Raw genomic sequence first — 55,888 nt, 5'->3', positions numbered from 1 at the left:
CCGCGAACGGAACGTGGCACAGGTAGGCGACGATGATCACCCAGATCAGCATGTAGGGAGCCAGCACCGCGGCGGCCGCGGCGATGGCCAGCAGGGCCAGCAGCGGAGCAGCCCAGTTCGGCGGTACCGCGGCGGCGTGCATCTTGCGCATCGGGATCTTGCTGATCATGAGCGCGGACGTCCCGGTGATCCAGATGCACAGGAACGTCGCCGACGTCCACCAGCCCTCGCCGAACTGCAATTTGAGTCCGATCAGCCCGATCATCGAGATCGCGCCGGCCGGCGCGGGCATCCCGACGAAGAATTCATGCGCGTACGACGGCTGGGTCCCGTCGTCCTGCAGGGCGTTGTATCGGGCCAGCCGCAGCACCACGCAGACCGCGTACAGCAGCACGACGACCCAGCCCGCCGGCGACTTCGACAGCATGGTCACGTAGACAACCAGCGCGGGCGTCACCCCGAAATTCACCGCGTCGGCCAGTGAGTCGATCTCCGCGCCGAGCCGCGACTGGGCGTCGAGGATGCGGGCCACCCGGCCGTCCAGGCCGTCCAGGATCGCCGCCGCGGCGATCAATGCCATCGCGGCTTTCGGCTGATGCTCGAGGGCGAACTTGATCGACGTCAACCCCGCGCAGATGGACAGCACCGTCATTGCGCTCGGCAGGATCTGGAGGTTTACCGGCCGCCTCGCACGGGGCCTGCTGATCACGACAGTTCCGCCAGGACCGTCTCGCCGGCGACCGCTCGCTGCCCCACCTTGACAAGCGGCTCCGCGCCCGGCGGCAGGTAGGTGTCCAACCGGGAGCCGAACCGGATCAGGCCGTAGGTGTCGCCGATCGAAAGCTTGTCCCCGACGTGCGCGTCGCACACGATGCGGCGCGCCAGCAGACCGGCGATCTGCACCGCGACGACGTCGGCGCCGCCCGCCATCCGGATCCGCAGGCTGGTGCGCTCGTTGTCGGTGCTCGCCGATGCCAGGTCGGCCGACCCGAAGCGCCCCGGCCGGTGCTGCATCGCGATCACCTCACCGCTGACCGGTGCGCGCTGCACGTGGGCATCCAAGAGCGACAGGAAGATACTGACCCGCGGCAGGGGTGTCTGGGCCATGCCGAGTTCGGCCGGCGGGGCCGCGGAGTCGATCACGCAGACCACCCCGTCGGCAGGCGCAACGATGGCGCCGGGCCGGGCGGGCGGCACCCGCGGGGGATGACGGAAGAACCCCGCGCAGGCACCCGCCGCCAGCAGACCCGCGCGGCGCACCCAGCGGTGGTTGCGCCCGGCGAAGGCCACCGCCAGACCGGCGGCGATGAACGGTCGCCCGGCGGGGTGCACCGGCGGGATGGTGGAGCGCACCAACTCGACGACGTGTTGCGGGCCGAAAGTCGGATCCTCGGCGGTCGGGCCGATGGTGCGGGGGCGTCGTGCCACGCGGCCATCTTACGGAGCGACGGCCTAACTCAGATCCCAGACTTGCAGTTGGGTTCCGGCGGACACTTCCACCACGTTCTCGGGAATGTCCAGCAGCCCGTTCGCCGATGCCAGCCACCGCAAATGGTGCGACGCCGGCGGGCCGTAGCTGGTGACGCTGCCGGTGTCGGCGTCGAGTATCGCGCGCCGGAATTGGCGCTTGCCGCGCGGCGAGGTCAACGACTCGGCGAGGATCGCGGGCCGGTGCGGGCGCTCGGGATCGGGCAGGCCCATGGCCGCCCGCAGCGCGGGGCGGATGAACACCTCGAAGGACACCAGCGCGCTGACCGGGTTGCCGGGCAGGGTGACGATCGTGGTGCCGGCGACTCTCCCGATGCCCTGCGGCATTCCGGGTTGCATCGCCACCTTCACGAACTCCACACCCTGATCCCCGTCGCGGCCGAACGCGTCCTTGACCACTTCGTAGGCGCCGGCGCTGACGCCGCCGCTGGTGATGATCAGGTCCGCGTCCGCCGCGTATCGGTCGAGCAGCGAACTGAATTGGGCGACATCGTCTTCGGCGGTCGCGACGGCGATCACGTCGGCGCCCGCCTCGCGGACGGCCCCGGCCAGCATGATCGAGTTGGACTCGTAGATCTGGCCCGGCCGCAGCGGGATGCCGGGCGCCACCAGCTCCGACCCCGTCGATATCACCAGCACCCGCTGGCGCGGGATGACCGTCAGTTCCGCCATGCCCAGCGCCGCGGCCAGGCCGAGCACAGCCGGCGTCACGACCTGACCCGCGCGCAACACGGTGGTGCCTGGCGCCACGTCCTCGCCCGCGCGCCGGATGTGCTTGCCGGCGTCGCGGGGCGCCCGAATCGCGACGGTGTCCACGCCGCCGTCGGTGTCTTCGACCGGCACGACGGCCGTCGCACCGGCCGGCAGCGGCGCGCCGGTCATGATCCGGTGCGCCGTTTTCGGTTGCAGCGTCAACTGGTCGGTGCGTCCGGCGGGTATGTCCTCGGCGACGGGCAACACGACGGGGCGTTCGGGTGTGGCTTCCGACGTGTCCTCGGCGCGCACCGCATACCCGTCCATCGCGGAGTTGTCGAAAACCGGCAGCGCCAGCTGCGCAACCACATCCTCGGCCAGGACCAGCCCCTGGGCCTCGGCCAACTCGACCGCGACCGCGGGGCGGGCATGAATCATCCCGGACACAACACGCTGATGTTCGTCGACTGAGCGCACTCGGCCATTATCGGCCCTCCCCGATTTCCGGCTCGCGGACGTACAGTCGAGAACGTGATTACCGGGTTGGCCCACACCGGCGTGTGCGTTCCCGATTGCGAGGCCGCGGTGGCGTTCTACCGGGACGTATTGGGCCTGCGTGTGCTGTCGCCGCCATACGTGATGGCCGGTAATGCCATTCGCGACGACATGGGCGAGATGGTGTCCGACCCCACGATGAAGGCGGCCATCGTCGGGTTCGATGACGGCAGCGACCGAGTCCTCGAGGTGATCGAATACCTCGGCGTCGACGGCTCGGATCTTCGAGGCCAGCGCGCCGCCGCGGCCCTGACCGACCATGGGCTCTCGCACGTCGGGCTGATCTGCGAGGACCTCGACGCCACGCGCGCGGAGCTGGAGAGCAAAGGGGTGCGCTTTCTGGTCAGCGGGATCGCGGATGTCGCGCGGGTGCGCACGACGTGGTTCGTCGACCCGTGGGGAGTGGTGTTCATCCTCGTGGAGAAGACCCGGCCCGAGCGACCCTATTTCGCGCAATGGGGGTGAGGCGCAGGGTCGCGATCATCGGCGCGGGTGCCGGCGGCATCGCGATGGGCATCCAACTCGCCGACGGCGGATACGATTTCACGATTTTCGACCGCGCCGACGGCTTCGGCGGCACCTGGCGCCACAACACCTTTCCCGGCGCGGCCTGCGACGTGCCGTCGCATCTGTACTCGTACTCGTTTGCGCCGAATCCGCGGTGGAGCAAGACCTATGCCAACCAACCCGAGATCCTGGCCTACCTGGAGAAGGTGGCCACCGAGCACGGGCTGGGTCCACACCTGCGGCCGGGAACCGCGGTCACCACGGCGCGCTGGTCCGACTCTCGGCGCCGCTGGACGCTGATTACCGACGACGGCGCCGAGCACGACTTCGATTTCGTGGTGAGCGCCGTGGGGATGCTCGATGTGCCCCACATCCCGGATATCCCTGGGGCGCAGCGGTTTCGGGGTCGCCAATTCCATTCGTCGCGCTGGGACCACAGCAAGTCGACGGCCGGCGAGCGGGTCGCGTCGATTGGGACGGGCGCCAGCGCGGTCCAATACGTGCCCGCTATCGCGCCAAAGACGGCGCACCTCACGGTGTTTCAGCGCACCCCGATCTGGATCGCGCCCCGGTTCGACTTTCCGTTCACGGTCGAGCAGCACGAGGAGTTCGAACGCCATCCCGAGATGGCGCAAAAGCTGCGCGACGAGGCCTTCGATGCCTACGAGTCGTCCAGCTTCGACGTGGACGCCGCGCAGACGCGCGAAGCGACCGAGCTGGCCCGCAGCTATCTGGCGCGCAAGGTGGCCGACCCCGAGCTGCGCGCAAAGCTGACGCCGGACTATCCCGCCGGCTGCAAGCGCCCGCTGATGTCGCGCGACTGGTATCCGACGTTCGCGTTGCCAAACGTCAGCCTGGAAACGACGGCCATCGCGGAGCTGACCGAACGGGGAGTGCGCACCGTCGACGGCGTCGAACACCGCGTCGACACCGTCATCTACGGCACCGGCTTCAAGGCCGCCGACTACCTCTCCAGCATCGACGTGTACGGAACCGGCGGCCGCCATCTTCGCGACGAGTGGAGCGACGGCGCCGAGGCCTACCTCGGGACGCTGATCACCGGGTATCCGAACTTCTTCACGCTGTACGGCCCGAATACCAACGGGGTCAACTCGATTCTTTACATCCACGAGGCGCAGACCACCTTCGTCCGCCACATCCTCGACGCGCTGGGCGGCCGCGGTGCGCGCACCATCGAGGTCACGCCCACGGCGCAGCGGCGCTACAACGACGAGATCCAATCGGCCATGCAAGGCAAGGTCTGGCTGGCGTGCACCAACTACTTCCGGCATCCCAGCGGAAAGGTCGTCACGCAGCTGCCGTACAGCGGGCGGACCTTCTTCGAACGGACCCGCGCGCTGGTTCCCGACGACTATTGGATCCAGTAGTTGTCGTGACGGATGAACCATTCCCGGCGTTCGTCGTCGGTCATGTCGGCCAGCGCGCCGAAACCCTCGAAGTAGGCCTCGCGCGGCGCGCCGGGGGCGAACAGCATCAGGATCGATGCCGCTTCGTCGGCCTCGTTGCGGAAACCGTGGATGCCGCCGGGCGGGACGTAGAGGAAGTCGCCCTGGTGGCCGTCGACCCACTCGGTGCCGTCGAAGAGCTTCATCGTCCCGGACAGCACGAAGAACGCCTCGGACATCGCGCGGTGATAGTGCGCCGGCGGCCCTCCGCCGGCCGGGGCGATGTCGACCCGGTACAGGCCGTAGTCGCCGTCGGTGGCCTGCTGGTTGGCCAGGTAGTGGTACTTGGTCCCGAACGTCTCGTAGTCGGGCGGCTCGTCAGCGCGCTTGAGCCACGCGCTGATCTCGGGCTCGTCCTTGGTGTATCGGGGCGGTGGATATGGCGGCACGACAAGGGACATGAGTCCAGTGTGGCCCCCGCCGCGGATCAGTCGACGGGGTAGACCACCCCGGTCAGCTCCTCCGACACCGCCCACAATCGGCGCTGCCGATCGGCATCATGCGACTTCTTGCTTGACCCCACGATCTTGGGATAGCCGCGCGTCTGGCCGAGTCCGTCGGGGCCGTAGTACTGCCCGCCGAGCACTGCCGGGTCGGTGGCGGCGCGCAGCGTCGGGAGTGCGCCCATGGCCGCGTCCTGCGCAATTACCTTGAAGAACACGTCGACGAGCGGCCGGAACGCCGTGGGCGTGTAGCGGCCCAGCTCGGTGTTCGACCCGCCGGGGTGCGCGGCCGCGGCGATCGTCGTGCCGTGCGGGGCCAGGCGCCGCTGCAGTTCGTAGGTGAAAAGCAGGTTCGCCAGCTTGGCCTGCCCGTAGGCCGCGACCCTGTTGTAGCGGCGCTCCCACTGCAGATCGTCGAAGTGAATATCGGCCAGGATGCGGTGGCCGACGCTGCTCACCGTCACGACCCGTGAACCCGCAACCGGCAACAGCCGGTCGAGCAGCAGACCCGTGAAGGCGAAGTGGCCCAGGTGGTTGGTGCCGAATTGCAGCTCGAAGCCGTCCTTGGTGGTGGATTTCGGCGTGTACATCACGCCAGCGTTGTTGATCAGCAGATCGATGCGGTCGTGCTCGGCGCGCAGCTGCTCCGCGGCGGCGCGGATGGACTGCAGCGACGTCAGGTCGAGCTCCTGGAGCGCGACGTCGGCATGCGGACTGCTCGCGGCGATCCGCGCGGCGGCGTCCTTGCCCTTGTCGAGGTTGCGCACCGCGAGCACCACGCGGGCGCCGTGGTCGGCGAGCGCGGCGGCGGTCTCGTAGCCGAGGCCGGTGTTGGCTCCGGTGATGACGGCGACGCGGCCGGTCTGGTCGGGAATGTCCGCGGTGGTCCACTTGGCCTTAGAAGGGGTCATGCAAGCTCCTAAGCTTGTAAGGTAAACGGGGCGAGCGCTCCGGTTGATTGGATACTATACGGAACGCCCGCCCCGCTTTGTCAACCGAAAGGGTGATGAACACATGGCGCAGCCGGCTGCCCGACCGTTGCGCGCCGACGCGGCACGCAACCGCGCGCGGGTGCTGGAGGTCGCCTACGACACCTTTGCCGCCGAGGGTCTGTCGGTGCCCATCGACGAGATCGCCCGGCGCGCCGGAGTCGGTGCGGGCACCGTCTACCGGCACTTCCCGACGAAGGAGGCGCTCTTTCAGGCCGTCATCCACGACCGGATGCAGCACCTCGTCGACGACGGCTACGCCCTGCTGAAATCCGACGGGCCGGGCGAAGCGCTCTTCAGTTTCCTGCGCTCGATGGTGTTGCAGTGGGGCGCGACGGACCGCGGGCTGGTTGACGCGCTGGCCGGGCTGGGCATCGACATCGCGAGCGTCGCGCCCGACGCCGAGGATGCGTTCCTGGCCGCGCTCGGCGACCTGCTGCACGCGGCGCAGGAAGCGGGCACCGCGCGCCGCGACGTCGGCGTGCGCGAGGTCAAGTCGATCCTGGTCGGCTGCCAGGCGATGGAGGCGTACAACTCGGAGTTGGCCAACCGGGTGATCGAAGTCGTCGTCGACGGTTTACGCGCGGGGCGATAACCGCAGGGGTCTTCTTGCACTCGACATAGGCGAGTGCTAAGAATGACGTTGGCACTCGCGACCGGTGAGTGCTAGGTCGGGACGGTGAGACCAGGCCCAACGACAGCCCGGTCGTCCGTCGCGGGCACTGCACCCGGCCAGGACGTGTCATCCCCAATCCGGAGGAATCACTTCGCAATGGCCAAGACAATTGCGTACGACGAAGAGGCCCGGCGCGGCCTCGAGCGGGGCCTGAACAGCCTCGCCGACGCGGTAAAGGTGACGTTGGGTCCCAAGGGCCGCAACGTCGTCCTAGAGAAGAAGTGGGGTGCCCCCACGATCACCAACGATGGCGTGTCCATCGCCAAGGAGATCGAGCTGGAGGACCCCTACGAGAAGATCGGCGCCGAGCTGGTCAAGGAGGTCGCCAAGAAGACCGACGACGTCGCCGGTGACGGCACGACGACGGCCACCGTGCTCGCCCAGGCCCTGGTCAAAGAGGGCCTGCGCAATGTTGCGGCCGGCGCCAACCCGCTGGGCCTCAAGCGCGGCATCGAGAAGGCCGTCGAGAAGATCACCGAGACGCTGCTCAAGACGGCCAAGGAGGTCGAGACCAAGGAGCAGATCGCTGCTACCGCGGCCATCTCCGCGGGCGACCAGTCGATCGGCGACCTGATCGCCGAGGCGATGGACAAGGTCGGCAACGAGGGCGTCATCACCGTCGAGGAGTCCAACACCTTCGGCCTGCAGCTCGAGCTCACCGAGGGCATGCGGTTCGACAAGGGCTACATCTCGGGCTACTTCGTCACCGACGCCGAGCGTCAGGAAGCGGTCCTCGAGGATCCCTACATCCTGCTGGTCAGCTCCAAGGTGTCGACCGTCAAGGACCTGCTGCCGCTGCTGGAGAAGGTCATCCAGGCGGGCAAGCCGCTGCTGATCATCGCCGAGGACGTCGAGGGCGAGGCTTTGAGCACCCTGGTCGTCAACAAGATCCGCGGCACCTTCAAGTCGGTGGCGGTCAAGGCCCCCGGCTTCGGTGACCGCCGCAAGGCGATGCTGCAGGACATGGCCATCCTCACCGGTGGTCAGGTCATCAGCGAAGAGGTCGGTCTGACCCTGGAGAACGCCGACGTCTCGCTGCTGGGTAAGGCCCGCAAGGTCGTCATCACCAAGGACGAGACCACCATCGTCGAGGGCGCCGGGGACTCCGACGCCATCGCCGGGCGGGTGGCCCAGATCCGCGCCGAGATCGAGAACAGCGACTCCGACTACGACCGCGAGAAGCTGCAGGAGCGCCTGGCCAAGCTGGCCGGCGGTGTTGCGGTGATCAAGGCCGGCGCCGCCACCGAGGTGGAGCTCAAGGAGCGCAAGCACCGCATCGAGGACGCGGTCCGCAACGCCAAGGCGGCCGTCGAGGAGGGCATCGTGGCCGGCGGTGGCGTGACCCTGCTGCAGGCCGCCCCGGTGCTGGAGGAGCTGAAGCTCTCCGGTGACGAGGCGACCGGCGCCAACATCGTCCGCGTGGCGCTGGAGGCTCCGCTGAAGCAGATCGCCTTCAACTCCGGGCTGGAGCCGGGCGTGGTGGCCGAGAAGGTGCGCAACCTTCCGGCGGGCCAGGGCCTGAACGCTGCCAGCGGTGAGTACGAGGACCTGCTGAAGGCCGGCGTTGCCGACCCGGTCAAGGTGACCCGTTCGGCGCTGCAGAACGCGGCGTCCATCGCGGGGCTGTTCCTGACGACCGAGGCCGTCGTTGCCGACAAGCCGGAGAAGGCGGCCGCTCCGGCGGGCGACCCGACCGGCGGCATGGGCGGTATGGACTTCTAGGTCCCAGTTACGAGAAAGCCCGGTCCCCTTGGGGGCCGGGCTTTCTCGTGTCGCGAGCGTGGGGGCTACGTATGTCCACACACCCAAATTCGTCCACAGGACCCACGCTCGACGCATACAGGAATGGGCCATGCGCGCGAATATGCCCGCATGGAGCCATTTCTCGGCAGCAAAGCCCTCAAGCGCGGGGTCGTCACCCGCGGTGAGTTGCGCACGCGATATCGAGCGGTGTTCCGCGACGTGTACATCCACAGGGATGCGGAGCTGACGGCGGCCGCCAAAGCGCGCGCGGCCTGGCTGTCGACGGGCGCGACGCTGGCCGGCTTGTCCGCAGCCGCCGTGCTCGGCACGAAATGGCTCGACGCTTCCGCGCCAGCGGAAATCGCGCGCGCCGATCGGCACGCTCAGCCAGGGATGATTGCCCACAGCTTTCGGCTGGGCGATGACGAGGTCCAAACGGTCCGGGGTATGCGCGTGACGACCGCCGTCCGAACGGCTTTCGACATCGGCTGTAACCTTCCCGTCGCGAAGGGCGTGCCGATTCTCGACGCGTTGCTCAATGCGACCGGTATCAAGCCCGCGGACGTCGTCGCCCTGGCCGACCGGCACCCGCGGGCCCGTGGCAGCCGGAGGCTGCGGGCGGCGCTTGAGTTGGCCGACGGCGGTGCGGAGTCGCCGCAGGAGACGAGGGTGCGGCTGCTGTTGGTAGGCGCCGGCCTTCCGAAGCCGGAGACGCAGATCGAGTTTCGCGATCTGCGTATCCGGGTGGACATGGGGTGGCGGGAGTGGAAGGTCGCAGTCGAGTACGACGGCGTACAGCACTGGGAGGACCGATACCAGCGGTCATGGGATATCGAGCGAATCGCCTTGCTGGAAGCGGCCGGCTGGTCCGTAGTCAGGATCAGCGCCGAGATGCTGTCTCGGCCGGACGCAATAGTTGAGCGCGTCAAAGCCAAGCTTCGCGAGCGTGGGGCATATGGACGAATTCGACGCGATTCAAGTGCATAGGGCCCACGTTCGGCGCCGAGGCTCACGCCGGCAGCGAGAACACCACGCAGTCGTGCAGGCAGCCTTTGGCCGCCGAGGGGGAGTCGGCCTCGCGGTGGAGCAGCGCACGGGTGGGCACCACGTCCAGGCGAACGGTCTCGTCGCCGCCGTCGCTCACCTCGGCGGTGCCGTCGACGATCAGCGAGTAGCCGGTCGGCTCGGACGGCGGCCACAGCAGAGTGACGTCGCTGCGCTGAGCGAGGTTTTCGCGGGTGCGCCCGCCGATCAGCCCGACCTCGAGGACCGCGCCGTCGCGCAGCTGCGGTTCGACCGTCACGGTGTGGGCGCGGTAGTCGTCGCCGACGGTGATCAGATACGCGAACGGGTAGTCCGGCAGAGCGGCCGCAAGCCGCTGGAAGTCCACCCTCTTCTTCGTGCGCATGAAGTCGAGGATAGGCGCGTCGGTCAGGTCTGGTTGAGCAAGCCGGGGCCGGTGGCGCCGGGGTTGAAGCCCGTGCTCGCGGCGGGCGAGTTGAGGATGCCCGAGCCGATGTGCGGGCTCACGCCGCCCGTGACGTCGGCCGGCGTGCCCGCGGGGAGCCCCACAGCGGGCGGGCCGAGATCGAGCTTCGGCAGCACCTGATGCCAGGGCGCCAGCTTCGCCACCGCCGCCGACGCGTCGGTGTGATAACCCGACATCGCCACCACGTCCGTCGCCCACATCTGCTCGTATGCGGCCTCGATGTCGGCGATGGCCGGGGCGTTCTGCCCCAAATGATTCGTCGACGCCAACGCTTGCACCAGGTTGCGGTTGGCGGCCACCACCGCGGGTTGCACCGTGCTCTCCAGCGCGGTCTCGAAAGCGGCCGCAATGGCCGCGGCCTGACTGGACGCCGCCTCGGCTTGGGCGGCGGCCGCGGACAGCCAGCTCACATACTGGGTCGCGACGGACATCATCGCCGCCGCCGAAGCGCCCTGCCACGAACCGTTGGCCAGATCCGATGTCACCGAAAAGAACGAGGATGCTGACGATGCGAGGTCCTCGGCCAGCCCGTCCCACGCCTTTGCGGCAGCGAGCAGTGGCGCCGCACCGGGACCGGCGAAAATTCTTGCCGAGTTGATTTCGGGCGGCAACCGCGCATAGTGCGGGCTCGTCACTAACCAAAGTTAACCGGGACGAGCCGCCCTTCGTGGCGTTATGGCGCAGGTACCGGAGAAGGCTTGCGGCCGCGGACCAACCTGCCAGGACGGGCGTCGGTGGGAACCCCGTCTTCGGCGATCACTTCACCGGACACGATCGTCGCGACGTATCCATCGGCGCCCTGGTCCAGGCGACGCCCGCCCGCGGGCAGGTCGTAGGTGATCACGGGCTTGTGCAGGCGCAACGCCGCGTGGTCGATGACGTTGAGGTCGGCCTTGTAGCCGACGCCGATGCGGCCGCGATCCCCCAGCCCGGCGATGCGGGCCGGCACGGACGTCAGCTCGCGCACGGCCTCCGGCACGGTGAACCGGCCGGCCTTCCGATCGCGCGCCCAGTGCGCCAGGAAGTAGGTCGAGTAGCTCGCGTCGCAGATCATGCCGTAGTGCGCGCCGCCGTCGCCGAGGCCCAGCACCACGTCGTCGCGATGCAGCAGCTGGCCGACGGTGTCCAGCGAGTTGCCCTCCAGGTTGCTGGTGGCGACCAACAGCATGGCGCGGCCGTCGTCGTCGAGCAGCCGGTCGTAGGCCTCCTCCATCGGGTCCACCCCACGGGCCCGGGCGCGCGCCCCGACCGACGTCGAGGGGTCCGGCTCGTAATCGGGGGTGTCGCCCAGCGGGAAGATCCAGTCCCACATCTGCGCCACGTACAGGATCGGGTGACCGACGCCGGGCTTGTCGGCCAGGATGCGGGCGCGGACCTCCGGCTTGCGCATCTCGGCCACCCGCTCGGCCAGCGGCAGGTGGGCGATCTCGCGGTAGCTCGGGTAGAGCACGAACGGGTTGGCGGACAGTTGCAGCCCGATGATCAGCCCGATGGGCCGCGGCAACAGCTGCGCGGTGATATCGCCTCCGGCCGCGTTGGCCTTCTCGATCATGGTGATGGCCTCCGGCCACGTCGGGTCCCCGGCGTTGGCGACGACGAGCGTGAACGTGAGCGGCAGCCCGACGTCCTCGGCGACCTCGAAAACCGTCTGTAGCACGGACTGGTAGCCGCCGGCGGGAATGTCGGGCACGAATTGCAGCAGGCCCCCGCCGCCGTCCACGACGCCGCGCGCGATCTCTTCGATCTCCTCGCGGGCCGCCTCATAGCTCGGGATCGGCGAACCGCTCTCGGTCTTGTGGATGGTCAACCGCGACGACGCGAAGCCCAGCGCGCCGACCTCGACCGCCTCCTTGGCCAGTGCGCGCATCCTCGCGAGGTCCTCGGCGGTGGCCGGCTCGCGGTTGGCGCCGCGCTCACCCATCACGTACACGCGCAGGGGGGAGTGCGGCAGGTAGGCGGCGACGTCGATGTCGCGCTTGCCCGCGTCCAGCGCGTCCAGGTATTCGGGGAAGGTCTCCCACGTCCACGGCAGGCCGTCGGTCATCACGACGCCGGGAATGTCCTCGACCCCGGCCATCACGTCGACGAGCACGTCGTGATCTTCCTGGCGGCACGGCGCGAAGCCGACCCCACAGTTGCCCATCACCACCGTGGTCACCCCGTGCGCCGACGACGGGGTCAGGCGTTCCGACCAGATCGACTGGCCGTCGTAGTGGGTGTGCAGGTCGACGAAACCGGGCGTGACGAGTAGCCCCGTCGCGTCGATCTCCCGCGCGGCGCCGTCGCCGTTGACCGACCCGACGGCCGTGATCACGCCGTCGCGCACCGCCACGTCGCCGACGTACGGCTCACCTCCGGAGCCGTCGACGATGGTGCCGTTGCGGATGACGAGGTCGTAGGTCATCTAAATAATCTACGACCGTGTCGGGTGGTCATGCCAGGATCAGTTCCGTGATCGACCACCTGGGCATCAACTGCGCCGACTACCCGAAATCGCAACAGTTCTACGACACGGTGCTGGGCACGCTGGGCTACTCGCGGCAGCTGGACTTCGGCCGGGCCATCGGATACGGCCGCGAAGGGCACCCGGCATTCTGGATCTCCGACGGCGCCGGCATGGGATCCAACCGCGAGAGTCACATCGCATTCGAGGCCGCCGACGAGCATGCGGTGCGCGCGTTCCACGAGGCCGCGGTGGGTCTGGGCGCCGAGTCGTTGCACGCGCCCCGCGAGTGGCCCGAATACCACCCCGGCTACTTCGGCGCGTTCGTGCGCGACCCGGACGGCAACAACGTCGAAGCGGTCTGGCACGGGCGCCCGTAATGTCGGTGGCATGGCCAGTACCCCCGGCACCGACGCCGCCGCACAAGAGCTGCTTCGCGACTCGTTCACCCGATTGATCGAACACGTCGACGAACTCACCGACGGGTTGACCGACGAGCTGTCCAATTACCGGCCGACCCCGAACGCCAACAGCATCGCCTGGCTGATCTGGCACAGCGCCCGGGTGCAGGACATCCAGCTGGCCGATGTCGCCGGGGTCGAGCAGGTGTGGACCCGCGACGGCTGGGTGGACCGGTTCGGTCTGGACCTGCCGCGCAACGACACCGGCTACGGGCACGGCCCCGACGAGGTCGCGAAGGTGCATGCGCCCGCCGACCTGCTGTCCGGCTATTACCACGAGGTGCACAAGTTCACGCTGTCCTACGTCGCGGGCGTGACCGCCGCCGAGCTGTCCCGCGTCGTGGACACCAACTGGGATCCGCCGGTCACCGCCAGCGCGCGGCTGGTGAGCATCATCGACGACTGCGCCCAGCACCTCGGGCAGGCGGCCTATCTGCGCGGGATCGCGCAGTAGGTTCTAACGCGTGCGATTCGCGGCCGGGACGTCCAAGGTGGTCTTGTGGCTGGCCGCCACGGTCGCGCTGGCCGTGGCCATTCCGGCGGCGTGGGCGCAGTGCAACGTCGTCAACGACGACGGCTACGCCGCGTTTGCAAAGAATGCCGCGGCCGATCCGGCGCTGCAGTCGGCGGCGGCCTCCGAGCTCACCACCCGGGCGATGGCGCTCATCGCCGAGCGCGGCGGTGGACGCTATCCGGTCGACGGCCAGCAGGTGCACGACGCCGCCACCGCGTTCACGTCCGGGCCCGGCTTTCCGCCGCTGTTCGCCCAGGTGAACCGGGCCGCCCACGGCTGGTTGTTCACCGGCAGCGGGTCGAGCGATTCATGGGTCGTCGACCTGGCCCCGATGCTCAAAGACGATTCGCTGCAACGGATATTGAGCAGTCACAACGTGAAAGTGCCTGCGACGCTGACCGTTCCGTTGACGGTGCCCGGCCCATTGCGGCAGGGGCAGCTGAGCCGGCTCGCTACCTGGGGCCCGTGGGTGAGTATCGGTGCGGCGGCCCTCAGCGGATTCTGCGCGCTGCTGACGCTGGCCGTTGCCCGGCGCCGCGGCAAGGCACTGACCAGCCTCGGCGTCTCGGCGCTGCTCGTCGGCGCGGCGGGATGGGCGGGTATCGAGGCCGCTGGCGGGTATGTGAACAGGGCGCTCAATCACACCACCGGCGACATCCGCCGAATCGCCGAGGTGATGGTCGACCACGCCGAGGCCGGGCTGCGTCATTGGCTGAACCTGACCTTGGTCGCCGGCGCCGCGCTGGTGGTGTTGGGCGTGGTCGTCGCGGTGCTCGGCGCCCTGCTGCAGAAGTCCCCGAAAACGGCCTAGCTCAGCGGCAATTCGGCCAATATCGGGGTGGTCGGCTGCGGCGACCCCGCACCAGGTTCGACGGTGAACGCCAGGGCCGTCGACGAGCCGAGGTTGGTCAGCGTCTCCTTCGTCGAGGGTGCGACGGCCGCGGCGCCCATCGTCCCGGCCGAGGTCGGGCCGTTGGCCCCGATCAGCCACATCTGATAGACGGTGCCCGGCGACGGCGGCGGCACGTTGTTCATCACCAACACGCCCGCGTTGCGGTCACGGGAGAACATCACCGTGGCGGTCCCGTTGGCTAGCGGGCGCGAGACCGTCCGCACGTCCGGGGCGGCCAGGACCTGTTCGGCGACCGTCGACGGCGCCGGCGGCCGCATCAGCACCCCGATACCGAACGCCGCGGCACCCACCACGACCGCCGCCGCCGCGGACGCCAAAGCTGCCGCCCGCCAACTCAATTGACGCACGCCACGAGACTTCACCGCCGCCAGCGTGGCCGCGCGCAGGTGCGCCGGGGGTTCGGTCGCGGTCGCCGCCGCCACGACCGCCATCGTCTCGCGGACGGCGCGGACCTCGTCGTGGAAGGCGGCGGCCACCGGCGCCGGCGCGGACACCAATCGCCGGTCGAGGTCGGCCCGCTCCTCGTCCGACATGGCGTGTAGGGCATACGGCGCCGCCAGTTCGAGCAATTCGAATTCGGTCGGGTCGGTCATGACACGTCCAGGCAGTTGCGCAGCCCGCGCAGCGCGTCGCGGATCCGCGACTTGATCGTCGACAGATTCGCGGCGAGCCGCTGCGACACTTCGGAGTACGTCAGGCCTCCGTAGTAGGCCATCTCGATGCATTGCCGCTGCGCCTCGGTCAGCGCGTCCAGGCATTTGGTCACCCGGCGACGTTCCTCGACGGCGATCGCCGAGTCGGCGACGGGGTCGTGCGCCGCGGCGCTGACGGGTTCGACATTGGCTGCGCCGTAGCGTGATTCCCGACGGCTGCCGGCCTGCTCGGCGCGCACCCGGTCGATGGCCCGCCGGTGCGCCATGGTCATCAGCCAGGCGAGGGCGGAACCCTTCGCGGCGTCATACTCCGACGCGGTCCGCCAGACCTCGAGATAAACCTCCTGGGTGGTTTCTTCGCTGTAGCCGGCATCGCGCAGCACGCGTACCACCAGTCCGAACACCCGGCTCTTGGTCAGGTCGTAGACGGCGGCGAAGGCGTCGCGGTCCCCGCGCGCGACCCGGCGCAGCAGGGCGTCGAGGTCCCCGCTCAGCTGTGCGCTTCCGGTCATCGATCGGTAGCCTATCGCCACACCGATCGGGGCGGCCGCGGGAAGAAAAACGCGGTCCGTTGCCGGTATTCGTCGAAGCCGGGGCGGCCGGCCATCAGCTTCTCGGTCAGCCGGGCGCCGGTCACATACACCAGGAAGTAGGTCATGAGCAGCGGCGAGCCGATCGTCGCGAGCGACACCCAGCCGGTGATGGTGATCAGCCACAGTCCCCACCACACCGCCGCGTCGCCGAAGTAGTTGGGGTGGCGCGTCCAGGCCCACAGGCCGCGGTCCATCACCACACCGCGGTGCGCGGGATCGGATTTGAATGCCTTCAGCTGCCAATCGCCGACCGCCTCGAAGGTCACGCCGACCAGCCACACGGCCACGCCCAGGACGGTGACGGCCGTCAGCGGCTTCGGTGTGGGTCCGCTGACCGCCGACAACTGCAGCGGGAAGGAGACGAACCACGTGATGAAGGCTTGCAGCACAAAGACCTTGCGTATCACCTGGGACAGCGTGGCCTCGCGCAGCATCGCCGCGTAGCGGGGATCTTCCCCTTTGCCCGCGGTCTTGCGCTGGATGTGCCAGCTCAGCCGCAGGCCCCAGATCGCCACCAGCGCCAGCAGCAGCCAGCGCCTGCTCGCCTCGCCGTGCCCGAGCGTCGCGGCGACGCCGGCGATGGCCACGAAGCCCACACCCCAGGCGACGTCGACGACGTTGTAACGGCCGATCCGCCTGCCGATGGCGAACGTGACCGAGTGCACCACCGCCAGCGCGGCAATCGACGCGCCGGATACTTCGAGGAGGTTGATCGGATTCATCTGCGGCCCTCGCGTGTGAACGTCCACTGGTAGACGTCAAGATAGCCCGACCGGAATCCGGCCTCGGAGTACGCCAGGTAAAGCTCCCACATGCGCGCGAACACTTCGTCGAATCCCAAGCGCGTCAACTCATCTCGTCGCCCGGCGAACCGCTCCCGCCACAGGCGCAGGGTTTCGGCGTAGTGCGGGCGTAGCGACGTCATGTCGACGGTGTGTAAACCGGTGCACCGCTCGGTGATAGCGGAAATGGCCTGGGTGGACGGCAGCAGCCCGCCGGGGAAGATGTACTTCTGGATCCAGGTGTGGGTGTTGCGGGTGGCCAGCATCCGGCGATGCGGCATAGTGATCGCCTGGATCGCTACGCGGCCACCGGGGCGCACCAACCGCTCGAGCGCGGCGAAATACCGCGGCCATGAGTGATATCCCACCGCCTCGATCATCTCGACCGACACCACCGCGTCGTAACACCCGTCGACGTCGCGGTAGTCGCACAGGTCGATCTCGACCGAGTTCGAGAGCCCCGCCGCGGCGACCCGATAGCGCGCCAGGCGCTGCTGCTCGGCCGACAGCGTCACCGAACGGACGTGCGCCCCGCGGGCGGCCGCGCGGATGCACAACTCACCCCATCCGGTGCCGATCTCGAGAACCCGGCTGCCGCAGCCGACTTCGGCCATGTCGAGTAGCCGATCGATCTTGCGTCGTTGTGCCGCGGCCAGGTCGCCCGGGGACGCTGGCAGCCGCGGGAACAGCGCGCACGAGTAGGTCATGGTCTCGTCGAGGAACGCCGCGAACAGGTCGTTGGACAGGTCGTAGTGCTCGGCGACGTTGCGGCGCGCCTGATCTCGGCCGGCGCCGCGCCAGCGCGGCCGAAATGCCGGGCCGATCGGCCGCAGCCACTGCAACGCGCGCGGCACCAGGTCGGTCACCGAGCTGGCGAAGACCGTCAACACCGCGGTGAGGTCGTCCGACGACCATTCGCCGGCCATGTAGGACTCGCCGAACCCGATCAGTCCGTGTCGCCCGATCCGGCGCGCCAGCGCATCCGGTCGATGAACCACCAATGTCGGGGCCGTCTGGTCGGCCGCGCCGACCACCGCGCCGTCGGGGTAGACCAGCCGCAGCGGTAGGCGAGCGGCCGCGCGCCGCAGCAGCCGCTCGGCGATCGGCGCGGCGATCGGACTCGACGGCACCGTCGCCACCGCCGGCCAGCGCTTCGAATCGATTGCCGCCGAGGCCTTTTGGATGGTGTTCAGGCTCATCGCGGTACCACCGGAAGTCGACGTAACCACAGCTTGATCCCCTGTATCCGGATGCGCGCCGACACCACCAACGGCGCCAGCGGCGAAATGATTTGCATGATCGCGACCTGTCCGCTCGTTGGCGGACGCCGCTGTCCACGCATGGTGGCGCTGAATTCCGGCGACGCCCGCCGATGATCGCGGTGCAGCGACACGGTGATGTCGACCTCGGTTGCGGGCCGGGGCGCTCGCACCACGTAGTAGCCGTCGACCGGGTTGAACGGCGAGACGTAGAACTGTTTGGCCGTCGCCACCGGAAGGTCGGCCGGGGGCAACAGATAGGCGTGGCGTTCGCCGTAGGTGTTGTGCACCTCGGCGATCACATGACGCAGCCGGCCTTCTCGGTCATGGCACCAGAAGACGGACAGCGGGTTGAAGACATAGCCGAACACGCGGGCCGACAGCAGCGCGGTGATGCTGCCCTCGGGCGCGGCCACGCCGTTCTCGGCGCAGAAGGCGCTGAGCCGGTCGCGCAGTGAGCCCTGTGCGTCGTCCGAGAAGTGATCGTCGGCGCGGAATCGCGCAAACGGCCGCAGCCACCAGGACAGCCGGGGGAGGTCGTCGACGTCGACATACCAGCTGTAGCTTCGGTATTCGAACGAGTGTCGCACCGGAACCCGCCGACAGTGGGTGATGGTGGTGCGGTAGATCGCGGGTGTCAGCACGTCGGGAAGCGCGTCGGGAGGCGCGTCGGTCAGCACGCGGCCACCTCCGGGCGACGGGTCGCCACCGGCCAGTCCGCGCCGAGCCGTCGGGCCGCGCGCAGCCCCGACGCGGCGCCGTCCTCGTGGAACCCCCAGCCGTGGTAGGCGCCGGCGAAGGCCACGCGGTCGTCGTCCAGAGTCGGCAACAAGCGTTGGGCCGCAACGGATTGCGGCGTGTACAGCGGATGGCTGTACGTCATCTCGGCGATCACCGATTCGGGCCGCACCCGGTCATGCCCGCCCAGGGTGACCAGGTACCGGCGCTTCGAGTCGATGCGCATCAGCCTGCTGATGTCGTAGCTGACCACCACGCGGTCGTTGCCCGGGGTCACCAGGTAGTTCCACGACGCCCGCGCTCGGGCGCGCCGCGGCAGCATCGAGGAGTCGGTGTGCAGCTGGGCCCGGTTGGTGGAGTATGGAATCGCGCCCAGTACGGCGCGCTCCCGGGGCGTCGCGCCGTCGAGCAACAGCAACGCCTGGTCGGGATGGACGGCGACGACGGCGGCGTCGAAAAGGCGAGGCGGGTTGTTGCCCGCCCGCACCACCACCCCGTTGGGCACCCGGCGCAGCGAGTGCACCGGCGTCGAGGTCGACACCTCGTCGAGCCGAGCGGCGACGGCCGCCACGTACGTTGCCGAGCCCCCGGTCACGGTCCGCCACGTGGGGGAGCCGAACACCGACAGCATGCCGTGGTGCGCGAGGAAGACGAACAGATAGCGGGCCGGATAGCGCAACGCGTCGTCGCCGGCGCAGGACCACACCGCCGCCACCAACGGAGTGATGAAGTAGTCGATGAAGTACGGCGAGAACCGGTGTCGGTTCAAGAAGGCGTCCAGTGTCTCGAGGCTGTCGGCGTCGTCGCCCAGCAGCCGCAGCGCGGCACGGTGGAAGCGGACGATCTCGGCGAGCATGCGCAGGTAGCGCGGTCGCAACGACTGCCGGCACGCGAACAGGCCCGGGATGCCAAGGGCGCCAGCGTATTCGAGCCCGATGTCGTCGGCCCGCACCGACATTGACATCTCCGATTCTTGGGTGGCGATGCCGAGTTCGCCGAACAACCGGCACAGTGTCGGATAGGTCCGGTCGTTGTGCACGAGGAAGGCCGAGTCGACGCCGATCACCCGTCCGTCACCGTCGTCCACAACGTGGGTGTGCGCGTGGCCGCCGAGCCGCGCGTCGGCCTCGTACAGGGTTACGCGGTCGCGTCCGGCCAGGACGTAGGCGGCGGTGAGGCCGGCAACGCCGCTGCCGATGACCGCGACCGAGCGGGCATAGGGCTGATCCACATCAGCTATTCGGAGCCATCGACCTGGCGGACGGGCTGCCGCGTGCTTACCGATGTCTAGCCGAAGGTGAACGACCGCAAATCACACGATGTGCGTTATACAAATCACACGATGTGCGTTATCCTCAGCCGATGGCGCAACTCACCTTCCAGCGCGCCCGCACCGAGGAGAACAAGCGTCAACGTGCGGCGGCCCTCGTCGAAGCCGCGCGCTCGCTGGCGATCGAGACCGGAGTCGCCTCAGTCACTTTGACCGCCGTCGCCAGCCGCGCCGGCATTCACTACTCCGCGGTGCGCCGCTACTTCACCTCGCACAAAGAGGTCCTGCTCCAGCTTGCCGCCGAAGGGTGGGCGCGCTGGTCGGGCACGGTGTGCGAGGAGTTGGGCAAGCCGGGGCCGAAGTCGCCGGCGCGGGTGGCCGAGACGCTGGCCAACGGGCTGGCGGCCGACCCGCTGTTTTGTGACCTGCTCTCCAACCTGCACCTGCACCTCGAGCACGAGGTGGAGATCGACAGGGTCGTCGAGATCAGGCGGAACATCGCCGCCGCCGCGGTCGCGCTGGCCGACGCCATCGAGGGTGCGCTGCCCGCGCTGGGTCGTTCGGGCGCCTTCGACGTCTTGATCGCCGCGTACTCGTTGGCCTCGGCGTTCTGGCACATCGCCAACCCCCCGGAGCGGCTCACCGACGCCTATGCCGAGGAGCCCGATGCCCTGCCGCCGGAGTGGAACATCGACTTCGCGTCCGCCCTTACCCGAGTGCTGACGGCCACCTGCATCGGCCTTGAATCGTCATGAACAGGAAGGGGGACGAAGGCGCTGTGGCCTGGCGAACTGCAACCGGTGAATACGGTCCCGAACTGTCCGAGCGCTCGGCGCCCCAGCGCCGCAGAGACGCGCGGGTCATCGCTAGGGTTAAATATAGGCCAACTAATATTTCGCCCGTGGTGAAGGACTTGAAGCGCCCATGACGACGACTGAGCCAAGGACCGAGCCGCTGATGAAGCAGGGCTCCGCCGGCAGCGAGGGCAACGAGGTCGCCCCACAGCGCGCCAAGAAAAAGGGGTTTTTTGGCCGTTTCTGGCTGGTGCTCACGATCGCGGCAGTGGTCGCGCTGTCGGGATTTGTCGTTTATCGGCTGCACGGCGTCTTCGGCGTTCACCGCGGTTCGTTCGGCGGCGGCACCTCCGGCGAGGTCCTCGACGAGTTCAACGCCAAGACGATCACGCTTCAGGTCTGGGGCCCACCCGGCAGCACGGCAACCATCAATTACCTCGACGAAAACTCCCATCCGCAGCAGGCCCTCAACGTGCCCTTGCCCTGGAGCAAAGTATTGAGTTCGACCAAGCCCGGCATCCCGGCAAACCTGGTGGCGCAAGGAGACGGCAGTTGGATCGCCTGCCAGTTCGTGGTGAACAAGCACGACGGGAGCGGTGACGTCATCAAGACTCCGAATCGCTCCGATCCCAACCAAACAGTGAACGCCTTCGTCTACTGCCTGGACAAGTCCGCATGAGCGAGCCGGGCGAGGCTCCGCCACGCGTCGATCAGCCGCTGATCCCGCCGTTCCTGCCGCGGATGATCCATCGGCTGGCGCTGCCGATCGTCCTGGTGTGGTTGGGCATCGTCTTCATCACCAACACCGTGGCCCCGCAGCTGGAGGTCGTCGCCAAAACCCACTCGGTGTCGATGAGTCCGACGGACGCGGCCTCCTTTCAGTCGATGATGAAGGTCGGGTCGACGTTCAAAGAGTTCAACTCCGACAACTCGGCCATGATCCTGCTGGAGGGCGACAAGCCACTCGGGCCCGAAGCGCACCGCTACTACGACGAGATCGTGAGGCGCGTCGAGCAAGACAAGAAACACGTTCAGCATGTCCAGGATTTCTGGAGCGATCCGCTGACGGCGGCGGGTTCCCAGAGCCACGATCAAAAGGCCGCGTACGTCCAGGTTTACCTCGCCGGCAACATGGGCGGCGGGGAGGCGACCGAGTCTGCCTTGGCCGTCCGCAAGATCGTGGACTCGGTGCCCGCGCCGCCGGGAATCAAGGCCTACGTCACCGGGGCGGGCCCGCTGTTCGCCGACCAGTCCCACGCCGGCGAGAAGGGCGTCGCGAAGGTCACGCTCGTCACCTTCCTCGTCATCATTCTGATGCTGCTGTTCGTCTACCGCTCGTTCGTCACCATGCTGATCATGCTGGCGATGGTGTTCATCGAGCTGGCGGCCGCCCGCGGTGTCGTCGCGACGCTCGGCAACTACGGCGTCATGGGGCTGTCCACCTTCGCCAACAACATGCTGGTGCTGATGGCGATCGCCGCCGGAACGGACTACGCGATCTTCGTCGTCGGCCGCTATCACGAGGCCCGTGGTCTGGGCGAGACGCGCGAACAAGCGTTCTACACCATGTTCCACAGCACCGCGCACGTCGTGCTCGGGTCGGGATTGACCATCGCCGGCGCGATGTATTGCCTGAGCTTCTGCCGGCTGCCGTACTTCCAGTCGCTGGGGGTGCCTTGTGCGGTCGGCATGCTGGTCGCGGTGCTCGCGGCGTTGACGCTGGCTCCGGCGATGCTGACGGTGGCGTCATTCTTCAAGCTCCTTGATCCGAAGCGGAAGCTGCAGACTCGGGGCTGGCGCCGTATCGGCACTGCGGTCGTCCGCTGGCCCGCACCGGTTCTCGCGGTGACCATCGGGGTCGCATTGGTTGGTCTGCTCGCCCTGCCCGGCTACAAGACGGACTACGACAACCGCCACTTCCTGCCGGCGGACACCCCGGCCAACGTCGGTTATGCCGCCGCGGACCGGCACTTCGACCAGGCTCGGCTCAATCCTGAGCTGTTGATGATCGAGACCGATCACGACTTGCGCAACCCGGCCGACTTCATCGTCCTGGACAAGGTCGCCAAGGCGGTCTTCCACATCCCCGGTATCGGCCGGGTGCAGACCATCACCCGGCCGTTGGGCACGCCGCTCGACCACAGCACCCTCGGTTTTCAGATGGGCGCACAAGCCGCAGGGCGGCTCCAGACCCAGCACTATCAGGAAGAGCAGGCGGCAAACCTGCTCAAGCAGGCGGACGAGCTGCGCAGGACGATGGCAACGCTGCATGAGCAGATGCAGGTCACCCAGGATCTGAGCAACACCACACACGAAACCACCAGGCTCACCAAAGAAACGGTGAAGATCACCGAGGCGTTGCGCGACGACATCGCCAACTTCGACGACTTCTTCCGGCCGCTCCGCAGCTTCTTCTACTGGGAGAAGCATTGCTACGACATCCCGATCTGCTGGGCACTCCGGTCGGTCTTCAACGCGCTCGACGGCATCGACCAGGTGGCGGAGAACATCGTGGAGCTCAGCGCGAACCTGGACAAGCTGGATCAGATTCAGCCGAAGCTGGTGGCGCTGATCCCGCCGCAGATCGAGAGTCAGCAGCGCAACCTCGACACCGTCATGTCGAACTACGCGATCACAAGCGGTCTCAACGACCAGGCGAAAGCGCAGGCCGACAACGCCACCGCGCAGGGCGATGCCTTCGACAAAGCGAAGAACGACGACACGTTCTACCTTCCGCCTGAGGCGTTCAACAGCCCGGATTTCGCGCGAGGTCTCAAACAGTTCATCTCGCCGGATGGGCACGCCGTCCGGTTGATCATCTCCCATGAGGGCGACCCGGCGAGTCCTGAAGGCATCCGCCACATCGAACCGATCAAGCAGGCCGTGCACGAGGCGATCAAGGGCACGCCCTGGGAGGGCGCCAAGGTCTACCTCGGCGGTACCGCCGCGACGTACAAGGACATGCACGACGGCTCCAACATCGACCTGCTGATCGCCGGAATTGCCGCAGCCACACTGATTTTCATCATCATGCTGGTGATCACCCGAAGCGCCGTGGCGGCCTTTGTGATCGTCGGTACGGTGTTGCTGTCACTAGGCGCCTCGTTCGGGCTCTCCGTGCTGCTGTGGCAGTACATCCTGGGCATGAAGTTGCACTGGATGGTCCTGGCGATGGCGATCATCCTGCTGCTGGCGGTCGGCTCGGACTACAACCTGCTGCTGATATCGCGGTTCAAGGAGGAAATCCACGCCGGGCTAAAGACAGGGACGATCCGCGCGATGGCCGGTTCGGGCTCGGTGGTGACCTCCGCCGGTCTGGTGTTCGCCGCGACCATGGCGACGTTCATGTTCAGCCCACTGCTGGTGATGGCCCAGGTGGGTACGACGATCGCGCTGGGTCTGTTGTTCGACACCTTGATCGTGCGGTCGTTCATGACGCCGTCGCTGGCCACCTTGCTCGGGCGCTGGTTCTGGTGGCCGCAGCACGTGCGTCCCCGGCCGGCAAGCACCATGCTGCGGCCATACGGACCGCGTCCCGCGGTGCGCGAGCTGATCGACGTCGAGGAGCGCCCGGTGGGCGGAGTGGTACAAGCGCGCTGACTTACGGCGCGCGCCGAAAGGCGTTGTGCATGCGGCGCTTGAACGCCTCGTCGAAAATCCGGTAAGTATCGCGCAGCCGATTTCCCGGCCAGTCGTCCGAGATGAAGTGCGGCGGCAGTAGCGGATCGAGTTGCAGGTGCCGGACGACGGCGATCGACAACGCGAATTGGAAGCGGAAGCTGGCACTGGTGTCGTCATGATGTAGCGCGGGGCCGTCGAGTTCGGCCCGCATGGCGCCGGCCAACCGTTTCGCCTGGCTGGCCCAATCGTCAAGGGAGAACAGCGATCTCACGGTGTCGTCGGCGATCGTCGAGGCGGCCTTGTGGAAGTGGACGCATTGGCGGTCCAGGACGCTGCGCATGGTCGGGAGTCGTTGCGGGTCAAGGTTATCCGGTCGCATCCACACGCCCTCGCGAAGTTCGGCCAGGTGCAGTGCGGTGGCGGCCTTACGCAGCTCGAGGCGTTCGGCCGGCGGGCGGCGCTCGGCCGAGACGACGGCCAGTTCCCACGTTCCGTCCCAGCCGCGTGTCGCCACGTCGGGGATGCGCGCGGCGTCGTCGACCCGTTCGCGTCGTTCCAGCAAGTGTCCCGCCAGCGCGTAGGTCCCGTCGTCGCTCGTGAGTTCCCCACTGGAGACCATGCGCCACAGGCACGTGCGTGCGGCGCCCCCGCTGATGCCGAATAGTGAGGCCACCGCGACAAGCTCGGCGGCGGTGAGTCGCGGTTCGTCGGCGCCCAGTAACGCGCTCGCCAGTACCGATCGCGCGCTGAGCGCGCGGTCTCCGACCGCAGCGGCGACCTCGGAACGGTTATCACGAAATGATTGACGCGTGACAGGCACAGTGTGATACTTCCAGACTATGAGCACTCCGACAAGATCTCCGGTAGCCCCGGACGTGGAGATCGTCCGGCGGATCCTTTCCCATATCGACGCGGGAACGACCGACGAGGGCGAGGTGTGGCGCGAGCCGGTCCGCAACTACGTGGATGCAAGCCGATTCGCCGAGGAGATGCGGGTGCTGCGCGCGTTCCCGAGCGTGTACCTGCCCTCGGTGGCCATCCCCAACGTCGGCGACCACGCCGAACGCACCACCTTTGGGGTGCCACTGTTCGCCGTGCGCGGCCGCGATGGCCGGTCCCGGGTATTCCGCAACGCATGCCGGCACCGGGGAATGGCCCTCGTCGAGGGCCCGGGCTGCTCGCACGCGTTGGTGTGTCGCTACCACGGCTGGACGTATCGGCTGGACGGCTCGCTATCACACGTTCCGCACGACGAGGCGTTCCCCGATCTGGACACGTCGGCCCGCGGCCTGGTCGAGGTGGAAAGCCGCGAGGTGGACGGCCTGATCGTCATCGACCCGCTCGATCCGCCGGCCACCGTGCGACAGCACGCCGACGATGCCATGGCGGCCCTGTCCGACGGCAGCCCATGGCGCGACAAGCTGCTGCCGGCCGAGAGGCTGGTGTATGTGAATGCGACTGCGCGGCAGATGAATTGGAAAGTCCTCGTCGAACAGTTCCTGGAGGGCTATCACATCCGCTCGACGCACAAGGACACGTTTTTCCCGCTCCAGTACGACGATCTCACCGTCGTCGAATCGTTCGGCCCCAATACTCGAATCACGTTCCCGTACCGCAACATTGAGCGACTTCGCGATCGTCCCGAATCGGCGTGGAACATCGATGCCCGGGTGACATACGTTTATCACCTGTTCCCCAATGTGATGATTGCGACGTTCCCCGACCAGACGATATTGATCGTGATCGACCCGGTGGACGTCGCGAACTCCGTCGTCTCCCTCTACGCGATGGTCACTCCCGCGATTGCCCAGCAGCTGTCGAACGCGGTCGTCGCCGAGCCGGGGGCGCGCAGCCTGCTCGATGCCGGTGCGTTAGAGGACAACGAGATGTCCGAAGGCGTGCAGCGCGGACTGCACGCTGGGGCGAACACGTTCCTGGAGTTCGGGCGCCACGAAAGCGCCATCGGCCGCTTTCACGCGACCCTCGATGAGCGGTTGGCCCGCTTCGGTTAGGCCCGAGCAGCTACGCCCAGTTCCACACCGACATGTCGCCGGGCGGGTACTGGTTGCAGATGTCGGTGGCCTTGGCGACGACGCCCTTGTTGTTGAAGAAGATCTTCATGTGGTTGGGCCACGCCACCCAGAGCGGATCGGAGACCGGCGCATAGAAGTTTTCGGAGTAGTTCCTGCGGTCCTCCGGCGACAGTGAGTAGAACCAGTGCGCCTTGTCGATCGTCGCCTGCTGGACGTTGGGGTGGTTGTTGAAGTCGATCATGTACCGCTGGTAGTACACCGGGCTGGTATCCCTGGACGCCGCGAGGATCTGCTCGGCGTCGCAGGTGGTGTTGATCATCCGGCGCGGGATCGGGAAATCTTCGGTGGAATCGGCCGCCGCGGTCGTCGGGACCGCCGCAGCGGCGAAGCCCAATGCGAGGAACATGGCGCCTGCACGCAGGCTGGAGCTGAGCCGAGACATAGAGGCTACGGTAGCACTTTCCGGGTGGCGAAGGACAGGCGGTAGCGAATTCGTAACCTATCTTACTAAGTACCGCTATCAGGGACGATGACGTGCGAGGGGTCCGGGCGGAGCTCCGGCGGGGCCTGACTGTAGTCGCCGAACGGGCCGTCGCGGCGCTCGACTGCTGCGCGCACACCTTGGGTTTCGGCGGTCCTGATGAAGTCGAGGGCGTCAGGGGTATTGCGCATCAGGCCGTCGAGAATGCCGCCCAGCACCTGGGTCGACGCCAGGCCCATGTTTTCGTAGGCCTGGTTGACGATCAGCTTCTGCGCCCGCAATTGGGACAGCGGGATCCGGGCCAGCTCGGCGGCGATCTCGGCCACGCGAGCCTCGAGGCGCTCGAACGGCACCGCCTCGTTGATCAGCTCGACCTCGGCGGCCTGGATACCGGTCAGGGGCCGACCGGTCAACGAGTGCCATTTGACCCTGGCCAGGCTCAGCCGATACAGCCACATGCCGGTGAGGTAGGCCCCCCACATCCGGCTGTACGGGGTTCCGATCACCGCGTCCTCGCTGGCGATCACGATGTCGGCGCACAGCGCGTAGTCGCTGGCCCCGCCCACACACCAGCCGTGCACTTGGGCGATGACCGGTTTGGACGCCCGCCAGATGGCCATGAATTTTTGCGTCGGCCCCGTCTCGCGGGCGGTCACCATCGCGAAATCCTTGCCCGGGTCCCACTTGCCGTCGGTCGTCATCCCCTCGCCCCAGTGCCGAAACCCGCCACCGAAGTCGTAGCCTCCGGAGAACGCGCGGCCGGCGCCGCGCAGCACGATGACCTTCACGTCCGGGTCGCGTTCGGCCAGCCCCACCGCCGCTTCGATCTCGTCGGGCATGGGCGGGACGACCGTGTTGAGCTGCTCCGGGCGGTTGAGCGTGATGGTGGCGATCGGGCCGGCGGCGTTGTAGATCAGCGTCTCGAAGTCGGGTGTCGACATGGCTCAAGCGAAGCCGCTTGATGGTGATGTGTCCAGCGGTCAGAACACTGCTTCACTTGCGGAGCAAGAGTTCGACGCCAATCTCCGCGTTCCGAACTTCCTTTTCCCGGAAAGCAACGTCGGTGAGCATCCGCTCAAACTGCGCTCTCGTATAAGCCCGTCTGAGCAGCATGAACCGAAACGCGGCGAGGGTCATCCAGCGTTCGACCGTGCCCAGGCCCACCGTGTCGAAGTGTCTTTTGATTTCGGACATTGGCACGTCCTTGCGCAAGTCGACGACGAGCGCGATGCCGCCAGGGCGCAACACGCGGTACATCTCCTGCAGTGCATAGTGCGGCTCGGAGAAATTCTTGAACGCCGCACTACAGGTCAAAAGATCGAAGCTCTCGTCCGAGAACGGCATCGCCGAGGCGTTGCCGTGCCGAAAGTCGACCTCGACGCCCGCCTCGGCGGCATTTTTACGCGCCAGCTCCACCATCGTCCGGCTGATGTCGAGCCCGGTCACGCGATAAGTGCCGCGCTTTGCCATTTCGACCGCGAAGTAGCCGGGGCCCGGCGCCACTTCCAGCATGTCGCCGCCTTGCGGCAGCAGCTCGCGCACACGCGCAGCCAGCGTTCGGAAGCGCTCCATGTCCTTGCGGGTGCTCTTGTCATACCAGCGGGCGATGGCGCCCTCCATCCCCATTCCCCGGTACCCTTTGGTCGTCACGGCCGCCACGCGAAGCACTCCTTTGCGGGAATGTATCTTAGTAAATAAGATAGTTAGAGAGTAGGCGAACTGAAGCCGATGTCAAGCTCAAACCGCGCCGCGTTGCACGAGACCGTGATCCGCTGCCTCCGGCAGTTCATCGCCGGAAGCATCCTCAACAACCAGCAGATCGCCGACAGGTTGGGCTTGCGCCTCACCGATATGCAGTGCATCAACGTGCTCGACTTGCTCGGTCCGTCGACCCCTGGCGAGCTGGCCCGCTGCACCGGACTTACCACGGGCGGCGTCACCGTGATGCTCGACCGACTGGAGAAAGGCGGCTATGTCAAGCGGCAGCCAAACCCGCGCGACCGCCGCAGCATTCTGGTGCGTTTGAATCCGGCGAAGTTAAAGAAAATCCGGGCCGTCTATGCGGAGATCGAGCGGCAAATGGAGACCCTCCTGCATGGAATGCCAGAACCCGAACTGCGCTCAGTCGTGAAGCTGTTCTCAAAAATGAACGAGTTTCCGATGGAACGCCCTCGCGTGACTGTCGCGCACAACAGAGTTGAAGCGGCCGGTTCTTGACCGCAGTGGTTGGCGTGATGGCGTCGAATTCCCATCGCCAATAGTCACCCAGGGGATGTGGGCTAGCGCTCCTCATCGGGTGGGTCGGGCTGGCGGTTTTCCGGATTCCACGCGTAGATCCGGTCGCCGATCTTCAGATAAGGCGATGCCAGGTAGGCCGATCCCACCACGATGGCCGAGAAGATCAGCGTCGTCATGATGGCGTTCGGCCACAGCTTGCCCGTCCCGAAGGCGAAGAAGAGGATGCCGAGAGCCGAGGTTCCCCAGTAGAAGTAACGGGCCTTGCGGCGCCCGGCGATGAAGCGAAAACGAATCTGCGCCCAGCCGGCGGCGATCAGGATCAGCCCGGCAAAGACCAACCCGACCTCGATGACGTCGAGGATCTTCATGCCTTGCCTCCCAGGGTCCGCCAGAGGAACGAATAGCTCAGCGCCGACTTGAACGCGATCTGCTCGTTGTCGGCAGCGCCGGCGTGCCCGCCCTCGATGTTCTCGTAATACCAGGCCCGGTGGCCCGCGTCCTGCAACGCCGCCGCCATCTTGCGGGCATGGCCCGGGTGCACCCGGTCGTCGCGGGTGGACGTGGTGAACAGCACCGGCGGATATGGCCGTGTCGAGATGTTCTGGTACGGCGAATATTTGGAGATGAACTCCCAGTCGTCGGGATTGTCCGGGTCGCCGTACTCGGCCACCCAGGACGCGCCCGCGAGCAACAGGTGGTAGCGCCGCATGTCCAGCAGCGGCACGTCGCAGACCAGCGCGCCGAACTTCTCCGGGTATTGGGTGAGCATGATGCCCATCAGCAGACCGCCGTTGCTGCCGCCGCGCGCGCCGAGCTGCTCGACGGTCGTGATGCCGCGGCGCACCAGATCGGTTGCCACCGCGGCGAAATCCTCGGCCACCTTGTGCCGGCCCTCGCGCATCGCCTGGGTGTGCCACCCGGGCCCGTACTCGCCGCCGCCGCGGATGTTGGCCATCACGAAGGTCCCGCCGCGGGCAAGCCAGAGCCGGCCCAGCACGCCGTCGTAGCCGGGGGTTCGGGCGACTTCGAATCCGCCGTAGCCGCTCAGCAGGGTGGGGCCCGGGCCGTCCGCTTTGCGGGGCCGCACCACGAAGTACGGGATCGACGTCCCGTCGTCGGAGGTCGCGAAATGCTGTGCCACGGACAAGTTTTCGGCGTCGAAGAATGCCGGTGCGGATTTTATCGGGTCTGGGTGCCCGTCGCCGGCGGCGCGTAGCAGCCGCGAGGGCGTGACGAATCCGCTGGAGTCCAGAAAGAACTCGTCGCCGGTGTCATCGGCGGTGACGACGACGGTGTTGGTGGCGGCCGGGATGCCCGGCACCGGCTCGCGCCGCCACGTGCCCGGCGTGGCGATCTCCACGCGGCTCGCCACGTCGGCCAGCGTGACGATCAGCAGGCGGTCCTTCGTCCACGCGTAGTGGTTGAGCGCGGTGTGGTCGTCGGGCTCGAACACCACCCGCAATTCGGCTGTGCCGGCAAGGAATTCGTCATAGTCGGCCGCGAGCAGCGAACCCGCGGGGTACACCGTGTCGCGGAAGTACCAGTCGGTGCGCAGCTCGATCAATATCCACTCGCGGTGGATCGACACGCTGGCGTCGGTGGGCGCGTCGATGCGAATCAGCTCGGCGCCCCGCAGTTCGTAGACCTCGTCGTTCCAGAAGTCGAGTGCGCGAAGCAACAGGGTGCGTTCGAAGCCCGGTGTGCGGTCCACCGAGGCGAACACGCGGACGTCGGAAGACGTGCCCTCGAACACGGTCTGCGCGTCGGCCAAGGGCGTTCCGCGCCGCCACCGCTTGATCACGCGGGGATAGCCCGATTCGGTGAGCGAGCCGGCGCCGAAATCGGTGCCCACCAGCACGGTGTCCGGGTCGGCCCAGGCGACCTGCGACTTGGCCTCGGGCAGCTCGAACCCGCCGGCGACGAATTCCCTTGTCGCCATGTCGAATTCGCGTACGATGGACGCGTCCGAGCCGCCCCGCGACAGGGCGATCAGGGCGCGGGTGTGGTCGGGTTCGATGACGCCGGCGCCGGCCCACACCCATTTCTCGTCGTCCGCGCGACCCAGCTCGTCGACGTCGATCAGCACGTCCCACTCGGGGGAGTCGGTGCGGTAACTGTCCAGGGTGGTGCGTCGCCACAGCCCGCGCGGATTGGCGGCGTCGCGCCAGAAGTTATAGAGGTACTCGCCGCGGCGGACGACATACGGGATTCGAGTGTCGGTGTCGAGCACCTCGAGTGCCTCGGTGCGCATCTGCGCGAACCGCGCATCGCAGAATTCGGCGAGCGTCGGCTCGTTGCGCGCCCGGACCCAATCCAGCGCCTCCTCGCCGGTGACGTCCTCGAGCCACAGGTACGGGTCCTCGGCCAAGTGGTCGGGGGTATCGACAGCCTCTGAAGTCATGGAAGCCATTGTGACCCCGGCGGTAGTGTGAGCTGTATCGCAGGAGGACAGAACGAGGAGTGAGAGCAGATGACTGTTTTCGCACGTCCAGGTGCCGCCGGGGCATTGATGTCGTATGAATCCCGGTACGAGAACTTCATCGGGGGCCAGTGGGTCGCGCCGACGGGCGGCCGCTATTTCGAGAACCCGACGCCGGTGACCGGTCAGACGTTCTGTGAGATCGCCAGGTCGGACGAGTCCGATGTGGAAAAGGCGCTCGACGCCGCGCACGCGGCCGCACCCGCCTGGGGCAAGACCGCGCCCGCCGAGCGCGCGTCAATCCTGAACAAGATCGCCGACCGCATCGAGGAAAACAAGGCCGCGCTGGCGGTGGCCGAGGTGTGGGACAACGGGAAACCGATCCGGGAGGCGCTGGCCGCCGACATCCCACTGGCCGCCGATCACTTCCGGTATTTCGCGGCGGCGATCCGCGCGCAGGAGGGCTCGCTGTCTCAGATCGACGAGGACACCGTCGCCTACCACTTTCACGAACCGCTGGGCGTGGTCGGCCAGATCATTCCCTGGAACTTCCCGATCCTGATGGCGAGCTGGAAGCTGGCGCCCGCACTGGCGGCCGGCAATGCCGCGGTGCTCAAGCCCGCCGAGCAGACCCCGGCGTCGGTGCTCTATCTCATGTCGCTGATCGGCGACCTGCTGCCGCCCGGGGTGGTCAACGTGGTCAACGGATTCGGCGCGGAGGCCGGCAAGCCACTTGCGTCGAGCAACCGCATCGCCAAGGTCGCCTTCACCGGGGAGACCACCACCGGGCGACTGATCATGCAGTACGCGTCGCAGAACCTGATCCCGGTCACGCTGGAACTCGGCGGCAAGAGCCCCAACATCTTCTTCTCCGACGTGATGGCCGCGCACGACGATTTCCAGGACAAGGCGCTGGAGGGCTTCACCATGTTCGCCCTCAACCAGGGCGAGGTGTGCACCTGCCCGTCGCGCAGCCTGATCCAGGCCGACATCTACGACGAGTTCCTGGAGCTGGCGGCCATCCGCACCAAGGCGGTCCGGCAGGGCGACCCGCTGGACTCCGAGACCATGCTGGGCTCGCAGGCCTCCAATGACCAATTGGAAAAGGTGTTGTCCTACATCGAGATCGGCAAGGACGAGGGCGCCAAGATCATCACCGGCGGAGAGCGCGCCGAGCTGGGTGGCGACCTGTCCGGCGGCTTCTACATGCAGCCGACGATCTTCGGCGGCAACAACAACATGCGGGTCTTCCAGGAGGAGATCTTCGGGCCGGTGGTGGCGGTGACGTCGTTCAAGGACTACGACGACGCTCTTGCCATCGCCAACGACACCCTCTACGGGCTGGGCGCGGGCGTCTGGAGCCGCGACGGCAACACCGCCTACCGCGCCGGCCGCGACATCCAGGCCGGCCGGGTGTGGGTCAACTGCTATCACGTGTACCCGGCGCACGCGGCGTTCGGTGGTTACAAGCAGTCCGGCATCGGCCGGGAAAACCACAAGATGATGCTCGACCACTACCAGCAGACCAAGAACCTGATGGTGTCCTATTCGCAGAAGGCCCAAGGATTCTTCTGATGGTCCCCGGGGTGGTGATCACCGCGGCTGCTGCCAAGCTCCTTGGGCAGCTACAGGAGCGGCACGGTCCGGTGATGTTCCACCAGTCCGGCGGCTGCTGCGACGGGTCGTCGCCGATGTGCTATCCGATCGGCGACTTCATCGTCGGCGATCGCGACGTCTTGCTCGGCGTGCTCGATGTCGGAGACGGGGTGCCGGTGTGGATTTCGGGTCCGCAGTACCAGACCTGGAAGCACACGCAGCTGGTCATCGACGTGGTGCCCGGCCGCGGCGGCGGGTTCAGCCTGGAAGCGCCCGAGGGGATGCGATTCCTGTCGCGCGGCCGGGTGTTCACCGACGACGAGCAGGCGTCGTTGGCCACGGTCATCACCGGCGCCGACTACGAGCGCGGTGAACGGCCTGCGACACGCGGTCCGGTGGTGGCCGACGCGGCATTGGGGACCTGCCCAACCGCAGTACAGTCGAGAAAGTGATTCCCCTTCCGCGTCCGTGGCTGCTGGCCAGTGCCATGCTGATCGGTTGTGCGGTCGGGTTATTGGCGGCCGTGGCGTTCACCGTCGTGGACCATCCGAGGGTCCGCCCGGACATCGCGATCGCACTCGTGGTGGGCGTTCCCAGTGTGATCGGACTGCTGACGATCGTGCTGTCGGGGCGGCGCTGGGTCACGATGGTCGGCGCGTTCATCCTCGCGGTGGCGCCGGGCTGGTTCGGCGCGCTCGTCGCTCTGCGGGTGGTGGCGGGTGCCTGACTTGCCTGATGAGGACCGGGAGTCCCACCCGCGGACCGAGGCGTTCGTGCCGGACTTCTCCGACGACACCGGCTCACAGCCCGTTCCCGTCGTCGCCGAGCCGGAAACGCCGGCCCCGGAGACGGCCCCGGACGAGGACACCGAGCGGGACGGCGTGACCGAAGCCGGCGGTGCGCCGGTGCAGCCGGTCGCCGTTCCCGGCCGCTACCACTACCTGAAGTGGTGGCAGCTGGTTCTGGTGCTCCTCGGCGTGTGGGCCGTGGCGGCCGTCGTCGGGCTTGGGCTGTTCTATTGGTGGTACCACACCATCGACAAAGCGCCCGCGGTGTTCGCGGTGCTGGTCTACGTCGTCGCCTGCGTGGTGGGTGGCGTGATGCTGGCGATGCACGGCAGGCCGCTGATCTCGGCGCTGTCGATCGCGGTGATGTCCGGACCGCTTGCCGCCGTCGCCGCCGCCGCGCCGCTCTACGGCTATTACTACTGCGAGCGGGTGGGCCACTGCCTGATCGGCGTCATCCCGTACTAGGCCACTAGGGTAGGGGCCGTGACTCACTATGACGTCGTCGTCCTCGGGGCCGGTCCCGGCGGATATGTCGCGGCCATTCGCGCCGCACAGCTGGGCCTGAACACCGCGGTGGTCGAGCCGAAGTACTGGGGCGGAGTCTGCCTGAACGTCGGCTGCATCCCGTCCAAGGCGCTGCTGCGCAACGCCGAGCTCGCCCACATCTTCACCAAAGAGGCCAAGACCTTCGGCATCAGCGGCGAGGCGACCTTCGATTACGGGATCGCCTTCGACCGAAGCCGCAAAGTGGCCGAGGGCCGCGTCGCCGGCGTGCACTTCCTGATGAAGAAGAACAAGATCACCGAGATTCACGGGTACGGCAGATTCACCGACGCCAACACGCTGTCCGTTGAGCTCAATGACGGTGGCACGGAAACCGTCACGTTCGACAACGCCATCATCGCCACCGGCAGCAGCACCCGGCTGGTGCCCGGCACGTCGCTGTCGGAAAACGTGGTCACCTACGAGGAACTGATCCTGTCCCGGGAGCTGCCGGAGTCGATCATCATCGCCGGGGCCGGCGCGATCGGCATGGAGTTCGGCTACGTGCTGAAGAACTACGGCGTCGACGTCACGATCGTGGAGTTCCTGCCGCGCGCGCTGCCCAACGAGGACGCCGAGGTGTCCAAGGAGATCGAAAAACAGTTCAAGAAGCTGGGCGTCAAGGTGTTGACCGGAACCAAGGTCGAGGCCATCTCCGACGACGGGTCGGTGGTCAGGGTGACGGTCAGCAAGGACGGTCGCAGCGAGGAGCTCAAGGCCGAAAAAGTGTTGCAGGCCATCGGTTTTGCGCCCAATGTCGAGGGCTACGGGCTGGAGGCGGCCGGGGTCGCTCTCACCGACCGCAAGGCGATCGGCATCAGCGACTACATGCGCACCAATCTGCCGCACATCTACGCCATCGGCGACGTCACCGGACTGTTGATGCTCGCGCACGTCGCCGAGGCCCAGGGTGTGGTGGCGGCCGAGACCATCGGCGGCGCAGAGACTTTGGCGCTCGGCGATTATCGGATGCTGCCGCGCGCGACGTTCTGCCAACCCAACGTCGCCAGTTTCGGTCTCACCGAGCAGCAGGCCCGCGACGAGGGCTACGACGTCGTGGTCGCCAAGTTCCCGTTCACCGCTAACGCCAAGGCGCACGGCGTGGGCGACCCCAGCGGCTTCGTCAAGCTGGTCGCCGACCCGAAGTACGGCGAGCTGCTCGGCGGGCACCTGGTCGGCCACGACGTGTCCGAGCTGCTGCCCGAGCTCACCCTGGCGCAGAAGTGGGATCTGACCGCGACCGAGCTGGCCCGCAACGTGCACACCCATCCGACCATGTCCGAGGCGCTGCAGGAGTGCTTCCACGGCCTGACCGGCCACATGATCAACTTCTGATCGATGAACACCAGCAAGACCAGCGAGAGGATCGTCGGCGCCATCGGCGGTGTGGCGATCGGCTATGTGCTGTGGCTGGTGGCCATTTCGACCGGGGACAATGCGACGGCGGGCCAGTGGGGTCCGCTCGTGTTGCTGCTGTCGGTGGTGCTGGGAATCTGCGCCGCGGTGTGCGGGTGGTGGCTGCGCCGGCGCGGTAACCAGCTGTGGGCGGCGTTTGCCTTCGGCCTGCCGATACTTCCGGTGGTGCTGACGCTGGCCGTATTGGCCGACGTCTACCTCTAGCTAGCGCGGGTTGTCCAGCGGGATGTCGAGCGCGGACATCGTCGCCGCGAGGCCGTCGTATTGGCTTGCGAGCAAGCAGAATTCGATCAGCTGCCGCCGATCCAGGTGACTCGCCAGCCACTGCCAGGTCGCGTCGGTGATCGTCCGGTCTTTGACGAACTCATCGGTCGCCGTCAGCAGCGCCTGTTGCCGGTCGGTCAGCCCGGATCCGTTCGGCGCATCGGGCCAGGCGAAAATCGTGGCCTGCATGTCCGCGTCCAGACCCGCCCTGCGGGCCATCCGGCGATGGTGCTGCAGCTCGTATTCGCACGAGCGCAGGTGCGCGACCCGCAGGATCACCAGCTCGGTGTCGACCGGCCGCAGCCGCCCGCGCAACAGCCGGCCTCCGTAAAAGGCCCAGGCCCAGAACAGCAATCGGCGCTGACCCAAAGTGGTGAACAGGTGGAACTCGGGTGCTTTCACCGTGCGCGCGCCCAGCTTCGCGATCACCCAGTTGATCGGTCCGAGTTCGCGGAATCCGCCCGACGGGATGCGGCCGACGGGACCTGCCGGGAGCCCGCTCACGCTTGCTTCACCAGATACGGCGACACCGTGCTGCGGTGCTCGTCGAGATCGAGTGCGCGCCCCAGCGCGGGGAACGCCCGTTGCGGACAGTTGTCGCGTTCGCAGACACGGCAACCCGCGCCGATGGGCGTGGCGATATCCCCCGACAAGTCGAGTCCTTCCGAGTAGACGAGCCGGTGGGCGTGCCGAAGTTCGCAGCCCAGCCCGATCGCGAAGGTTTTACCCGGCTGACCATACCGCGCGGCACGGCGTTCCACGGTGCGGGCCACCCACATGTAATTGCGGCCGTCGGGCATCTGGGCGATCTGCACCAGGATCTTGCCCGGGTTGGCGAACGTTTCGTAGACATTCCACAACGGGCAGGTTCCGCCGCTCGAAGAGAAGTGAAAACCGGTGGCGGACTGACGTTTTGACATGTTGCCGGCGCGGTCGACCCGGATGAACGAGAACGGAACGCCGCGCATCGACGGCCGCTGCAGCGTCGACAGCCGGTGCGCGATGGTCTCATAGCTCACCGAGTAGAACGCCGACAGCCGCTCGACGTCGTAGCGGAAATTCTCTGCGACGTCGTGGAATTGGCGATAGGGCAGCACCGCGGCCGCCGCGAAGTAGTTGGCCAACCCCAGCCGGGCCAGCGTGTGCGACTCGTCGCTGGTGAACTTGCCGTCGGTGACCATGCTGTCGATCAGGTCACCGAATTCGAGGTAGGCCAATTCGGCGGCCATCTTGAACACCTGCTGACCCAGCGAGAGGTGATTGCTGATTTCCAGCGTCTTGGTCTCGGGGTCGTAGCGGTGCAGCACGGTGTCGCCGAGATCGATGCGCCGGTTGATGTGCACACCGTGCACCTCGGTGAGCCGCCGGGTCAGCTCGCGGGCCAGGTCGCCGTGATGCAACCGCATCTGGGTGGTGAGGTCCTCGGCGGCGGTGTCCAGCTCGTGCAGGTAGTTCTGGCGCTGGTAGAAGTAGTCGCGCACCTCTTCGTGGGGCATCGTGATCGACCCGGTGCCACTGCCGTCGAAGAACCGCTCCTCGGTGGCGGCGGCCAGCTGTGCGGTGGTGATCCGGTAGCGCCGGTGCAGGTTCACCACCGCGCGCGCCAGGGCGGGATGGGCGCCGACCATCTCGGCGACCTCGGGCGGTTCGACGTCGATGCCCAGGTCGCGATCCATCGTCACCTCGCGCAGCTCGGCGACCAGCCGGGTGTCGTCATGCGGGGCGAAGAAGGTCGCGTCCACGCCGAACACCTCGGTGATCCGCAGCAGCACCGCCACCGTCAGCGGCCGAACGTCGTGCTCGATCTGGTTGAGGTAGCTGGGCGAGATCTCCAGCATCTGGGCCAGCGCGGCCTGACTGAATCCGCGCTCACTGCGCAACTGGCGAACGCGCGAGCCGACGAATGTTTTGGACACCTAACAGAGCCTACCCGGCACTGTGAAGATACGGTTTGCAGAGTTGGCATCGCGTTACGATTGGTTTTTCGGAGATGCCATTTGGCATGATTCCCGGCGGCCCCCCGGTTACCGTGGGGTCCAACGAGGAGCAAGCGGGGGAGCGAAGCCGTGAGCCTGGACAAAATAATGATGCCGGTGCCCGACGGCCACCCCGACGTATTCGATCGCGAGTGGCCGCTGCGCGTCGGCGACATCGACCGCACCGGCCGGCTGCGGCTGGACGCCGCCTGCCGCCACATCCAAGACATCGGCCAGGACCAGCTGCGCGAGATGGGCTTCGAGGAGACCCACCCGCTGTGGATCGTCCGCCGAACGATGCTCGACCTGATCCGCCCGATCGAGTTCCAGGACATGCTGCGGTGCCGGCGCTGGTGCTCGGGCACCTCGAACCGGTGGTGCGAGATGCGGGTCCGCGTCGACGGCCGCAAGGGCGGCCTGATCGAATCCGAGGCGTTCTGGATCAACATCAACCGGGAAACCCAGATGCCCGCGCGCATCGCCGACGACTTCCTGGCGGGCCTACACAAGACCACATCCATCGACCGGCTGCGGTGGAAGGGCTACTTGAAGCCGGGCAGCCGCGACGACGCGACGGAGATCCACGAGTTCCCGGTCCGGGTGACCGACATCGACCTGTTCGACCACATGAACAACTCGGTGTACTGGAGCGTGATCGAGGACTATCTGGCCGCGCATCCCGAGCTGCTGCGGGGACCGCTACGCACCACCATCGAGCACGAGGCGCCGGTCGCCCTGGGCGACAAGCTGGAGATCATTTCGCACGTCCACCCCGCCGGTTCGACCGATCAGTTCGGTCCCGGCCTGGTCGATCGCCCTGTTACAACGCTCACATATACCGTCGGCGACGAGACGAAAGCCGTCGCCGCGCTCTTCTCCCTGTAGCCGATTCGGGCCGCTAAGCGGCCCGCTCAAATTCCGCTGCTGACCTGCGGCTTTGGGGTTACTGGCCGGTAGCTTCTGAAACGGTTCAGTTTCACGCCGCCTTCGCAAGATTTGCAAAAACGGGGAAACGCATTGCGGAAATTGGCAAATGAAACGGGTGGACCGGCATAAACGGCCTGTGCCATGGTCGTATTAGCACGCCAGTGAAGTTGAGCCTCCAGCTACCGCCGGACGGCGGCGTCAACCGTTCACCAATTGCAAAGGAGTTAAGCCCAATGTCTGACGTTGGCACCCCGAAGAGCGCCGAACAGATCCAGCACGACTGGGACACCAACCCGCGCTGGAAGGGCATCAACCGCACCTACACCGCCAAGGACGTCGTCGCCCTGCAAGGCAGCGTCGTCGAGGAGCACACCCTGGCCCGCCGCGGCGCCGAGGTGCTGTGGGAGCAGCTGCACGACCTCGAATACATCAACGCGCTCGGCGCCCTGACCGGCAACATGGCCGTCCAGCAGGTGCGCGCCGGCCTGAAGGCCATCTACCTGTCGGGTTGGCAGGTCGCCGGTGACGCCAACCTGTCCGGCCACACCTACCCCGACCAGAGCCTGTACCCGGCCAACTCGGTGCCGCAGGTCATCCGTCGCATCAACAACGCGCTGCTGCGCGCCGACGAGATCGCCAAGGTCGAGGGCGACCGGTCGGTGGAGAACTGGCTGGCGCCGATCGTCGCGGACGGCGAGGCCGGCTTCGGTGGCGCGCTCAACGTCTACGAGCTGCAGAAGGCGATGATCGCCGCGGGCGTCGCGGGGTCGCACTGGGAGGACCAGCTCGCTTCGGAGAAGAAGTGCGGCCACCTCGGCGGCAAGGTGCTGATCCCGACTCAGCAGCACATCCGCACCCTCACGTCGGCCCGCCTGGCCGCCGACGTCGCCGGTGTGCCGACGGTGGTGATCGCCCGCACCGACGCCGAGGCGGCCACCTTGATCACCTCGGACGTCGACGAGCGCGACCAGCCGTTCATCACCGGTGAGCGCACCAAGGAAGGCTTCTACCGCGTCAAGAACGGCCTCGAGCCGTGCATCGCGCGGGCCAAGGCCTACGCGCCGTACTCCGACCTGATCTGGATGGAGACCGGGACCCCGGACCTCGAGCTCGCGGCCAAGTTCGCCGAGGGCGTCAAGTCCGAGTTCCCCGACCAGATGCTGGCCTACAACTGCTCGCCTTCCTTCAACTGGAAGAAGCACCTGGACGACTCCACCATCGCGAAGTTCCAAAAAGAGCTTGGCGCAATGGGATTCAAGTTCCAGTTCATCACGCTGGCCGGCTTCCACGCCCTGAACTACTCGATGTTCGATCTGGCCTACGGCTACGCCCGCAACCAGATGAGCGCGTACGTCGAGCTGCAGGAGCGCGAGTTCGCCGCCGAGGAGCGCGGTTACACCGCGACCAAGCACCAGCGCGAGGTCGGTGCCGGTTACTTCGACCGCATCGCCACCACGGTGGACCCGAGCTCGTCGACCACCGCCCTGGCCGGTTCGACCGAAGAGGGTCAGTTCCACTAACCTTCAGCGGTGTTCGCCGGGCCCTGCCCGGCCACCAGACGCAGAGTCGCACTTCTGCAGCCCAGTCGATGCGATTCTGCGTCTGCTCGCGCGTTTAGGAGGAAGTAGTGAGCGACGCAGCGATCCAGCGGGTCGGGGTTGTCGGTGCGGGGCAGATGGGGTCCGGCATCGCCGAGGTCTCGGTGCGCGCCGGAGTCGACGTGACGGTGTACGAGCCCAGCGAGGAGCTGATCACGGCGGGACGCAACCGCATCGTCCGGTCGCTGGAGCGTGGCGTCAGCGCGGGCAAGGTCACCGAGCGGGAGCGCGACCGCGCGCTCGACAAGCTGACTTTCACCACCGACCTGAAGGACCTGGCCGACCGCCAACTGGTGATCGAGGCCATCGTCGAGGACGAGGCCGTCAAGGCCGGACTGTTCGCGGAACTTGACCGGGTCATCACCGACCCGGACGCGGTCCTGGCGTCGAACACCTCCAGCATCCCGATCATGAAGGTCGCCGCGGCCACCCGGAATCCTCAGCGCGTGCTGGGTCTGCACTTCTTCAACCCGGTCCCGGTGCTGCCGCTGGTCGAACTGGTCAGCACGCTGGTCACCGACGAGGCCGCGGCCGCCCGCACCGAGGAGTTCGCGAGCGGGGTGCTGGGCAAGCAGGTGGTGCGCTGCTCCGACCGGTCCGGCTTCGTGGTCAACGCGCTGCTGGTCCCGTACCTGCTGTCGGCGATCCGGATGGTCGAGGCCGGTTTCGCGACGGTCGAAGACGTGGACAAGGCCGTCGTCGCCGGGCTGTCGCATCCGATGGGCCCGCTGCGACTGTCCGATCTTGTCGGATTGGACACTCTAAAGCTGATCGCGGACAAGATGTTTGAGGAATTCAAGGAGCCCCAGTACGGCCCGCCGCCGCTGCTGTTGCGCATGGTGGAAGCCGGGCGGCTTGGCAAGAAATCCGGGCAAGGCTTCTATACGTACTGACGGCGCCCGATGTGCTCAGTGCAAGCTACGCAGCACGGCGCCGATCGCGAGGCCCAGCACCAGCAGCGCGCCCGCCTGCCGCACGTGCACCCACGCGAGCGCGGCGTACCACAGCGGCCACACCGGAAACTTCGGTGGCGGTTCGGCGGGTCTCGGGCGGCGGAAGTATGGCCACACCTTCACCAGACGGGGCAGCGCCAACGCGACCACCAGCGCGGCCCAGGGCATCGCGCCGGCGCCGACGGCGATCGCGACCAGCACGTAGAAGCCGACCATCATGCCCAGCGTCACGACGCGGGCGCGCGCCTCGCCGAGCAGGACCGGCAGCGTCCGGATCCCGAGCGGCTCGTCGTACGGGATCTTGTCGATGTGCTTGCCCATCAGCACCGTCGTGCACAGCAAGCCGTAGGGCAGTGAGGCCAGAACGACGTCCCAACCGACCGAGCCGACCGCCGAGTAGTACGTCCCGCACACCATCAGCGGGCCCCACACGACGAAAACGTCGGGCTCACCCAGCCCGCGTTTCTTCAGGCGCAGCGGCGGCGCCGTGTACGCGACGCTGAGCGCGAAACCGCTGAGCGCAAAGGCGATTACGGGCCAACCACGGGCCCATGTCAGCGTCACCAGAATCGCCAGGTCTGCGACGTTCACCAGCAGGATCGCCAGCCCCAGGGTTCGGCGGCTGATCAGCCCGGACAGCACCGGATGCGGGGCGTACAGCGCGCGCGGATAGGTGGCGCTGTCGGTGCCGACCTGCGTGTCGTAGAGGTCGTTCATCAGGTTATTGGCGGTGTGCGCCAACGTGATTCCCAACACGGCCAGCACCAGCCACCGCCAATCCAGGCCCGGCTTGCCCACCGCCAGCAGCGCAGCCACCAGACCGGAGACCAGGGTCATCGGCAGTACCGCCGCGCGGGTGACGACCAGCCACCGCGTGACGGCGTCGACCGGTCCGTCGGGTGGCGGGTTGGTGGTGCGAAGTGCGTATGCCCACGACCTCAACCGTGAGCCCACGCTCGCCTCCGGCATTCCTCGAGCCTAGACCGGCCTCAACGCGACTGCGGGGGAATGATCGGCGACGGATGCGGTTGCGCGCGGAACTTCTCCAGCGACCCGCCGACCTCGACGATCCCGCATAGCGCGTTCCAACTGAGCATGGTCAGGTAATCGATCAGCTCGTCGCGACTCATCCGGGGTTCCGACATCCACGAGTGGGTGGCGAGCTGCACGCCGCCGACGATCAGGTAGGCCCACGGCTCGACCCCGCCGGTGTCCAACCCGACCTGGTTCATGCGCCGACGCATCAGGACCGCGAGCATGCGGGCGATGATTCGTTCGGAGTCGGCGATCACCTTGCTGTGGCTTGCCGAGCTGTTCGCCATCACGAACCGATACGGCTCGGGCTCGTTTGCGACCGTGTCGACGTAGACCCGAATGACCTCGCGGGTCAGGTCGAAGCCGTCCAAGTTCGACGACAGGGCCGCGGCCATGTTGGGAATCAGTGTCGTCTGCGTGAACCGCATCATCACCGCGGTCGTCAGGTCGTTCTTGTCGACGAAGTAGCGGTAGAGCACGGTCTTGGAGACCCCGATCTCGGCCGCGATGTCGTCCATGCTCAGGAAGCGGCCGAGCCGGCGAATCGCTTCAATGGTTCCGTCGACGAGCTCGTTGCGCCGGTCGACCTTGTGCTGATGCCAGCGCCGCTTGCGACCATCCATCTTGACGGTCACAGCCGGTATTTGCTCTGTCACAGTCGCCGATTTCCATTTCCCTAGACGCCCTCGATGATACGGCCTGGGGGGTCCGGTTGGCGGATGGCGGGGCGCGGAGAATAGGCCCCTGGACAGTGCAAGTCACACTAATCGCCCGCGGCGATACATGATGGTGTGGTGGCACACAGAGCCGACTCGCCGGGCTCGCCGGCGCGGGGGCCGGAGGTGATCGCGTCGCCGAGCCCGGCGCGCCGCCCCCACACGTCCCTCGCGGAATCGTTCGCGGGGGCCGATCCGCAGGCCGACGCCGAACGCCGGGTGGCGCTGCGCCGGATGAAGATGGTGGCGCTGGGTTTCCTGATCGGTGCCAGTGGCGTGTTCCTCGCGTGCCGGTGGGCGCAGGCGCACACCACCGCGGGCGTCTGGGTCGGCTACGTCAGCGCGGCCGCGGAGGCCGGCATGGTCGGCGCCCTGGCGGACTGGTTCGCCGTCACCGCGCTGTTCAAGCACCCGCTGGGCATACCCATTCCGCACACGGCGATCATCAAGCGCAAAAAGGATCAGCTCGGAGAGGGCCTGGGCACCTTCGTGCGGGAGAACTTCCTGTCGCCGGCGGTGGTCGAGACCAAGCTGCGCGACGCGCAGGTGCCCGGCCGGCTCGGCAAGTGGCTGTCGGAGCCGTCGCACGCCGCGCGGGTGGCCAGCGAGACGGCGACCATCCTCCGGGTGTTGGTGGAGTTGCTGCGCGACGAGGACGTGCAGCAGGTCATCGACCGAATGATCGTGCGCCGCATCGCCGAACCGCAGTGGGGTCCGCCGGTGGGCCGGGTGCTGGCCACGCTGTTGGCCGAGAACCGGCAGGAAGCCCTGATCCAATTGCTCGCCGACCGGGCGTTCCAGTGGTCGCTGAATGCCGGCGAGGTCATCCAGCGGGTGGTCGAGCGCGACTCGCCGAGCTGGTCGCCCCGATTCATCGACCACCTCGTCGGTGACCGCATTCATCGCGAGTTGATGGACTTCACCGACAAGGTGCGGCGCAACCCCGACCACGAACTGCGCCGTTCGGCGACCCGCTTCCTGTTCGAATTCGCCGACGACCTGCAGCACGACCCGGACACCATCGCGCGCGCCGAAGCCGTCAAAGAGCAACTGATGGCCCGCGACGAGATCGCCAACGCCGCAGCGACGGCATGGAAGACGATGAAACGGCTGGTGCTCGAGGGCGTCGACGACCCGTCGAGCGCGCTGCGGACCCGCATCGCCGACACGGTGGTTCGCGTCGGGGAATCGCTGCGCGACGACGCCGAGCTGCGCGACAAGGTCGACAACTGGATCGTCCGGGCGGCCCAGCACCTGGTCTCGCAGTACGGGGTTGAGATCACGGCGATCATCACCGAGACGATCGAGCGCTGGGACGCCGAGGAGGCCAGCCGGCGGATCGAGCTGCACGTCGGTCGCGACCTGCAATTCATCCGGATCAACGGAACCGTGGTCGGCTCGCTCGCGGGGCTGGCGATCTACGCCGTCGCGCAGCTGCTTTTCTAGCGGTGCTAACAAGTGCTTGCAAAAGCAAGCACTTGTCCGTAGTCTGAGGGCCGTCAAGACCGACCATCGACCCAGGAGTACGCAATGGCACCCGAGGAGAAGCTCTCCGCCAAGGTGTCGACCGCGGCCTCCGAAGTGGCCTCCGACATCGGCAGCTTCATTCGTGACCTGCGGGAAAACGCCCAGGTTTCGGTGCGCCAACTCGCCGAGCGCTCCGGGGTCAGCAACCCCTACCTCAGCCAGGTAGAGCGCGGACTGCGCAAGCCGTCCGCCGACGTCCTGAACCAAATCGCGAAAGCGCTGCGGATTTCGGCCGAGGTGCTCTACGTGCGGGCCGGCATCCTCGAGCCCAGCGAGGCCAGTCAGGTGCGCGACGCGATCATCACCGACACCGCGATCACCGAGCGTCAGAAGCAAATCCTGCTCGACATCTACGCGTCGTTCGCCCAACAAAACGAATCCACCCAAGAGGAGTGTCCGACCGAATCCAACGGCGCCTGACCTGGGCGACGCATAGTCGGCGCGCCGCGCGGTTACCCAGAAGGAAGGGACTCAACCGTTCCAGGCCGTTTGCTGGCTCTGCTGCCCCGATCTGGCGGCCAGCGCAGATGCCACTCGATCATCACTCGACCGACCAAGCAGGAGGTTCTCGCGCAACTTCCACCAGACAGCAGTCCGTAACACCGATAACGAAAGAAATAACGAAAGGAAAACCAATGGCTGAAAACCCGAACATCGAAGACCTGCGCGCCCCGTTGCTCGCCGCGCTCGGCGCGGCGGACCTGGCCCTGGCCACCGTCAACGACCTGATCACCAACCTGCGTGAGCGTGCCGAGGAGACCCGCACCGAGACCCGCAGCCGGGTCGGGGAGCGGCGTGCCCGCCTGGCCAAGCTGCAGGAGGACCTGCCCGAGCAGTTCACCGAGCTGCGCGAGCGGTTCACCGCCGACGAGCTGCGCAAGGCCGCCGAGGGTTACCTGGAGGCCGCGACCAGCCGCTACAACGAGCTGGTCGAGCGCGGCGAGATCGCCCTGGAGCGGCTGCGCAGCCAGTCGGGCTTCGACGACGCGTCGGCGCGGGCACAGGCTTCCGTCGACCAGGCCGTCGAGCTGACCCAGGAGGCGCTGGGCACCGTCGCGTCGCAGACCCGCGCTGTCGGTGAGCGGGCGGCCAAGCTGGTCGGCATCGACCTGCCTGCCAAGAAGGCTCCCGCGAAGAAGGCCCCGGCCAAGAAGGCCCCCGCCAAGAAGGCGCCGGCCAAGAAGGCTGCGGCCAAGAAGTCGTCGGCCAAGAAGGTCACCCAGAAGTAGTCAGATCCCGGGTTGCCCCCGCGGGGGCAACCCGGATCAAGCAGCACACTCGACTCCGAGTTGCCCAGGGGCAACTCGGAGTCGACGTTTTGGACGCCGCCCGCATACCCTTAAGGCGTGAGCCACCTCGTGGGTACCGTCATGTTGGTCTTGCAGATCGCCGTCCTGGTGACGGCGGTGTACGCGTTCGTGCACGCGGCGCTGCAGCGACCCGACGCCTATACAGCCGCCGACAAGCTGACCAAGCCCGTGTGGCTGGTGATCCTGGGCCTGGCCGTCGCGCTGACATCGATCCTGAGCTTCGTGTTCGGCGTGCTCGGCATGGCGATCGCGGCGTGCGCGGCCGGCGTGTATCTGGTCGATGTTCGGCCCAAACTCCTCGAAATTCAGGGTAAGTCGCGCTGACGGGATGAAAGCCCTGCTGGCCTTGCCGGCGGCGGTGCTGCTCGCCCTCGCGGCGGCCGTCCCTGCCGGGGCGGACCCGGGCACGGGCGCGGCAGGCCCCGCTAACCCGTCGTACTCGCCGCCGTTTATCGATCACACCGAATGGATGCAGTGGGGAGGCCTGGCCAGCTTGCGGGTTTTCCCGACGCCCTCCGGGCGGGCGGCCTCGCGGCAGCCCGGAACGTCGGCGGCCGCCGACGAGGCGTGGGCCGAGGTGCTCGCGTCGGCGCCGGACGCCGACACCGCCGGCATGCGCGCGCAGTTCCTGTGCCACTGGCAGTTCGCCGAAACGGCGCAACCGGGCAAGACCAGCTGGAACCTCGAGCCGTGGCGGCCGGTCGTCGACGACACCGAAATGGTCGCGGCCGGTTGTAATCCCGGCGGCCCGGAAGGGCCGTTCTAGTGGCGAACCGACCGAACCGCGCTCAGGTGGCCGCACTGGTCGACCACACCCTGCTCAAGCCCGAGGCCACGGCGGCCGAGGTGGCCGCGCTGGTCGCCGAAGCCGCCGAGTTGGGCGTCTACGCGGCGTGCGTCTCGCCGTCGATGGTGCCGATCGCAACCCAGGCCGGCGATGTGCGGGTTGCCACAGTGGCCGGTTTCCCGTCGGGCAAGCATCTGCCGGCGATCAAGGCGCAAGAGGCCGCGCACGCCGTGGCGTCCGGTGCCAGCGAGGTCGACATGGTCATCGACGTCGGTGCCGCGCTGGCCGGTGAGTTCGATTCGGTGCGGGCCGACATCGAAGCGGTGCGCGCCGCCACCGCCGGAGCGGTGCTGAAGGTGATCGTGGAATCCGCTGTCCTGCTTGGCCATAACGAGCGCACGCTGGCGGCGGTGTGCCGCGCCGCCGAAGACGCCGGCGCGGACTTCGTCAAGACGTCGACGGGGTTTCATCCCGCGGGCGGGGCGTCGCTGCGCGCCGTCGCATTGATGAGCGAAACCGTCGGCGGGCGACTGGGGGTCAAGGCCAGCGGCGGCATCCGCACCGCCGCCGACGCCGTCGCGATGCTCAACGCGGGCGCGACCAGGCTGGGCCTGTCAGGCACCCGTGCCGTGCTCGACGGGCTCGGCTGAATCAGAGGTTCGCGAAGCAGGGGTTCGTGTTGCCGGTGGGGATCGTGGCGTTCTGCGTCGAAAAGTGGCTCACCACACCGGAACTCGTCACCTGCACGCTGTCGGCGTGAATGCCCAACGGGAAGTTCTTCGTTTGGTCCGAGGTGAACTTGTCCAGCGTCGACTGCACGCTTTCCTTCGGCATGGTGAAGCCCAGGGCGTTGAAGCTGACGATCTGCAACTGCAGCCCGGTGCCGGAGACCACCGGCTTGGCTGTGATGTTGTCCAGCATGCCCTTCAGCTCGACGGTGCCGTCGGCCGGATGCGTTGTCACGCTGCTGGTGACGAAGGGGCCCAGAACCGGGACCGCGTTCTGCACCGACTGCTTGATGCCGTCGGTCGTCCAGGTGATGGTGGCATCGAGCGATCCGATGGTGCCCTTAGAATTCGCAGTCGAGTTGAGTCGGACGTCCCGGATGTTGATTTCGATCTTCATGCCCTTGGCGGAACGGATCTGGTTGCCGGCCGTGGACACCGAGATGTTGCTGTAGTGCTTGGTCAGTTGCTGCCACAGCATCAGCGGCGTCACGCTGAACGACGCGGTGGCCTGATCCTTGGTCTCGCACGCCACGGCTTCGGCGACCTTGTTGTTGGCGACGTGGCGCACGTATAGCTCGGCGCCGATCAGCGCCGCGATGACGAGCGAAACCACGATGATGCAGACCAGCAGGATCGATAGCGGGTCGCGAAGGAAGCGTCGTTTTCTTTTCACAGGCTCTTCGTTCGGAGTCGCCAACCGTTCCGTCGGGCCCGCCGGCGGAACGGGCGGAGGCGGATAACCGGGTCCCTGCGTGTCCGGCCGGGTCGCACCCAGCTGCTCGGTCTGCGGCTCCGGAGCGCGCGGCGGCGGTGGGCCCGGCGCCCGCTGAGGTGGGGGTGGCGGCACCGGAGGAGGCCCGGGCTGCGGCGGCGGCTGGCCGGGGCCTCCGGTCCGGAATCGCTCGGTCGGCCGCTCGGTCGGTGGTGGGCCCGACGGGCCTTGACTGCCGGGACGGCCCCAGGGGCCCTCGTTAGGTGGTCCTGGCGGTCCTGGCGGGTTCGTCACCCAACCGATTCTGCCCTATCGATTCGAGCAAAGCTTGACTGGTTTCGCAGCACCGCGATGCTCTCGCGGGCCTTCGCCACCGCATCGACGTCGATGTCGGCGACCACGAGCTGCGGCTCGGCGCCCGCCGACGCGACCACTTCACCCAGCGGCGAGGCCACCAGGCTGCCGCCCACTCCAGTCGGTGCGCCCGAGCCGGACCCCGGGCCGGTCAGGCTGTCGCCGGGGTCGGCCTGACCGGCCGCCACGACATAACTCATCGAATCAAGCGCCCGGGCCCGGGCCAGCAGCGTCCACTGCTCGAGTTTGCCGGGACCCGAACCCCAGGACGCGCAGACCGCGATCACCCGCGCGCCGCGTCGGGCCAGTTCCGTGTAGAGCTCCGGAAAACGGATGTCGTAGCAAACGGACAACCCCACCCCGACGCCGTCGACGGTGATCACCACCGGCTGCGCCCCAGGAGCGACGGTGCGCGACTCCGTAAAGCCGAACGCGTCGTAGAGATGGATCTTGTCGTAGTGGGTGTCGGGCTCATTGGGCGTGCCCGGCCCGGCCGCGATCAGCGTGTTCTTCACCCGCCCGTCGCCGGACGGGGTGAACATGCCCGCGACCACCGTGATGCCCGAGTCGGCGGCGATCGCCCGCACGCCGTCGGCCCACGGGCCGTCCACCGGCTCGGCGACCGGTCCCAGCGGGACGCCGAACCGGCACATGGTCGCCTCGGGGAACACCACCAGCCGCGCGCCGGCCTCCGCGGCCCGGCCGGCGTACTCGCGGACGAGTTGCAGATTCTTTGCCGGATCGGTGCCACTGAGGATCTGCGCCAACGCGATTCGCATGGCGCCAGCCTAAAGCGCGGCGGGTCAGGTGTTCTTCGCGATCCACTCCGTCGTGAATCGCTGTTCCGCGACCACCAGGTCGGCCAGTTGGGTGCCGATGAAATTCTCCAACTTGCCCCCGATAAGTGGGACGCGCACGTGGACGGTGATCCGGCACTCCAATCGCGAGCCGACCGGCTTGCCCGCGGTGGACAATTCGGCGGTACCGGACACGTTCGCCGGAGCGTCCACGATCGATCCGGCGACCGTGGCCATCGCGACCCCGCCGGCCACCGGACCCCACGTCTCCTCGCGCCTGATGCACAGATCGCCCCGGTGCAATTGCGTGATCAGAGCCGGCAGCTTGTCACTACGGATCACCTGCAGCGTGACCACATCGATGGTGCCGTCGTCCCCGGACTCGCCCCCTAAGCGCAACGCCTCCAGCTTCGTCTCGTCGACACCGGACGCCGCAAGCCTGGCCAGCCAGTAGGCCTCCTCGCGGTAAGCCTGGAGAACCGATTCGACGCTGCCTTCGTAGTCGGCGGATATGTCGAATGAACGCGGCATAGCTGGCCAGGCTACCGTTACGGCCCGTGGTCGGTTCGCTGTTTGCCGGTGCGCATGTCGCCGAGGCGGTGCCGCTGGCGCCGTTGACCACGATGCGAATCGGACCCGTGGCGCGGCGCCTGATCACCTGCACCAGCAGCGAACAAATCGTCGCCGTGGTGCGGCGGCTGGACTCCGAAAACGCGGGTGGCCCACCGCTGGTGTTCGCCGGCGGCTCCAACCTGGTGATCGCCGATACGCTGACCGACCTGACCGCGGTGCGATTAGCCAACGACGGCATCACCATTCACGGCAACGTGGTGCGCGCGGAGGCGGGCGCAGTGTGGGACGACGTCGTCCTCGCGGCCATCGAGCACGGCCTGGGCGGGCTGGAATGCCTGTCCGGTATCCCCGGCTCGGCCGGCGCGACGCCGGTGCAGAATGTCGGGGCCTACGGCGCCGAGGTGTCCGACACCATCACCCGGGTCCGGCTGCTGCACCGGCGCAGCGGCACCGAGCAGTGGGTACCGGGCAGCGAGCTCGGCTTCGGTTATCGCACCAGCGTGCTCAAGCAAGCCGGCGGTCTCGAAATCCCTTCCGTGGTACTGGAAGTGGAGTTCGCACTGGACGCGTCGGGCCGCAGCGCGCCGCTGCGTTACGGCGAGTTGGCGGCCGCGCTCGATGTGAGCGGCGGCGAGCGCACGGATCCGCGCGCCGTGCGTGACGCGGTGCTGGCGCTGCGCGCCCGCAAGGGAATGGTCCTCGACGCGGCCGACCACGACACCTGGAGCGTGGGTTCGTTCTTCACCAACCCGGTGGTCGCACCCGAGGTGTACGAGCGGCTGGCCGCCGAGATCGACGGGCCGGTACCGCACTACCCGGCACCGGACGGAGTCAAGCTGGCCGCCGGCTGGCTGGTCGAGCGGTCGGGCTTCGCCAAGGGCTATCCGGCGGACGAGCGCGCCCCCTGCCGGTTGTCCACCAAGCATGCGCTTGCTTTGACGAACCGCGGCGCGGCCAGGGCCGAGGACGTCGTCACGTTGGCCCGCACGATCCGTGACGGAGTCCGCGACGTGTTTGGCATCACACTGGAACCCGAACCCGTCCTGCTCGGGTGCAGGCTGTAGGGGTTAAATCCGTTCAACAGCACCCCCGGCGGCGAGTTGTCGTGACCGGGCGAGAGTCGTTCTCCCGGTATCTTTATATGTCGTGAGCACATCCAGCGCGCCTCAAAGTGGGGGGCCGATCAACCGGCGGCTGGCTTTGGCGGCGCTCGGGGTTGGTGTGTTCGCGCCCAATTTCCTGGCCGCCTGCGCGGGCACCGTCACCAAGCAAGCCCAGAAGAAAGAAGCCCCCGCGGCGCACCTGAAATTCGAGCCGGCCGATGCCGCCTCGGACGTGATTCCCACTGCGCCGGTGAGCGTTCAGATCGGTGACGGCTGGTTTCAGAAGGTGGCGCTGACGAACTCGTCGGGCAAGGTGGTCGCCGGAGCGTTCAACTCCGATCGCACCGTCTACACGATCACCGAGCCGCTGGGCTACGACGGCACCTACACCTGGAGCGGCTCGGCCGTCGGCCACGACGGCAAGGCGATCCCGGTCAGCGGCAAGTTCACCACCGTGTCACCCAGCAAGAAGATCGGCGGGGCATTCCAGCTGGCCGACGGTCAGACCGTCGGGGTGGCGGCGCCGATCATCATCCAGTTCGACGCGCCGATCAGCGACAAGGCCTCCGTCGAGAAGGCCCTCACCGTCACCACCACCCCGCCCGTCGAGGGCAGCTGGGCCTGGCTGCCCGACGAGGCGCAGGGCGCCCGCGCGCACTGGCGTCCCCGCGAGTACTACCCGGCGGGCACCACCGTCAACGTCGACGCCAAGCTCTACGGGCGACCCTTCGGGGAGGGCGCGTACGGCGCCGACGACATCTCGCTGCGCATCCAGATCGGCCGAAAGCAGGTCGTCAAGGCCGAGGTTTCGTCGCACCGCATCCAGGTCGTCACCGACGCCGGCGTCATCATGGACTTCCCGTGCAGCTACGGCGAGGCCGACAAGGCGCGCAACGTCACCCGCAACGGCATCCACGTCGTCACCGAGAAGTACGCCGACTTCTACATGTCCAACCCGGCGGCCGGCTACAACCACATCCACGAACGCTGGGCGGTGCGGATCTCCAACAACGGCGAGTTCATCCACGCCAACCCCGCCAGCTCCGGGGCGCAGGGCAACACCAACGTCACCAACGGCTGCATCAACCTGTCCACCGCCGATGCCGAGCAGTACTACGGCAGCGCGATGTACGGCGACCCGGTCGAGGTGACCGGAAGCTCGATTCAGCTGTCCTACTCCGACGGCGACATTTGGGACTGGGCCGTCGACTGGGACACCTGGGTGGCGATGTCGGCGCTGCCGCCCCCGTCGGCGCATCCGCCGTCGACGCAGATCCCGGTCACCGCACCGGTGACGCCGTCCGACGCTCCCACCCTGTCGGGCACCCCGACGACCACCACCACGTCGGCGCCGGCTAGGCCCGGCGGTTAAACCGCGAGGCGCTGGCCTGGTCGCGGGGCCGGATGATGATCTGGTCCAGGTTGACGTGGGACGGCCGGGAGGCCACGAACCCGATCACTTCGGCTACGTCGGAGGCCGTTAGCGGTGTGATGCCGGAGTAGACGGCGTCCGCGCGCCCCTCGTCGCCGTCGAAACGGACCAGGGAGAACTCGGTTTCGACCGCTCCCGGCGCGATCTCGGTGAGCCGGACCGGCTTGCCCAGCAGCTCGCCACGCAGCGTGCGGTGCAGCGCGCCCTGGGCGTGCTTGGCCGCGGTGTAGCCGGCCCCGCCGTCGTAGGTCTCCATCGCCGCGATCGAGGTGACGGTGACGATCAGCCCGTCGCCGGACTCGATCAGCTTGGGCAGCAGCGCGCGGGTGACCCGCAGGGTGCCCATCACGTTGGTCTCCCACATCCACCGCCAGTGCTCCAGGTCGGCCTCGCCCACCGGCTCCAGCCCCCGGGCACCGCCGGCGTTGTTGACGAGCACATCGACTCGGCTGAGGCCCTGTGCGAGCGCCGCGACGGCCCCGTCGTCTGTGACATCAGCCACAACGGCCCTACCGCCGATCTGGTCTGCAAGGGCGTTGATCCGGTCGGCCCGACGTGCCACCGCCACGACGTGAAACCCAAGGGCCGCAAGGCTTTTGGCGGTCGCCTCACCGATCCCGGAACTGGCACCGGTGACGACCGCGACCCGATCGCTCGCTGAACTCACCAGGACAACTCTAATAAACGTGCTAAATTTCCCCTGTGCAGTACAGCGTTTTGGTCAACACCACCGCCGCGTGTCTTTGCGCGGCAGGTGCGTGTTGTTGCCGCGCACTTTGCCGCGCCTGACTCCCCGGCGTGGCCGAAGACCGGCCCTCAGTACTCAAACCAAAGGACGCTCGTGCGCACGACCAGTCTCACTCATACCCATCATTCGCCCGGCCGCAAAGGCCATCTGCGGTTGCACCGCCAGATCTTGCCGCCGGCCCTGCACATCTCCGATTCGGCGGCGGCGTCCGTCTTCCGCGCGGTGCGGTTGCGCGGGCCCGTCGGACGTGACGTCATCGCCGCGGTCACATCCCTGAGCATCGCGACGGTGAACCGCCAGGTCATCGCGCTGCTCGCGGCCGGCCTGCTGCGGGAGCGCGCCGACCTCGCGGTCTCCGGCGCGATCGGACGCCCGCGGGTGCCCGTCGAGATCAACCATGAACCGTTCGTGACGCTGGGCATCCACATCGGCGCGCGAACCACCAGCATCGTCGCCACTGATCTGTTCGGCCGCACGCTGGACACCGTCGAGACCCCGACACCGCTCAGCCCGCCCGGGCCCGCGCTGGCCTCGCTAGCCGAAAGCGCGACCCGCTACATGAGGCGCTGGCACCGGCGCCGCCTGCTGTGGGTCGGCGTGGCGATCGGCGGCACCGTCGACGGCGCCACCGGCCACGTCGACCACCCGCGGCTGGGCTGGCGGCAAGCGCCGGTCGGATCGGTGCTGGCCGACGCGCTGGGCCTGCCGGTTTCGGTCGCTTCCCACGTCGACGCGATGGCCGGCGCCGAGCTGCTGCTCGGCATGCGGCGGTTCGCGCCGAGCTCGCCGACCAGCCTGTACATCTACGCCCGCGAGACCGTGGGCTATGCGCTGGTGATCGGCGGCCGCGTGCACTGCCCGGCCAGCGGCCCGGGCACCATCGCCGGCCTGCCCGCTTACTCGGAGCTGCTGGGCGGCACCGGGCAGCTGGAATCGACCGTCAGCGACGAGGCCGTGCTGGCCGCCGCCCGCCGGCTTCGGATCCTGCCCGCCGCCCCGGCGAACCGTGCGAACGGCGCCGTCACCGCGATGACCGACCTGGTGCGGGTGGCCCGGGCCGGAAACGAGCAGGCCAAAGAGCTGCTCGCGGAACGCGCCCGGGTGCTCGGCGAGGCCGTCGCGTTGCTGCGTGACGTGCTGAACCCCGACGAGCTGGTGGTCGGCGGCCAGGGGTTCACCGAGTATCCGGAGGCCATGGGCCAGGTGGAAGAGGCGTTCGCCGCACGCTCGGTGCTGCCACCGCGCGACATCCGCGTCACCGCGTTCGGCAACCGGGTCCAGGAGGCCGGGGCCGGCATCGTGTCGCTGGGCGGGCTGTACGCCGATCCGCTGGGCGCGATGCGCCGAGCCGGCGCGCTGGCCGCCCGGGCGGATGTCGAACCGGACGAGTCGTCCGCTTAGCGCGAACAGCGCCCTCGGGTGGGGGCGGGGCCCGTCCTGTAAAGATGACAGTGTGCGGCACGATGACGTCTTCCGGCTGAACGACCCGCGCCGCATTGCGGTATTGGCGGTCCACACCTCACCACTGGCGCAGCCGGGAACCGGCGATGCGGGCGGCATGAACGTCTACGTGCTGCAAACGGCGCTGCACCTGGCGCGTCGGGGCATCGAGGTGGAGATCTTCACCCGGGCCACCGCGTCCGCCGATCCGCCGGTCGAGCGGGTGGCGCCCGGTGTGCTGGTGCGCAACGTCGTGGCCGGGCCCTTCGAGGGCTTGGACAAATACGATCTGCCCACCCAGCTGTGCGCGTTCGCGGCCGGCGTGCTGCGCGCCGAGGCGTCCCACGAACCGGGCCACTACGACATCGTGCACTCGCACTACTGGCTGTCCGGTCAGGTCGGCTGGCTGGCCCGCGATCGCTGGGCGGTGCCGCTGGTGCATACCGCGCACACGCTGGCCGCGGTGAAGAACGCGGCGCTGGCCGACGGGGATGCCCCCGAGCCGCCGCTGCGCACTGTAGGCGAGCAGCAGGTTGTCGACGAGGCGGACCGACTGATCGTCAACACCGATGATGAAGCGAGACAATTGATTTCGATCCACCGCGCCGATCCGGCGAGCATCGACGTGGTGCACCCCGGGGTGGACCTGGACGTGTTCCATCCGGGTGATCGCCGGGCGGCCCGGGCCGCGCTGGGGCTCCCGCTCGACGAGGACATCGTGGCGTTCGTCGGCCGGATCCAGCCACTGAAGGCGCCCGACATCGTGTTGCGTGCCGCCGCGAAACTGCCCGGCGTGCGCATCGTGGTGGCCGGCGGGCCGTCGGGAACGGGGCTGGCGTCTCCGGACGGGCTGGTCCGCCTCGCCGACGAATTGGGCATCACGGCGCGGGTGACATTCCTGCCGCCGCAGTCGCGCGCGAATCTGGCCACCCTGTTCCAGGCCGCCGATCTCGTTGCGGTGCCGAGCTATTCGGAGTCGTTCGGCTTGGTCGCCGTCGAGGCGCAGGCGTGCGGGACGCCGGTGGTGGCGGCCGCGGTCGGGGGATTGCCGGTGGCGGTGCGCGACGGGATCACCGGCACCCTGGTGTCCGGACACGACGTCGATCGCTGGGCGGAGGCCATCGACGGCCTGCTGCGCCTGCGCGCCGAGCCGGCCGGGCTCGCGATGAGCCGCGCCGCCGCGGCACACGCGGCGACGTTCTCGTGGGAGAACACCACCGACGCACTGCTGGACAGCTACCGGCGCGCGATCGGTGACTTCGCCGCGGGGCGTCAGCGCCGGGTGCGTGACAGGGCGGCGGCGC

The 55,888-nt window shown here is 67.6% G+C and carries 59 protein-coding genes and 1 pseudogene (2 of these 60 only partly in view); 32 read left to right on the top strand and 28 right to left on the bottom strand.

Going from position 1 to position 55,888, the window contains the following annotated elements; genetic code table 11:
* The 3 genes in view from pssA to glp are tightly spaced (at most 24 nt apart) and all read right to left on the bottom strand, a layout consistent with a single transcriptional unit that may run on beyond the window.
* On the bottom strand, positions 1-709 hold the 5' portion of the coding sequence (gene pssA, locus A5744_RS16090) for a CDP-diacylglycerol--serine O-phosphatidyltransferase (RefSeq protein WP_076062632.1). The gene continues 155 nt to the left of window position 1, outside the view; only the first 709 of its 864 coding nucleotides appear in the window; the start codon lies at positions 707-709; the stop codon falls past the left edge of the window.
* Positions 706-1,428, bottom strand: a complete 723-nt coding sequence (locus A5744_RS16085) for a phosphatidylserine decarboxylase (RefSeq protein ID WP_076062630.1) — start codon at positions 1,426-1,428, stop codon at positions 706-708. The genes pssA and A5744_RS16085 overlap by 4 nt, the downstream gene beginning before the upstream one ends.
* Before the next feature lie 24 nt (positions 1,429-1,452).
* A complete protein-coding gene (gene glp, locus A5744_RS16080; protein WP_076062629.1) occupies positions 1,453-2,658 on the bottom strand; it encodes a gephyrin-like molybdotransferase Glp in 1,206 nt (401 codons plus the stop codon).
* Positions 2,659-2,712: 54 nt separating this feature from the next.
* On the opposite strand from glp, the gene A5744_RS16075 reads away from it, so the two are divergent.
* Together A5744_RS16075 and A5744_RS16070 are read left to right on the top strand one after the other, a co-directional pair.
* Positions 2,713-3,201 carry a VOC family protein gene (locus A5744_RS16075; RefSeq protein WP_076062628.1) on the top strand — a complete coding sequence of 163 codons (489 nt, stop codon included), beginning with the start codon at positions 2,713-2,715 and terminating at the stop codon, positions 3,199-3,201.
* Positions 3,192-4,631: an NAD(P)/FAD-dependent oxidoreductase gene (locus A5744_RS16070; RefSeq protein WP_076062627.1), complete on the top strand. Its 1,440-nt coding sequence runs from the start codon at positions 3,192-3,194 to the stop codon at positions 4,629-4,631. The genes A5744_RS16075 and A5744_RS16070 overlap by 10 nt, the downstream gene beginning before the upstream one ends.
* On the opposite strand, the gene A5744_RS16065 is transcribed toward A5744_RS16070, so the two are convergent.
* Both A5744_RS16065 and A5744_RS16060 read right to left on the bottom strand, forming a co-directional pair.
* Positions 4,616-5,110: a cupin domain-containing protein gene (locus A5744_RS16065; protein WP_076062626.1), complete on the bottom strand. Its 495-nt coding sequence runs from the start codon at positions 5,108-5,110 to the stop codon at positions 4,616-4,618. The genes A5744_RS16070 and A5744_RS16065 overlap by 16 nt on opposite strands.
* Positions 5,111-5,136: 26 nt before the next feature.
* Positions 5,137-6,063: an SDR family NAD(P)-dependent oxidoreductase gene (locus A5744_RS16060; RefSeq protein ID WP_076062625.1), complete on the bottom strand. Its 927-nt coding sequence runs from the start codon at positions 6,061-6,063 to the stop codon at positions 5,137-5,139.
* 103 nt (positions 6,064-6,166) lie between these two features.
* On the opposite strand from A5744_RS16060, the gene A5744_RS16055 reads away from it, so the two are divergent.
* From A5744_RS16055 to A5744_RS16045, 3 genes are all read left to right on the top strand, one after another.
* Complete coding sequence (locus A5744_RS16055; protein WP_076062620.1) at positions 6,167-6,736, top strand: TetR/AcrR family transcriptional regulator; 570 nt, start codon at positions 6,167-6,169, stop codon at positions 6,734-6,736.
* A gap of 177 nt (positions 6,737-6,913) precedes the next feature.
* Positions 6,914-8,539: a chaperonin GroEL gene (gene groL, locus A5744_RS16050; RefSeq protein ID WP_076062618.1), complete on the top strand. Its 1,626-nt coding sequence runs from the start codon at positions 6,914-6,916 to the stop codon at positions 8,537-8,539.
* Positions 8,540-8,689: 150 nt separating this feature from the next.
* The gene (locus A5744_RS16045; protein ID WP_076062798.1) at positions 8,690-9,547 is read left to right on the top strand and encodes a DUF559 domain-containing protein; all 858 of its coding nucleotides are present in this window, start codon (positions 8,690-8,692) and stop codon (positions 9,545-9,547) included.
* Positions 9,548-9,569: 22 nt separating this feature from the next.
* Here the strand turns inward: A5744_RS16045 and A5744_RS16040 are convergent, their stop codons facing one another.
* From A5744_RS16040 to A5744_RS16030, 3 genes and pseudogenes are all read right to left on the bottom strand, one after another.
* Complete coding sequence (locus A5744_RS16040) at positions 9,570-9,968, bottom strand: hypothetical protein (RefSeq protein ID WP_076062616.1); 399 nt, start codon at positions 9,966-9,968, stop codon at positions 9,570-9,572.
* 191 nt (positions 9,969-10,159) lie between these two features.
* Positions 10,160-10,684, bottom strand: a pseudogene (locus A5744_RS16035) (PPE family protein); the annotation flags it as partial.
* Positions 10,685-10,722: 38 nt separating this feature from the next.
* Positions 10,723-12,453 (bottom strand): amidohydrolase family protein, encoded by a 1,731-nt coding sequence (locus tag A5744_RS16030; protein ID WP_076062612.1) that lies wholly within the window; start codon positions 12,451-12,453, stop codon positions 10,723-10,725.
* 47 nt (positions 12,454-12,500) lie between these two features.
* On the opposite strand from A5744_RS16030, the gene A5744_RS16025 reads away from it, so the two are divergent.
* The 3 genes from A5744_RS16025 to A5744_RS16015 are packed head-to-tail and all read left to right on the top strand — an operon-like array spanning position 12,501 to position 14,278.
* Positions 12,501-12,872 (top strand): VOC family protein, encoded by a 372-nt coding sequence (locus A5744_RS16025; protein WP_076062610.1) that lies wholly within the window; start codon positions 12,501-12,503, stop codon positions 12,870-12,872.
* 10 nt (positions 12,873-12,882) lie between these two features.
* Positions 12,883-13,407, top strand: coding sequence for a mycothiol transferase (locus A5744_RS16020; protein WP_076062609.1), 525 nt, complete (start codon positions 12,883-12,885; stop codon positions 13,405-13,407).
* Between the two features lie 10 nt (positions 13,408-13,417).
* Entirely contained in the window at positions 13,418-14,278 is an 861-nt protein-coding gene (locus A5744_RS16015) for a hypothetical protein (RefSeq protein WP_076062607.1), read from the top strand.
* Here the strand turns inward: A5744_RS16015 and A5744_RS16010 are convergent.
* From A5744_RS16010 to A5744_RS15985, 6 genes are read right to left on the bottom strand one after another with little or no spacing between them, the layout of a single operon-like run.
* The gene (locus A5744_RS16010) at positions 14,275-14,973 is read right to left on the bottom strand and encodes an anti-sigma factor (protein WP_076062605.1); all 699 of its coding nucleotides are present in this window, start codon (positions 14,971-14,973) and stop codon (positions 14,275-14,277) included. The two genes, A5744_RS16015 and A5744_RS16010, sit on opposite strands and share 4 nt — an antisense overlap.
* Positions 14,970-15,545, bottom strand: a complete 576-nt coding sequence (locus tag A5744_RS16005; protein WP_076062797.1) for a sigma-70 family RNA polymerase sigma factor — start codon at positions 15,543-15,545, stop codon at positions 14,970-14,972. The genes A5744_RS16010 and A5744_RS16005 overlap by 4 nt, the downstream gene beginning before the upstream one ends.
* An 11-nt stretch (positions 15,546-15,556) precedes the next feature.
* Positions 15,557-16,348 carry a DUF1295 domain-containing protein gene (locus tag A5744_RS16000; RefSeq protein ID WP_076062603.1) on the bottom strand — a complete coding sequence of 264 codons (792 nt, stop codon included), beginning with the start codon at positions 16,346-16,348 and terminating at the stop codon, positions 15,557-15,559.
* A complete protein-coding gene (locus A5744_RS15995; protein WP_076062601.1) occupies positions 16,345-17,607 on the bottom strand; it encodes a class I SAM-dependent methyltransferase in 1,263 nt (420 codons plus the stop codon). Before A5744_RS15995 ends, A5744_RS16000 begins: the two co-directional genes overlap by 4 nt.
* Positions 17,604-18,311 carry a DUF1365 family protein gene (locus A5744_RS15990; RefSeq protein ID WP_076062795.1) on the bottom strand — a complete coding sequence of 236 codons (708 nt, stop codon included), beginning with the start codon at positions 18,309-18,311 and terminating at the stop codon, positions 17,604-17,606. The genes A5744_RS15995 and A5744_RS15990 overlap by 4 nt, the downstream gene beginning before the upstream one ends.
* A gap of 29 nt (positions 18,312-18,340) precedes the next feature.
* On the bottom strand, positions 18,341-19,636 hold the full coding sequence (locus tag A5744_RS15985; RefSeq protein WP_076062600.1) for an FAD-dependent oxidoreductase: 1,296 nt from the start codon (positions 19,634-19,636) through the stop codon (positions 18,341-18,343).
* 113 nt (positions 19,637-19,749) lie between these two features.
* Between A5744_RS15985 and A5744_RS15980 the strand changes: the two genes are divergently transcribed.
* The 3 genes from A5744_RS15980 (at position 19,750) to A5744_RS15970 (ending at position 24,069) form a co-directional block, all read left to right on the top strand.
* Entirely contained in the window at positions 19,750-20,430 is a 681-nt protein-coding gene (locus A5744_RS15980) for a TetR family transcriptional regulator (RefSeq protein ID WP_076062598.1), read from the top strand.
* Between the two features lie 169 nt (positions 20,431-20,599).
* Entirely contained in the window at positions 20,600-21,148 is a 549-nt protein-coding gene (locus A5744_RS15975) for an MmpS family transport accessory protein (protein ID WP_076062597.1), read from the top strand.
* Positions 21,145-24,069 carry an MMPL family transporter gene (locus A5744_RS15970; protein WP_076062595.1) on the top strand — a complete coding sequence of 975 codons (2,925 nt, stop codon included), beginning with the start codon at positions 21,145-21,147 and terminating at the stop codon, positions 24,067-24,069. The genes A5744_RS15975 and A5744_RS15970 overlap by 4 nt, the downstream gene beginning before the upstream one ends.
* Before the next feature lies 1 nt (position 24,070).
* On the opposite strand, the gene A5744_RS15965 is transcribed toward A5744_RS15970, so the two are convergent.
* Positions 24,071-24,910, bottom strand: coding sequence for a PaaX family transcriptional regulator C-terminal domain-containing protein (locus A5744_RS15965; protein ID WP_076062594.1), 840 nt, complete (start codon positions 24,908-24,910; stop codon positions 24,071-24,073).
* 19 nt (positions 24,911-24,929) lie between these two features.
* On the opposite strand from A5744_RS15965, the gene A5744_RS15960 reads away from it, so the two are divergent.
* A complete protein-coding gene (locus A5744_RS15960; RefSeq protein WP_076062592.1) occupies positions 24,930-26,102 on the top strand; it encodes an SRPBCC family protein in 1,173 nt (390 codons plus the stop codon).
* A 10-nt stretch (positions 26,103-26,112) separates the two neighbouring features.
* Here the strand turns inward: A5744_RS15960 and A5744_RS15955 are convergent, their stop codons facing one another.
* From A5744_RS15955 to A5744_RS15945, 3 genes are all read right to left on the bottom strand, one after another.
* A complete protein-coding gene (locus A5744_RS15955) occupies positions 26,113-26,565 on the bottom strand; it encodes a DUF5078 domain-containing protein (protein ID WP_076062590.1) in 453 nt (150 codons plus the stop codon).
* 65 nt (positions 26,566-26,630) lie between these two features.
* Positions 26,631-27,545: a crotonase/enoyl-CoA hydratase family protein gene (locus tag A5744_RS15950; protein WP_076062588.1), complete on the bottom strand. Its 915-nt coding sequence runs from the start codon at positions 27,543-27,545 to the stop codon at positions 26,631-26,633.
* A gap of 52 nt (positions 27,546-27,597) precedes the next feature.
* A complete protein-coding gene (locus A5744_RS15945) occupies positions 27,598-28,263 on the bottom strand; it encodes a class I SAM-dependent methyltransferase (protein WP_240563062.1) in 666 nt (221 codons plus the stop codon).
* 69 nt (positions 28,264-28,332) lie between these two features.
* On the opposite strand from A5744_RS15945, the gene A5744_RS15940 reads away from it, so the two are divergent.
* On the top strand, positions 28,333-28,821 hold the full coding sequence (locus A5744_RS15940) for a MarR family transcriptional regulator (protein WP_076062585.1): 489 nt from the start codon (positions 28,333-28,335) through the stop codon (positions 28,819-28,821).
* Positions 28,822-28,883: 62 nt separating this feature from the next.
* On the opposite strand, the gene A5744_RS15935 is transcribed toward A5744_RS15940, so the two are convergent.
* Positions 28,884-29,210: a hypothetical protein gene (locus A5744_RS15935; protein WP_076062583.1), complete on the bottom strand. Its 327-nt coding sequence runs from the start codon at positions 29,208-29,210 to the stop codon at positions 28,884-28,886.
* Complete coding sequence (locus A5744_RS15930; RefSeq protein ID WP_083679311.1) at positions 29,207-31,243, bottom strand: prolyl oligopeptidase family protein; 2,037 nt, start codon at positions 31,241-31,243, stop codon at positions 29,207-29,209. Before A5744_RS15930 ends, A5744_RS15935 begins: the two co-directional genes overlap by 4 nt.
* Positions 31,244-31,312: 69 nt before the next feature.
* Here A5744_RS15930 and A5744_RS15925 point away from each other — a divergent pair, with 69 nt between their 5' ends.
* Genes A5744_RS15925 through A5744_RS15900 form a run of 6 tightly spaced genes read left to right on the top strand, consistent with a single transcriptional unit; the run spans position 31,313 to position 35,808 of the window.
* Positions 31,313-32,836 carry an aldehyde dehydrogenase family protein gene (locus A5744_RS15925; RefSeq protein ID WP_076062580.1) on the top strand — a complete coding sequence of 508 codons (1,524 nt, stop codon included), beginning with the start codon at positions 31,313-31,315 and terminating at the stop codon, positions 32,834-32,836.
* Positions 32,833-33,309: a DUF779 domain-containing protein gene (locus A5744_RS15920; protein ID WP_139331386.1), complete on the top strand. Its 477-nt coding sequence runs from the start codon at positions 32,833-32,835 to the stop codon at positions 33,307-33,309. The genes A5744_RS15925 and A5744_RS15920 overlap by 4 nt, the downstream gene beginning before the upstream one ends.
* Positions 33,306-33,584: a putative holin gene (locus A5744_RS15915; RefSeq protein ID WP_170874506.1), complete on the top strand. Its 279-nt coding sequence runs from the start codon at positions 33,306-33,308 to the stop codon at positions 33,582-33,584. Before A5744_RS15920 ends, A5744_RS15915 begins: the two co-directional genes overlap by 4 nt.
* 1 nt (position 33,585) lies before the next feature.
* Entirely contained in the window at positions 33,586-34,110 is a 525-nt protein-coding gene (locus A5744_RS15910) for a hypothetical protein (RefSeq protein ID WP_076062793.1), read from the top strand.
* Between the two features lie 18 nt (positions 34,111-34,128).
* Positions 34,129-35,523: a dihydrolipoyl dehydrogenase gene (gene lpdA / locus A5744_RS15905; RefSeq protein WP_076062577.1), complete on the top strand. Its 1,395-nt coding sequence runs from the start codon at positions 34,129-34,131 to the stop codon at positions 35,521-35,523.
* Positions 35,524-35,526: 3 nt separating this feature from the next.
* A complete protein-coding gene (locus A5744_RS15900; protein WP_076062575.1) occupies positions 35,527-35,808 on the top strand; it encodes a hypothetical protein in 282 nt (93 codons plus the stop codon).
* Here A5744_RS15900 and A5744_RS15895 read toward each other — a convergent pair whose 3' ends face one another.
* Complete coding sequence (locus A5744_RS15895; RefSeq protein ID WP_076062574.1) at positions 35,809-36,372, bottom strand: carboxymuconolactone decarboxylase family protein; 564 nt, start codon at positions 36,370-36,372, stop codon at positions 35,809-35,811. It abuts the gene before it with no gap.
* Positions 36,369-37,784 carry an acetate metabolism transcriptional regulator RamB gene (ramB, locus tag A5744_RS15890; protein ID WP_076062572.1) on the bottom strand — a complete coding sequence of 472 codons (1,416 nt, stop codon included), beginning with the start codon at positions 37,782-37,784 and terminating at the stop codon, positions 36,369-36,371. Before ramB ends, A5744_RS15895 begins: the two co-directional genes overlap by 4 nt.
* A 150-nt stretch (positions 37,785-37,934) precedes the next feature.
* On the opposite strand from ramB, the gene A5744_RS15885 reads away from it, so the two are divergent.
* The 3 genes from A5744_RS15885 (at position 37,935) to A5744_RS15875 (ending at position 41,262) form a co-directional block, all read left to right on the top strand.
* Positions 37,935-38,729 (top strand): acyl-[acyl-carrier-protein] thioesterase, encoded by a 795-nt coding sequence (locus A5744_RS15885; protein WP_076062570.1) that lies wholly within the window; start codon positions 37,935-37,937, stop codon positions 38,727-38,729.
* Positions 38,730-39,004: 275 nt separating this feature from the next.
* Complete coding sequence (aceA, locus tag A5744_RS15880; RefSeq protein ID WP_076062568.1) at positions 39,005-40,291, top strand: isocitrate lyase; 1,287 nt, start codon at positions 39,005-39,007, stop codon at positions 40,289-40,291.
* Between the two features lie 107 nt (positions 40,292-40,398).
* Positions 40,399-41,262: a 3-hydroxybutyryl-CoA dehydrogenase gene (locus A5744_RS15875; protein ID WP_076062566.1), complete on the top strand. Its 864-nt coding sequence runs from the start codon at positions 40,399-40,401 to the stop codon at positions 41,260-41,262.
* A gap of 15 nt (positions 41,263-41,277) precedes the next feature.
* Here A5744_RS15875 and A5744_RS15870 read toward each other — a convergent pair whose 3' ends face one another.
* The gene (locus A5744_RS15870; protein WP_076062564.1) at positions 41,278-42,291 is read right to left on the bottom strand and encodes a prenyltransferase; all 1,014 of its coding nucleotides are present in this window, start codon (positions 42,289-42,291) and stop codon (positions 41,278-41,280) included.
* A 20-nt stretch (positions 42,292-42,311) separates the two neighbouring features.
* A complete protein-coding gene (locus tag A5744_RS15865) occupies positions 42,312-43,013 on the bottom strand; it encodes a TetR/AcrR family transcriptional regulator (RefSeq protein ID WP_076062562.1) in 702 nt (233 codons plus the stop codon).
* Between the two features lie 135 nt (positions 43,014-43,148).
* Between A5744_RS15865 and A5744_RS15860 the strand changes: the two genes are divergently transcribed.
* The 6 genes from A5744_RS15860 (at position 43,149) to deoC (ending at position 47,347) form a co-directional block, all read left to right on the top strand.
* Positions 43,149-44,519 (top strand): DUF445 domain-containing protein, encoded by a 1,371-nt coding sequence (locus A5744_RS15860; RefSeq protein ID WP_139331380.1) that lies wholly within the window; start codon positions 43,149-43,151, stop codon positions 44,517-44,519.
* Positions 44,520-44,603: 84 nt separating this feature from the next.
* On the top strand, positions 44,604-45,020 hold the full coding sequence (locus A5744_RS15855; RefSeq protein ID WP_076062561.1) for a helix-turn-helix transcriptional regulator: 417 nt from the start codon (positions 44,604-44,606) through the stop codon (positions 45,018-45,020).
* A gap of 215 nt (positions 45,021-45,235) precedes the next feature.
* A complete protein-coding gene (locus tag A5744_RS15850; protein WP_076062559.1) occupies positions 45,236-45,829 on the top strand; it encodes a heparin-binding hemagglutinin in 594 nt (197 codons plus the stop codon).
* 117 nt (positions 45,830-45,946) lie between these two features.
* Positions 45,947-46,234 (top strand): DUF2516 family protein, encoded by a 288-nt coding sequence (locus A5744_RS15845; RefSeq protein ID WP_040621261.1) that lies wholly within the window; start codon positions 45,947-45,949, stop codon positions 46,232-46,234.
* 4 nt (positions 46,235-46,238) lie between these two features.
* Positions 46,239-46,676 carry a DUF2599 domain-containing protein gene (locus tag A5744_RS15840; protein WP_076062557.1) on the top strand — a complete coding sequence of 146 codons (438 nt, stop codon included), beginning with the start codon at positions 46,239-46,241 and terminating at the stop codon, positions 46,674-46,676.
* A complete protein-coding gene (gene deoC / locus A5744_RS15835; RefSeq protein ID WP_076062556.1) occupies positions 46,676-47,347 on the top strand; it encodes a deoxyribose-phosphate aldolase in 672 nt (223 codons plus the stop codon). The genes A5744_RS15840 and deoC overlap by 1 nt, the downstream gene beginning before the upstream one ends.
* A 1-nt stretch (position 47,348) precedes the next feature.
* On the opposite strand, the gene A5744_RS15830 is transcribed toward deoC, so the two are convergent.
* From A5744_RS15830 to A5744_RS15820, 3 genes are read right to left on the bottom strand one after another with little or no spacing between them, the layout of a single operon-like run.
* Complete coding sequence (locus A5744_RS15830) at positions 47,349-48,431, bottom strand: DUF2993 domain-containing protein (protein WP_076062554.1); 1,083 nt, start codon at positions 48,429-48,431, stop codon at positions 47,349-47,351.
* Positions 48,428-49,270: a carbon-nitrogen hydrolase family protein gene (locus tag A5744_RS15825; protein WP_076062552.1), complete on the bottom strand. Its 843-nt coding sequence runs from the start codon at positions 49,268-49,270 to the stop codon at positions 48,428-48,430. Before A5744_RS15825 ends, A5744_RS15830 begins: the two co-directional genes overlap by 4 nt.
* A 24-nt stretch (positions 49,271-49,294) precedes the next feature.
* Positions 49,295-49,819 (bottom strand): DUF2505 domain-containing protein, encoded by a 525-nt coding sequence (locus tag A5744_RS15820; protein WP_076062550.1) that lies wholly within the window; start codon positions 49,817-49,819, stop codon positions 49,295-49,297.
* Between the two features lie 26 nt (positions 49,820-49,845).
* Here A5744_RS15820 and A5744_RS15815 point away from each other — a divergent pair, with 26 nt between their 5' ends.
* Together A5744_RS15815 and A5744_RS15810 are read left to right on the top strand one after the other, a co-directional pair.
* The gene (locus A5744_RS15815) at positions 49,846-50,925 is read left to right on the top strand and encodes a UDP-N-acetylmuramate dehydrogenase (protein ID WP_076062548.1); all 1,080 of its coding nucleotides are present in this window, start codon (positions 49,846-49,848) and stop codon (positions 50,923-50,925) included.
* An 82-nt stretch (positions 50,926-51,007) separates the two neighbouring features.
* A complete protein-coding gene (locus A5744_RS15810) occupies positions 51,008-52,336 on the top strand; it encodes an Ig-like domain-containing protein (protein ID WP_076062547.1) in 1,329 nt (442 codons plus the stop codon).
* Here A5744_RS15810 and A5744_RS15805 read toward each other — a convergent pair.
* Positions 52,320-53,066 carry an SDR family oxidoreductase gene (locus A5744_RS15805; RefSeq protein WP_139331378.1) on the bottom strand — a complete coding sequence of 249 codons (747 nt, stop codon included), beginning with the start codon at positions 53,064-53,066 and terminating at the stop codon, positions 52,320-52,322. The two genes, A5744_RS15810 and A5744_RS15805, sit on opposite strands and share 17 nt — an antisense overlap.
* Before the next feature lie 171 nt (positions 53,067-53,237).
* On the opposite strand from A5744_RS15805, the gene A5744_RS15795 reads away from it, so the two are divergent.
* Together A5744_RS15795 and mshA are read left to right on the top strand one after the other, a co-directional pair.
* Positions 53,238-54,545: an ROK family protein gene (locus tag A5744_RS15795; RefSeq protein WP_076062544.1), complete on the top strand. Its 1,308-nt coding sequence runs from the start codon at positions 53,238-53,240 to the stop codon at positions 54,543-54,545.
* Positions 54,546-54,597: 52 nt separating this feature from the next.
* Positions 54,598-55,888: the 5' portion of a D-inositol-3-phosphate glycosyltransferase gene (gene mshA, locus A5744_RS15790; RefSeq protein ID WP_076062542.1), read on the top strand. 44 nt of this gene lie beyond the right edge of the window; 1,291 of the gene's 1,335 nt are visible here — the first part of the coding sequence; its start codon is at positions 54,598-54,600; its stop codon lies beyond the right edge, outside the window.

Origin of the sequence: Mycobacterium sp. IS-1264, assembly GCF_001954195.1 — a bacterium.
In the GTDB taxonomy this organism is placed as follows: Bacteria; Actinomycetota; Actinomycetes; order Mycobacteriales; family Mycobacteriaceae; genus Mycobacterium.
The sequence above is the reverse complement of the archived record's forward strand: the minus strand, read 5'-3'. Positions and strand labels throughout refer to the sequence as shown.

What these genes read in the sequence shown, in the direction of transcription:
- A5744_RS16070 (WP_076062627.1), top strand. Translation starts at nt 3,192, where the DNA reads ATGGGGGTGAGGCGCAGGGTCGCGATCATCGGCGCGGGTGCCGGCGGC.
- A5744_RS16065 (WP_076062626.1), bottom strand. Translation starts at nt 5,110, where the DNA reads ATGTCCCTTGTCGTGCCGCCATATCCACCGCCCCGATACACCAAGGAC.
- A5744_RS16060 (WP_076062625.1), bottom strand. Translation starts at nt 6,063, where the DNA reads ATGACCCCTTCTAAGGCCAAGTGGACCACCGCGGACATTCCCGACCAG.
- A5744_RS16055 (WP_076062620.1), top strand. Translation starts at nt 6,167, where the DNA reads ATGGCGCAGCCGGCTGCCCGACCGTTGCGCGCCGACGCGGCACGCAAC.
- groL (WP_076062618.1), top strand. Translation starts at nt 6,914, where the DNA reads ATGGCCAAGACAATTGCGTACGACGAAGAGGCCCGGCGCGGCCTCGAG.
- A5744_RS16045 (WP_076062798.1), top strand. Translation starts at nt 8,690, where the DNA reads ATGGAGCCATTTCTCGGCAGCAAAGCCCTCAAGCGCGGGGTCGTCACC.
- A5744_RS16040 (WP_076062616.1), bottom strand. Translation starts at nt 9,968, where the DNA reads ATGCGCACGAAGAAGAGGGTGGACTTCCAGCGGCTTGCGGCCGCTCTG.
- A5744_RS16030 (WP_076062612.1), bottom strand. Translation starts at nt 12,453, where the DNA reads ATGACCTACGACCTCGTCATCCGCAACGGCACCATCGTCGACGGCTCC.
- A5744_RS16020 (WP_076062609.1), top strand. Translation starts at nt 12,883, where the DNA reads ATGGCCAGTACCCCCGGCACCGACGCCGCCGCACAAGAGCTGCTTCGC.
- A5744_RS16010 (WP_076062605.1), bottom strand. Translation starts at nt 14,973, where the DNA reads ATGACCGACCCGACCGAATTCGAATTGCTCGAACTGGCGGCGCCGTAT.
- A5744_RS16005 (WP_076062797.1), bottom strand. Translation starts at nt 15,545, where the DNA reads ATGACCGGAAGCGCACAGCTGAGCGGGGACCTCGACGCCCTGCTGCGC.
- A5744_RS16000 (WP_076062603.1), bottom strand. Translation starts at nt 16,348, where the DNA reads ATGAATCCGATCAACCTCCTCGAAGTATCCGGCGCGTCGATTGCCGCG.
- A5744_RS15995 (WP_076062601.1), bottom strand. Translation starts at nt 17,607, where the DNA reads ATGAGCCTGAACACCATCCAAAAGGCCTCGGCGGCAATCGATTCGAAG.
- A5744_RS15975 (WP_076062597.1), top strand. Translation starts at nt 20,600, where the DNA reads ATGACGACGACTGAGCCAAGGACCGAGCCGCTGATGAAGCAGGGCTCC.
- A5744_RS15970 (WP_076062595.1), top strand. Translation starts at nt 21,145, where the DNA reads ATGAGCGAGCCGGGCGAGGCTCCGCCACGCGTCGATCAGCCGCTGATC.
- A5744_RS15960 (WP_076062592.1), top strand. Translation starts at nt 24,930, where the DNA reads ATGAGCACTCCGACAAGATCTCCGGTAGCCCCGGACGTGGAGATCGTC.
- A5744_RS15955 (WP_076062590.1), bottom strand. Translation starts at nt 26,565, where the DNA reads ATGTCTCGGCTCAGCTCCAGCCTGCGTGCAGGCGCCATGTTCCTCGCA.
- A5744_RS15950 (WP_076062588.1), bottom strand. Translation starts at nt 27,545, where the DNA reads ATGTCGACACCCGACTTCGAGACGCTGATCTACAACGCCGCCGGCCCG.
- A5744_RS15940 (WP_076062585.1), top strand. Translation starts at nt 28,333, where the DNA reads ATGTCAAGCTCAAACCGCGCCGCGTTGCACGAGACCGTGATCCGCTGC.
- A5744_RS15935 (WP_076062583.1), bottom strand. Translation starts at nt 29,210, where the DNA reads ATGAAGATCCTCGACGTCATCGAGGTCGGGTTGGTCTTTGCCGGGCTG.
- A5744_RS15930 (WP_083679311.1), bottom strand. Translation starts at nt 31,243, where the DNA reads ATGACTTCAGAGGCTGTCGATACCCCCGACCACTTGGCCGAGGACCCG.
- A5744_RS15925 (WP_076062580.1), top strand. Translation starts at nt 31,313, where the DNA reads ATGACTGTTTTCGCACGTCCAGGTGCCGCCGGGGCATTGATGTCGTAT.
- A5744_RS15900 (WP_076062575.1), top strand. Translation starts at nt 35,527, where the DNA reads ATGAACACCAGCAAGACCAGCGAGAGGATCGTCGGCGCCATCGGCGGT.
- aceA (WP_076062568.1), top strand. Translation starts at nt 39,005, where the DNA reads ATGTCTGACGTTGGCACCCCGAAGAGCGCCGAACAGATCCAGCACGAC.
- A5744_RS15870 (WP_076062564.1), bottom strand. Translation starts at nt 42,291, where the DNA reads ATGCCGGAGGCGAGCGTGGGCTCACGGTTGAGGTCGTGGGCATACGCA.
- A5744_RS15855 (WP_076062561.1), top strand. Translation starts at nt 44,604, where the DNA reads ATGGCACCCGAGGAGAAGCTCTCCGCCAAGGTGTCGACCGCGGCCTCC.
- A5744_RS15850 (WP_076062559.1), top strand. Translation starts at nt 45,236, where the DNA reads ATGGCTGAAAACCCGAACATCGAAGACCTGCGCGCCCCGTTGCTCGCC.
- A5744_RS15840 (WP_076062557.1), top strand. Translation starts at nt 46,239, where the DNA reads ATGAAAGCCCTGCTGGCCTTGCCGGCGGCGGTGCTGCTCGCCCTCGCG.
- A5744_RS15825 (WP_076062552.1), bottom strand. Translation starts at nt 49,270, where the DNA reads ATGCGAATCGCGTTGGCGCAGATCCTCAGTGGCACCGATCCGGCAAAG.
- A5744_RS15820 (WP_076062550.1), bottom strand. Translation starts at nt 49,819, where the DNA reads ATGCCGCGTTCATTCGACATATCCGCCGACTACGAAGGCAGCGTCGAA.